Origin of the sequence: Agrobacterium sp. FDAARGOS_525 (assembly GCF_003938925.1) — a bacterium.
GTDB lineage: Bacteria > Pseudomonadota > Alphaproteobacteria > Rhizobiales > Rhizobiaceae > Agrobacterium > Agrobacterium pusense.
This window is the reverse complement of the sequence record NZ_RKIU01000004.1, coordinates 459,178-515,105: the sequence shown is the minus strand read 5'-3', so window position 1 is coordinate 515,105 and position 55,928 is coordinate 459,178. Positions and strand designations below refer to the sequence as shown.

At 58.4% G+C, this 55,928-nt stretch carries 56 protein-coding genes (2 of these 56 only partly in view); 36 read left to right on the top strand and 20 right to left on the bottom strand.

Annotated elements, in window-relative coordinates; translation table 11 throughout:
• Positions 1-196 carry the 5' portion of a LysR family transcriptional regulator gene (locus EGT36_RS18770; protein ID WP_081093338.1) on the bottom strand. Its footprint begins 704 nt before the window's first position, so only the first 196 of its 900 coding nucleotides appear in the window; its start codon is at positions 194-196; its stop codon lies off the left edge, out of view.
• A gap of 399 nt (positions 197-595) precedes the next feature.
• Here EGT36_RS18770 and EGT36_RS18765 point away from each other — a divergent pair, with 399 nt between their 5' ends.
• Genes EGT36_RS18765 through EGT36_RS18755 form a run of 3 tightly spaced genes read left to right on the top strand, consistent with a single transcriptional unit; the run spans position 596 to position 4,733 of the window.
• Positions 596-3,025, top strand: coding sequence for a glucose/quinate/shikimate family membrane-bound PQQ-dependent dehydrogenase (locus tag EGT36_RS18765; RefSeq protein ID WP_125270827.1), 2,430 nt, complete (start codon positions 596-598; stop codon positions 3,023-3,025).
• A gap of 56 nt (positions 3,026-3,081) precedes the next feature.
• Complete coding sequence (locus EGT36_RS18760) at positions 3,082-3,306, top strand: hypothetical protein (protein ID WP_006698603.1); 225 nt, start codon at positions 3,082-3,084, stop codon at positions 3,304-3,306.
• On the top strand, positions 3,303-4,733 hold the full coding sequence (locus tag EGT36_RS18755) for a mannose-1-phosphate guanylyltransferase/mannose-6-phosphate isomerase (RefSeq protein ID WP_004438481.1): 1,431 nt from the start codon (positions 3,303-3,305) through the stop codon (positions 4,731-4,733). The genes EGT36_RS18760 and EGT36_RS18755 overlap by 4 nt, the downstream gene beginning before the upstream one ends.
• A 58-nt stretch (positions 4,734-4,791) precedes the next feature.
• Here EGT36_RS18755 and EGT36_RS18750 read toward each other — a convergent pair whose 3' ends face one another.
• The gene (locus EGT36_RS18750; RefSeq protein WP_125270826.1) at positions 4,792-5,514 is read right to left on the bottom strand and encodes a CPBP family glutamic-type intramembrane protease; all 723 of its coding nucleotides are present in this window, start codon (positions 5,512-5,514) and stop codon (positions 4,792-4,794) included.
• Between the two features lie 221 nt (positions 5,515-5,735).
• Between EGT36_RS18750 and EGT36_RS18745 the strand changes: the two genes are divergently transcribed.
• From EGT36_RS18745 to queE, 9 genes are all read left to right on the top strand, one after another.
• Complete coding sequence (locus EGT36_RS18745) at positions 5,736-6,968, top strand: ABC transporter substrate-binding protein (protein ID WP_125270825.1); 1,233 nt, start codon at positions 5,736-5,738, stop codon at positions 6,966-6,968.
• 141 nt (positions 6,969-7,109) lie between these two features.
• Positions 7,110-8,012, top strand: coding sequence for a carbohydrate ABC transporter permease (locus EGT36_RS18740; protein WP_004438488.1), 903 nt, complete (start codon positions 7,110-7,112; stop codon positions 8,010-8,012).
• Positions 8,005-8,946, top strand: a complete 942-nt coding sequence (locus tag EGT36_RS18735; RefSeq protein ID WP_004438490.1) for a carbohydrate ABC transporter permease — start codon at positions 8,005-8,007, stop codon at positions 8,944-8,946. Before EGT36_RS18740 ends, EGT36_RS18735 begins: the two co-directional genes overlap by 8 nt.
• 5 nt (positions 8,947-8,951) lie before the next feature.
• The gene (locus EGT36_RS18730) at positions 8,952-10,040 is read left to right on the top strand and encodes an ABC transporter ATP-binding protein (RefSeq protein ID WP_044459817.1); all 1,089 of its coding nucleotides are present in this window, start codon (positions 8,952-8,954) and stop codon (positions 10,038-10,040) included.
• Between the two features lie 55 nt (positions 10,041-10,095).
• Positions 10,096-10,860 carry a sugar phosphate isomerase/epimerase family protein gene (locus EGT36_RS18725; RefSeq protein WP_125270824.1) on the top strand — a complete coding sequence of 255 codons (765 nt, stop codon included), beginning with the start codon at positions 10,096-10,098 and terminating at the stop codon, positions 10,858-10,860.
• Positions 10,861-10,883: 23 nt separating this feature from the next.
• Complete coding sequence (locus EGT36_RS18720) at positions 10,884-12,017, top strand: Gfo/Idh/MocA family protein (RefSeq protein ID WP_006698597.1); 1,134 nt, start codon at positions 10,884-10,886, stop codon at positions 12,015-12,017.
• Between the two features lie 151 nt (positions 12,018-12,168).
• Positions 12,169-12,879, top strand: a complete 711-nt coding sequence (gene queC, locus EGT36_RS18715; RefSeq protein WP_004438501.1) for a 7-cyano-7-deazaguanine synthase QueC — start codon at positions 12,169-12,171, stop codon at positions 12,877-12,879.
• Positions 12,879-13,235 carry a 6-carboxytetrahydropterin synthase QueD gene (queD, locus tag EGT36_RS18710; RefSeq protein WP_004438504.1) on the top strand — a complete coding sequence of 119 codons (357 nt, stop codon included), beginning with the start codon at positions 12,879-12,881 and terminating at the stop codon, positions 13,233-13,235. Before queC ends, queD begins: the two co-directional genes overlap by 1 nt.
• A complete protein-coding gene (queE, locus tag EGT36_RS18705) occupies positions 13,232-13,987 on the top strand; it encodes a 7-carboxy-7-deazaguanine synthase QueE (protein WP_125270823.1) in 756 nt (251 codons plus the stop codon). Before queD ends, queE begins: the two co-directional genes overlap by 4 nt.
• Positions 13,988-14,221: 234 nt before the next feature.
• Here queE and EGT36_RS18700 read toward each other — a convergent pair whose 3' ends face one another.
• The 6 genes from EGT36_RS18700 to EGT36_RS18675 form a co-directional block, all read right to left on the bottom strand.
• Positions 14,222-15,271, bottom strand: coding sequence for a Gfo/Idh/MocA family protein (locus EGT36_RS18700; protein ID WP_004438510.1), 1,050 nt, complete (start codon positions 15,269-15,271; stop codon positions 14,222-14,224).
• Positions 15,272-15,289: 18 nt separating this feature from the next.
• Positions 15,290-16,075 carry a ThuA domain-containing protein gene (locus EGT36_RS18695; protein WP_004438513.1) on the bottom strand — a complete coding sequence of 262 codons (786 nt, stop codon included), beginning with the start codon at positions 16,073-16,075 and terminating at the stop codon, positions 15,290-15,292.
• A 55-nt stretch (positions 16,076-16,130) separates the two neighbouring features.
• Positions 16,131-17,159, bottom strand: a complete 1,029-nt coding sequence (locus EGT36_RS18690; protein ID WP_060942155.1) for an ABC transporter ATP-binding protein — start codon at positions 17,157-17,159, stop codon at positions 16,131-16,133.
• A 10-nt stretch (positions 17,160-17,169) separates the two neighbouring features.
• Positions 17,170-18,003, bottom strand: coding sequence for a carbohydrate ABC transporter permease (locus EGT36_RS18685; RefSeq protein ID WP_004438518.1), 834 nt, complete (start codon positions 18,001-18,003; stop codon positions 17,170-17,172).
• Entirely contained in the window at positions 18,000-18,974 is a 975-nt protein-coding gene (locus EGT36_RS18680) for a carbohydrate ABC transporter permease (protein WP_004438520.1), read from the bottom strand. Before EGT36_RS18680 ends, EGT36_RS18685 begins: the two co-directional genes overlap by 4 nt.
• A 63-nt stretch (positions 18,975-19,037) precedes the next feature.
• Positions 19,038-20,303 carry an ABC transporter substrate-binding protein gene (locus tag EGT36_RS18675; protein ID WP_125270822.1) on the bottom strand — a complete coding sequence of 422 codons (1,266 nt, stop codon included), beginning with the start codon at positions 20,301-20,303 and terminating at the stop codon, positions 19,038-19,040.
• A gap of 269 nt (positions 20,304-20,572) precedes the next feature.
• Here EGT36_RS18675 and EGT36_RS18670 point away from each other — a divergent pair, with 269 nt between their 5' ends.
• From EGT36_RS18670 to EGT36_RS18660, 3 genes are all read left to right on the top strand, one after another.
• On the top strand, positions 20,573-21,586 hold the full coding sequence (locus EGT36_RS18670; RefSeq protein WP_125270821.1) for a substrate-binding domain-containing protein: 1,014 nt from the start codon (positions 20,573-20,575) through the stop codon (positions 21,584-21,586).
• Positions 21,587-21,759: 173 nt separating this feature from the next.
• Entirely contained in the window at positions 21,760-21,957 is a 198-nt protein-coding gene (locus EGT36_RS18665; RefSeq protein ID WP_004438530.1) for a hypothetical protein, read from the top strand.
• A 227-nt stretch (positions 21,958-22,184) separates the two neighbouring features.
• Positions 22,185-22,343: a hypothetical protein gene (locus tag EGT36_RS18660; protein ID WP_004438532.1), complete on the top strand. Its 159-nt coding sequence runs from the start codon at positions 22,185-22,187 to the stop codon at positions 22,341-22,343.
• Here EGT36_RS18660 and EGT36_RS18655 read toward each other — a convergent pair.
• Positions 22,340-22,924: a DNA-3-methyladenine glycosylase gene (locus tag EGT36_RS18655; protein WP_125270820.1), complete on the bottom strand. Its 585-nt coding sequence runs from the start codon at positions 22,922-22,924 to the stop codon at positions 22,340-22,342. The genes EGT36_RS18660 and EGT36_RS18655 overlap by 4 nt on opposite strands.
• Before the next feature lie 92 nt (positions 22,925-23,016).
• Here EGT36_RS18655 and EGT36_RS30565 point away from each other — a divergent pair, with 92 nt between their 5' ends.
• The 4 genes from EGT36_RS30565 to EGT36_RS18635 all read left to right on the top strand — a co-directional run bounded on the left by EGT36_RS30565 (position 23,017) and on the right by EGT36_RS18635 (position 26,233).
• Complete coding sequence (locus EGT36_RS30565; RefSeq protein ID WP_004438538.1) at positions 23,017-23,415, top strand: hypothetical protein; 399 nt, start codon at positions 23,017-23,019, stop codon at positions 23,413-23,415.
• A complete protein-coding gene (locus EGT36_RS18645) occupies positions 23,412-24,197 on the top strand; it encodes an SDR family oxidoreductase (protein WP_004438541.1) in 786 nt (261 codons plus the stop codon). The genes EGT36_RS30565 and EGT36_RS18645 overlap by 4 nt, the downstream gene beginning before the upstream one ends.
• 175 nt (positions 24,198-24,372) lie before the next feature.
• Positions 24,373-25,428 (top strand): L,D-transpeptidase family protein, encoded by a 1,056-nt coding sequence (locus EGT36_RS18640; RefSeq protein ID WP_172965671.1) that lies wholly within the window; start codon positions 24,373-24,375, stop codon positions 25,426-25,428.
• A gap of 19 nt (positions 25,429-25,447) precedes the next feature.
• Complete coding sequence (locus tag EGT36_RS18635) at positions 25,448-26,233, top strand: L,D-transpeptidase (RefSeq protein ID WP_022563639.1); 786 nt, start codon at positions 25,448-25,450, stop codon at positions 26,231-26,233.
• 166 nt (positions 26,234-26,399) lie between these two features.
• Here the strand turns inward: EGT36_RS18635 and EGT36_RS18630 are convergent, their stop codons facing one another.
• The 3 genes from EGT36_RS18630 to EGT36_RS18625 all read right to left on the bottom strand — a co-directional run bounded on the left by EGT36_RS18630 (position 26,400) and on the right by EGT36_RS18625 (position 27,688).
• Positions 26,400-26,702 carry a DUF982 domain-containing protein gene (locus EGT36_RS18630; RefSeq protein ID WP_004438551.1) on the bottom strand — a complete coding sequence of 101 codons (303 nt, stop codon included), beginning with the start codon at positions 26,700-26,702 and terminating at the stop codon, positions 26,400-26,402.
• A gap of 114 nt (positions 26,703-26,816) precedes the next feature.
• Positions 26,817-26,984 carry a hypothetical protein gene (locus tag EGT36_RS30560; RefSeq protein WP_172965670.1) on the bottom strand — a complete coding sequence of 56 codons (168 nt, stop codon included), beginning with the start codon at positions 26,982-26,984 and terminating at the stop codon, positions 26,817-26,819.
• A 176-nt stretch (positions 26,985-27,160) separates the two neighbouring features.
• On the bottom strand, positions 27,161-27,688 hold the full coding sequence (locus EGT36_RS18625; protein ID WP_004438555.1) for a DUF4142 domain-containing protein: 528 nt from the start codon (positions 27,686-27,688) through the stop codon (positions 27,161-27,163).
• Between the two features lie 383 nt (positions 27,689-28,071).
• Here EGT36_RS18625 and EGT36_RS18620 point away from each other — a divergent pair, with 383 nt between their 5' ends.
• The 6 genes from EGT36_RS18620 to EGT36_RS18595 all read left to right on the top strand — a co-directional run bounded on the left by EGT36_RS18620 (position 28,072) and on the right by EGT36_RS18595 (position 32,432).
• A complete protein-coding gene (locus EGT36_RS18620; RefSeq protein WP_125270819.1) occupies positions 28,072-28,257 on the top strand; it encodes a hypothetical protein in 186 nt (61 codons plus the stop codon).
• Between the two features lie 210 nt (positions 28,258-28,467).
• Positions 28,468-29,247 (top strand): ABC transporter ATP-binding protein, encoded by a 780-nt coding sequence (locus EGT36_RS18615; RefSeq protein WP_006698586.1) that lies wholly within the window; start codon positions 28,468-28,470, stop codon positions 29,245-29,247.
• A gap of 23 nt (positions 29,248-29,270) precedes the next feature.
• A complete protein-coding gene (locus tag EGT36_RS18610; RefSeq protein WP_044459829.1) occupies positions 29,271-30,044 on the top strand; it encodes a transporter substrate-binding domain-containing protein in 774 nt (257 codons plus the stop codon).
• A gap of 19 nt (positions 30,045-30,063) precedes the next feature.
• The gene (locus tag EGT36_RS18605) at positions 30,064-30,786 is read left to right on the top strand and encodes an ABC transporter permease (protein WP_006698584.1); all 723 of its coding nucleotides are present in this window, start codon (positions 30,064-30,066) and stop codon (positions 30,784-30,786) included.
• Between the two features lie 12 nt (positions 30,787-30,798).
• Positions 30,799-31,488: an ABC transporter permease gene (locus EGT36_RS18600; protein WP_037091118.1), complete on the top strand. Its 690-nt coding sequence runs from the start codon at positions 30,799-30,801 to the stop codon at positions 31,486-31,488.
• Between the two features lie 17 nt (positions 31,489-31,505).
• Positions 31,506-32,432 carry a homocysteine S-methyltransferase family protein gene (locus EGT36_RS18595; RefSeq protein WP_125270818.1) on the top strand — a complete coding sequence of 309 codons (927 nt, stop codon included), beginning with the start codon at positions 31,506-31,508 and terminating at the stop codon, positions 32,430-32,432.
• 212 nt (positions 32,433-32,644) lie between these two features.
• Here EGT36_RS18595 and aptA read toward each other — a convergent pair whose 3' ends face one another.
• Complete coding sequence (aptA, locus tag EGT36_RS18590) at positions 32,645-33,979, bottom strand: omega-aminotransferase AptA (RefSeq protein ID WP_125270817.1); 1,335 nt, start codon at positions 33,977-33,979, stop codon at positions 32,645-32,647.
• Between the two features lie 146 nt (positions 33,980-34,125).
• On the opposite strand from aptA, the gene EGT36_RS18585 reads away from it, so the two are divergent.
• From EGT36_RS18585 to EGT36_RS18570, 4 genes are all read left to right on the top strand, one after another.
• Positions 34,126-34,674, top strand: coding sequence for a cupin domain-containing protein (locus EGT36_RS18585; protein WP_004438580.1), 549 nt, complete (start codon positions 34,126-34,128; stop codon positions 34,672-34,674).
• A gap of 619 nt (positions 34,675-35,293) precedes the next feature.
• Positions 35,294-35,974, top strand: coding sequence for a sugar transferase (locus EGT36_RS18580; RefSeq protein WP_004438583.1), 681 nt, complete (start codon positions 35,294-35,296; stop codon positions 35,972-35,974).
• A gap of 184 nt (positions 35,975-36,158) precedes the next feature.
• Positions 36,159-37,415: a polysaccharide biosynthesis/export family protein gene (locus tag EGT36_RS18575; protein WP_035211043.1), complete on the top strand. Its 1,257-nt coding sequence runs from the start codon at positions 36,159-36,161 to the stop codon at positions 37,413-37,415.
• 7 nt (positions 37,416-37,422) lie between these two features.
• On the top strand, positions 37,423-38,691 hold the full coding sequence (locus EGT36_RS18570; RefSeq protein ID WP_125270816.1) for an O-antigen ligase family protein: 1,269 nt from the start codon (positions 37,423-37,425) through the stop codon (positions 38,689-38,691).
• On the opposite strand, the gene EGT36_RS18565 is transcribed toward EGT36_RS18570, so the two are convergent.
• The 5 genes from EGT36_RS18565 to EGT36_RS18545 all read right to left on the bottom strand — a co-directional run bounded on the left by EGT36_RS18565 (position 38,688) and on the right by EGT36_RS18545 (position 46,047).
• A complete protein-coding gene (locus EGT36_RS18565; RefSeq protein WP_004438593.1) occupies positions 38,688-39,182 on the bottom strand; it encodes a hypothetical protein in 495 nt (164 codons plus the stop codon). The genes EGT36_RS18570 and EGT36_RS18565 overlap by 4 nt on opposite strands.
• 85 nt (positions 39,183-39,267) lie before the next feature.
• Positions 39,268-40,626 (bottom strand): HlyD family type I secretion periplasmic adaptor subunit, encoded by a 1,359-nt coding sequence (locus EGT36_RS18560; RefSeq protein WP_004438597.1) that lies wholly within the window; start codon positions 40,624-40,626, stop codon positions 39,268-39,270.
• Between the two features lie 8 nt (positions 40,627-40,634).
• On the bottom strand, positions 40,635-42,842 hold the full coding sequence (locus EGT36_RS18555) for a type I secretion system permease/ATPase (protein ID WP_080823233.1): 2,208 nt from the start codon (positions 42,840-42,842) through the stop codon (positions 40,635-40,637).
• 68 nt (positions 42,843-42,910) lie between these two features.
• A complete protein-coding gene (locus EGT36_RS18550; RefSeq protein ID WP_125270815.1) occupies positions 42,911-44,932 on the bottom strand; it encodes a hypothetical protein in 2,022 nt (673 codons plus the stop codon).
• Between the two features lie 149 nt (positions 44,933-45,081).
• Positions 45,082-46,047: a hypothetical protein gene (locus tag EGT36_RS18545; RefSeq protein ID WP_035211034.1), complete on the bottom strand. Its 966-nt coding sequence runs from the start codon at positions 46,045-46,047 to the stop codon at positions 45,082-45,084.
• Between the two features lie 913 nt (positions 46,048-46,960).
• Here EGT36_RS18545 and EGT36_RS18540 point away from each other — a divergent pair.
• Positions 46,961-47,731, top strand: a complete 771-nt coding sequence (locus EGT36_RS18540) for a response regulator transcription factor (protein ID WP_004438614.1) — start codon at positions 46,961-46,963, stop codon at positions 47,729-47,731.
• Positions 47,732-47,773: 42 nt separating this feature from the next.
• On the opposite strand, the gene EGT36_RS18535 is transcribed toward EGT36_RS18540, so the two are convergent.
• The gene (locus EGT36_RS18535; RefSeq protein WP_004438615.1) at positions 47,774-48,121 is read right to left on the bottom strand and encodes a hypothetical protein; all 348 of its coding nucleotides are present in this window, start codon (positions 48,119-48,121) and stop codon (positions 47,774-47,776) included.
• A gap of 392 nt (positions 48,122-48,513) precedes the next feature.
• On the opposite strand from EGT36_RS18535, the gene EGT36_RS18530 reads away from it, so the two are divergent.
• The 5 genes from EGT36_RS18530 to EGT36_RS18510 are packed head-to-tail and all read left to right on the top strand — an operon-like array spanning position 48,514 to position 53,943.
• Positions 48,514-49,536, top strand: coding sequence for a UDP-glucuronic acid decarboxylase family protein (locus EGT36_RS18530; RefSeq protein ID WP_125271419.1), 1,023 nt, complete (start codon positions 48,514-48,516; stop codon positions 49,534-49,536).
• A 1-nt stretch (position 49,537) separates the two neighbouring features.
• On the top strand, positions 49,538-50,521 hold the full coding sequence (gene galE, locus EGT36_RS18525) for a UDP-glucose 4-epimerase GalE (protein WP_006698572.1): 984 nt from the start codon (positions 49,538-49,540) through the stop codon (positions 50,519-50,521).
• Positions 50,518-52,449 carry a glycosyltransferase family 2 protein gene (locus EGT36_RS18520; RefSeq protein WP_125270814.1) on the top strand — a complete coding sequence of 644 codons (1,932 nt, stop codon included), beginning with the start codon at positions 50,518-50,520 and terminating at the stop codon, positions 52,447-52,449. Before galE ends, EGT36_RS18520 begins: the two co-directional genes overlap by 4 nt.
• 14 nt (positions 52,450-52,463) lie before the next feature.
• Positions 52,464-52,967, top strand: a complete 504-nt coding sequence (locus tag EGT36_RS18515) for a DUF995 domain-containing protein (RefSeq protein WP_004438628.1) — start codon at positions 52,464-52,466, stop codon at positions 52,965-52,967.
• A 13-nt stretch (positions 52,968-52,980) separates the two neighbouring features.
• Positions 52,981-53,943, top strand: a complete 963-nt coding sequence (locus EGT36_RS18510) for a glycoside hydrolase family 26 protein (protein ID WP_004438632.1) — start codon at positions 52,981-52,983, stop codon at positions 53,941-53,943.
• 52 nt (positions 53,944-53,995) lie between these two features.
• Here EGT36_RS18510 and EGT36_RS18505 read toward each other — a convergent pair whose 3' ends face one another.
• A complete protein-coding gene (locus EGT36_RS18505; protein ID WP_034498233.1) occupies positions 53,996-55,177 on the bottom strand; it encodes an AGE family epimerase/isomerase in 1,182 nt (393 codons plus the stop codon).
• Positions 55,178-55,514: 337 nt separating this feature from the next.
• On the opposite strand from EGT36_RS18505, the gene bcsN reads away from it, so the two are divergent.
• Positions 55,515-55,928 carry the 5' end (the start) of a cellulose biosynthesis protein BcsN gene (gene bcsN, locus EGT36_RS18500; protein WP_172965669.1) on the top strand. Its footprint extends 576 nt past the window's final position, so the window shows 414 of its 990 coding nt (coding positions 1-414); the start codon lies at positions 55,515-55,517; the stop codon falls past the right edge of the window.

Here is a 55,928-nt window from a genome sequence, read left to right as displayed (position 1 = left end):
TGAGCATGGACTGACCGGCCGGGGTAAGTTCCACACCGCGATTGATGCGGTGAAAGAGCTTGAAGCCCAGATTTTCCTCCAGCTGTCGAATGCGCTGGGTGACGGCGGGCTGGGCAATGCCGAGCTGCAGGGCAGCGGCACGAAAGTTCCTCGCCCTTGCCGCTTCCACGAATATCGTGAGTTGACGAATATCCATCGGGAGATTTCTTTGTTTTGTCGGGTGTGATGTGATATAAGCATAGCTTATCGAAATTGCCCAGCTTGCGCATTGTCATCTTGTCGCAGGCGACGTTATACCGCAGCCAGTGTTTCGATCGTCTTTGCCGCTTTGCAGGCTTTGATGGGAGAAACCGGGGAGGATTTGTTCAAGCATCTTGCCCGCCGTCCATGGGGCCGGCGGTTACCTGCAGTGAATGGGTCACGCATGACAGTCACGACGGAAGTCTTCCCCACCATTGTTCCCCATTCAGCCGCGCCGCCATCGGCGCATCTTCGCCTGGCCATTGCGGCCGCAGGCTGTCCCGGCTTCGCCGGACGCTGAACAATCACCGGGCTTCAGCCTTTTGGGGCAGCTCTTCTAACCGGACATTCTTTCATGGGTAATCCAGCAACTTCTTTATCGCTCCCAGCCAGATTGTGGCTGTTGGTGCTCGGCGCTGTCATCGTTGCCGCAGGCCTGTTCTTCGCCATTGGCGGCGGCCAGCTTGTGGCCCTCGGCGGCAGCCTCTATTTCGTCACGGCGGGCATCGCGCTCATCGTCTCGGGCCTGCTCATCCTGCTGCGCAAGCCTGCCGGTGCTGTTCTCTTCGGCCTTGTCTTCGTCCTCACCGGCATCTGGGCGGTGTGGGAAGCCGGATTGCACTTCTGGCCGCTCATTTCACGCCTTCTCGCGATGGGCGTCGGTGCCATTGTCGTTGCGCTCTCCTATCCTCTCTTGCGTCGCGCGGCCGGCAAGGCTCCGGCATACGGCGCCTCTTTCGCCATTGCCGCCATTCTCGCCATCGCCACCGGCGCGGGTTTTGCCGGCATGTTCGTGCCGCACCCCACCGTCGCCTTCAATGGTGAACCGGCAGCCCTGACGCCTGTCACACCGGAAACGGAGCAGAAGAACTGGGAACATTACGGCAATACATCTGGCGGCAGCCGCTTTGTTGCTCTCGATGAAATCACGCGCGACAACGTCAAGAACCTCGAAGTCGCCTGGACCTACCACACCGGCGATACCCCGATCAGCCCCGGCGCGAATGGTGCGGAAGATCAGGAAACGCCGCTGCAGGTTGGCGACACCGTGTTCCTGTGCACGCCGCATAACAATGTCATCGCTCTTGATGCAGATACCGGCGCAGAAAAGTGGAAGACGGAAATCAACGCGAAATCTTCCGTCTGGATGCGTTGCCGCGGTCTAGCCTATTTCGACGCCAAGGCGCCGCTGAAGCAGCCGACCGCACCGGGCTCCACGCCGGTTACCCCGGCGGTGGTGGCCGAGGGCGCGCTTTGCCAGCGCCGCATTCTGATGAACACCATCAATGCGGAACTGATAGCGCTCGATGCCGACACCGGCGCGTTTTGCCCTGATTTCGGCACCAATGGCCGCGTCGACCTGAAGATCGGTCTCGGCGATGCACCGGACCCGCAATATGTGTTGACCTCCGCACCTACGCTTGCCGGCACGACTGTCGTTGTCGGCGGCCGTATCGCCGACAACGTTCAGGTCGATATGCCCGGCGGTGTGATGCGCGGTTTCGATGTGGTGACGGGCTCGCTTCGCTGGGCCTTCGACCCTGGCAACCCTGATATTACCGGACTTCCGCCCGAGGGACAGACCTACACGCGTTCCACACCCAACGTCTGGGCGTCCATGTCCTATGATCCGGAGCTGAACACCGTCTTCATGCCGGTCGGCAGCCCTTCGGTGGACTTGTACGGCGCAACTCGCACACCGCTCGACCATAAATATGGTGCTTCGATGCTGGCGCTCGATGCCACCACCGGTCGCGAAAAATGGGTCTACCAGACGGTTCATAACGACCTCTGGGACTTCGACGTGCCGATGCAGCCGAGCTTCGTCGATTTCCCGAAAGCGGATGGAACCACTGTTCCAGCACTGGTTTTCGGCACCAAGGCGGCGCAGATCTATGTTCTCGACCGGGCGACAGGCCAGCCGCTGACCAAGGTTGAAGAAGTGCCGGTCAAGCCCGCCAATATTCCGAACGAGCGCTACGCGCCGACACAGCCACGCTCGGTCGGCATGCCGCAGATCGGTGCGCAGACCCTGACGGAAGCGGACATGTGGGGCGCGACCCCGTTTGACCAGCTTCTTTGCCGCATTGCCTTCAAGGGTATGCGTTATGAGGGCCTCTATACGGCGCCGGGCACGGACCTCTCCCTGTCGTTCCCGGGCTCGCTCGGCGGCATGAACTGGGGCGGTCTTTCGACGGACCCGACCACGAACACGATCTTCGTCAACGACATGCGCCTCGGTCTCTGGATCCAGATGCAGGAAGCGGCACCGACCAAGGCTGTCGCGAGTGGCGGCGAAAGCGTCAACACCGGCATGGGCGTCGTTCCCATGAAGGGCACGCCCTATGCGGTGAACAAGAACCGTTTCCTGTCGGCTCTCGGTATACCCTGCCAGGCCCCGCCCTATGGCACGATGACCGCTATCGACATGAAGACCCAGAAGATCAAGTGGCAGGTGCCCGTGGGCACTGTCGAGGATACCGGTCCGCTCGGCATCAAGATGGGCCTTCCGATCCCGATCGGCATGCCCACGCTCGGCGGCACGTTGGCCACGCAGGGCGGTCTCGTCTTCATCGCCGGCACGCAGGATTATTATCTGCGCGCTTTCGATACGGCGACCGGCAAGGAAGTCTGGAAGGCCCGCCTTCCGGTCGGCAGCCAGGGCGGCCCGATGAGCTACAAGTCTCCGAAGACCGGCAAGCAATATATCGTCATCTCAGCTGGCGGCGCACGCCAGTCTCCTGACCGTGGCGACTATGTCATCGCCTATGCATTGCCGGGCTGACGCTTGCGTCACGCCTCACTTGAAGTCGGCCCCGGGAGCAATCCCGGGGTTTTTATTTGCTCTGCATCGATCCGCGCGAAGAAATCGAGCGGAACCTCACCTGTCGCGTGGCGTTAGGAAAGCGTGCCGGGGCAGACACCCAGCCGTTCACCAAGCTTTCACAAGGGGGATTTATGAACTTGCGCTTGTCCGCCCGTGAACCGATGATGGCGGTATTGGGAAATATGTATATTGTCCGGCGCGCCGGGAAATTTTTTGACGTTGGAAAGGTTTTATTGTGAAGGAACAATCTCGAAAGATCACGCCGGTTCTTCTGGCCGGTGGTGCTGGCTCCCGACTTTGGCCGGTCTCGCGCGATCAGTTGCCCAAGCAGTTTCAGCCGCTGGTCGGCAATCTTTCGACCTATCAGCAGACCCTGCAGCGGGTGGGTGACGAAACGCTTTATTCCGAGCCACTTGTCATCACCAACGAGGATTTCCGTTTTTTTGCCCGCCGTCAGGCGGAGGAGATCGATCTGCCGGCCACCGTGGTGCTTGAGCCCGCCCGCCGTGACAGCGCAGCCGCCATGGCCGCCGCCGCCGTGCTGGCCGAGCGTCGCGAGCCCGGATGCCTGGTTCTGGCGCTTGCTGCCGACCATGTGGTGCTCGATGCCGACAAGTTTTCCGATGCCGTGAAACTCGGCGCCAAAGCCGCCGATCAGGGCAATATCGTCGTCTTCGGCCTGGTGCCGACGGAGCCGCGCACCTCCTATGGTTACATCAAGCCGGGCGAGGCGATTGATGGTGAAAAGGATCTGAGCAAGGTCGAGGCCTTCGTGGAGAAGCCTGACATGAAGACGGCGATCTCCTATCTCGAAAAAGGCTATCTCTGGAATTCCGGAAACTTCCTGTTCCGCTCCGACGTGATGATTGCCGAACTGGAGGCCTTTGCGCCGGAAATTCTGGCCGCGGTAACGCAGTCCGTCGAGCAATATGAAAGCGACCTCGGTTTCGTGCGTCTGCATCAGGAAAGCTTCGAAGCCTCGCCCAAGAATTCCATCGACTATGCCGTGATTGAGAAGACCAGGCGCATGGCTGTCGTGCACGGCCATTTTCGCTGGTCGGATATCGGCAGCTGGGACGCGATCTGGGAGATCGCCGACAAACACAGCAATGACAATGCGCTGGAAGGTAACGGCGTCTTCATCGATTCCGAAGGCTGCCTCATCCATTCGACGCAATTGCTGACGACGGTGGTGGGCGCGAAGGACATGGTGGTGGTGGCCACCAAGGATGCGGTTCTGGTGGTGCCGAAGAACCGGGTGCAGGACGTGAAGGGTCTGGTGGAGACGCTGAAGGACGGCGAACATGCGCCACAGACGCAGACCCACAAGCGCGTTTACCGGCCTTGGGGTTACATCGAGCACATGTATGTGGATGAGCGTTATCGGGTCGGTCATATCACCGTCGATCCTGGCCACCGCATCTCGTTCCAGAAACACTATCACCGCTCGGAACACTGGATCGTCGTCAAGGGAACGGCCACCGTGACGATTGGTGACGAGACCCGGCTGCTGACGGAAAACCAGTCGGTCTATATCCCGATCGGCCAGCCGCACCGTCTTGCCAATGAGGGGCAGATCCCGCTCGAACTGGTCGAAATCCAGACCGGAGCCTATATTGGTGAGGACGATGTCATCCGCATCGAGGACGATTACAAGAGGCAATAGGCGTTACCTACGCCAAGAGAATAAGCAAAGCGGACGTCTGCCCGCTTCGCCTTTTGGTTCAGGCCGCCAGTGCATTTATACAATGGGCAAAGCCATGAGAGAGAATTGCCGCCTCCAGTCCCCGGCGCCAAAATAGCCATCCGAAGATGAGTCCGGGAATAAAATTCCCGGTCAGCACTGCAAGCACGAGTGCCGGCCGGGGCTGCGCGGCAATGGTAAACAGAAACGGCAGATGAGCAGCGGCGAACAGAGCGGCAGCGATCACGATGGCAGCGCACATTATGAACGCTCGAACCTGCCCGCCTCCTGTAGAGCGCCAGAGAATCCACGCGAAAAACGACATCATGCCCCATCGCGTCAATAGCTCTTCGGTGACGCCGCCATAGAGAAGCCGGGTGGCGAGGGGAATGTCAAATCTGGTCATATTTGCCATGGTTGCTGCATCTGTGACCAAGGGCAGGATCGCCGACGAATAGACGATCATCACAATGGCAACGGCAACACCCGCAGCAAGTGCAGGAGGCACTTGTTTTCGCAGTACCGCACGCGGATCGCCGCCCGTCAGCCAGCTATCGATCAAAGGCGCATGGAGCCCGATTTTTGCGGCGAGGGCTTGGCCGGTGGCGACCGAGGCGACGGTCAGGACTGCTGGTTGGAGGAGTATCAACAGGCGCATCGCCATTGAAACCTGCTGCCCCGGTATGAGCTGCTCAAACGCGGCGAGTAAGAGCGATGCGACACCGATCAATCCGATGATCAGGAGAATATGCCAGCGTTTCATTGTCTCTTGCACCTGTTTCTTGCTGCGCAGGGTTTTTAAACCAGTGGCATTGCGTGTGGATTACGGCGCGCAAGCCCCTCTACGGTCCGCCTGTCAGGCGAATTTTGCCATCCTTCGAGACGCCGCTGAATGCAGTAACGAGATTCGTATTTTAGGCGGTTGCCTAATCAAAAATCTTCGCATACGTTCCAACTGCAACGTTTCAGTGAGGGAGGAGACTCATGCGAATGCGTGTTATTTCTGCGGCTTTTCTGGCCAGCGTGATGATTCCGGCGGGCTTTGCCGGGGCCACTGATCTCGAGGTGACCCATTGGTGGACATCGGGCGGCGAAGCCGCAGCGGTGGCCGAACTGGCCAAGGCTTTCGACGCGACCGGCAATAAATGGGTGGACGGCGCGATTGCCGGTTCGGGCGGCACGGCCCGGCCGATCATGATCAGCCGCATCACCGGCGGCGATCCGATGGGCGCCACCCAGTTCAACCACGGCCGGCAGGCGGAAGAACTGGTGCAGGCCGGCCTGATGCGGGACCTGTCCGACGTTGCCGAAAAAGGTAAGTGGAAAGAGGTCATCAAGCCGGCGAGCCTGCTCGACAGCTGCACCATCGACGGCAAGATTTATTGCGCGCCGGTCAATATCCATTCGTGGCAATGGCTGTGGCTTTCCAATGCGGCTTTCAAGAAAGCGGGCGTCGAAGTTCCGAAGAACTGGACGGAATTTGTTGCGGCAGCGCCGGCGCTGAAAAAGGCCGGTATCCAGCCGCTCGCGCTTGGCGGCCAGGCATGGCAGGCGAACGGCCTGTTCGACACGCTGACGCTTTCGATCGGCGGAAAGGACCTTTATCAGAAGGTCTATGGCGACAAGGATGCCGAAGCGGCGGCAGGTCCTGAAATGGCAAAGATTTTCGCGGCTGCCGTCGAGGCGCGCGACATGGCCAAGGGCACCAATGTTCAGGACTGGAACCAGGCCACCAACATGGTCATCACCGGCAAGGCCGGCGGCCAGATCATGGGCGACTGGGCCCAGGGTGAATTCCAGCTTGCCAACCAGAAAGCCGGCACTGATTATTCCTGCCTTCCTGGCCTTGGCCTGAGTGAATACCTGACCACGGGTGGCGACGCCTTTTATTTCCCCGTTTTGAAGGACGAGGCGAAAACCAAGGCGCAGGATGTTCTTGCCGCGACCATCGTTGATCCGAAAACGCAGGTTGCCTTCAACCTGAAGAAAGGCTCGCTGCCGATCCGCGGCGACGTCGACCTGAATGCAGCCAATGACTGCATGAAAAAGGGTCTGGCAATTCTGGCCAAGGGCAATGCGCTGACCAGCACCGACCAGCTGATTTCCGCCGATACGCAGAAACAGAAGGAAGATCTGATGGCGGAATTCTTCGCGGGCTCGATGTCGGCGGAAGACGGGCAGAAGCGTTTGGCGGACATTATCGGTTCGGCTGACTGATCGTAATCTCTTCGGATCGGGAGCGGTTCGTCGCTCCCCTTCCAACGTCCGGGCTGTGCCAGGATAACAGGCAATGGCCGGAGTTTCTCGCGGCGAGCCGCGTGCTCGGCCGTCGACTGTAACGTTACAGGAGGAGGTAACATGGCAGGTCAAGCGCGCTCACGGAGGCCCAACCAGCTTTTCCGCAATCTCAATTCGAAGATTGCCTCCATTCCGATGATACTGACGGCCGTGGTGATCTTTCTTGGCGGCACGGTCTGGACGGTGGTTTATTCCTTCACCAATTCCAAGCTTCTGCCGCGGGCGAACTTCATCGGTTTCGATCAATATGAGCGGCTGTGGGCCGCGCCGCGCTGGATCGTCTCAATCCAGAATCTGGCGATTTACGGCATCCTGTCGCTAATTTTCAGCCTTGTCATCGGCTTCGTGCTGGCGGCGTTGATGGATCAGAAAATACGTTTTGAAAACGCGTTCCGCACCATCTTCCTGTATCCTTTCGCTTTGTCCTTCATCGTTACCGGCCTCGTCTGGCAGTGGCTGCTGAACCCGGAATTTGGCATCCAGTCCGTTGTCCGTTCGCTTGGCTGGGAAAGCTTCACGTTCGACCCGCTCTACAATTCCGAGATCGTTATCTATGGCATTCTGATCGCGGCGCTCTGGCAGGGCACGGGGCTCGTCATGTGCCTGATGCTGGCCGGTCTTCGTGGCATTGATGAAGACATCTGGAAGGCGACGCGCGTTGACGGCATTCCGATGTGGAAAACCTACACCCTCATCATCATACCGATGATGCGTCCCGTCTTCATCACCACGCTCGTCATCATCGCCAGCGGCATCGTCAAGGTCTACGACCTCGTGGTGGCGCAGACAAGCGGCGGGCCGGGCATCGCGTCCGAGGTCCCGGCAAAATATGTCTATGACTACATGTTCCAGGCGCAGAATCTGGGGCAGGGCTTTGCCGCCTCTACTATGATGCTCCTGACGGTTGCGATCATCATCATTCCATGGGCCTACCTTGAATTCGGAGGCAAGAAACGTGGCTAATCTCAGCACATTGAACACGGTTGTTGCCGCCAACGATGCGGTTTCCAATGAGCTCTCCGGCCCGCGCGGCAAGAAGCCAAGGAAAACCTTTTCCCGCCGCAACATCATTCTCTACGGCACATTGTTCGTGGCTGCCGCCTATTACCTGCTGCCGCTATACGTGATGGTCGTTACCTCGCTGAAGGGCATGCCGGAAATCCGGCTCGGAAACATTTTCGCACCGCCGGTGGAGATTACCTTCGAGCCTTGGGTCAAGGCTTGGGCGAATGCCTGTACAGGGCTGAATTGCGACGGGCTTTCGCGGGGCTTCTGGAACTCCGTACGCATCCTCGTGCCGTCGGTCGTCATCTCCATCATCGTCGCCTCCGTCAGTGGCTATGCCATGGCGAACTGGAAGTTCAAGGGATCGGAGTTGTTCTTCTCCATCCTCATCATCGGCGCCTTCATTCCCTATCAGGTGATGATTTACCCGATCGTTATCGTGCTTCGCGAACTGGGCATTTACGGCACACTGAGCGGCCTCGTCATCGTTCACACCATCTTCGGCATGCCGATCCTGACGCTGCTTTTCCGCAACTATTTCGCCTCGCTGCCGGAGGAACTCTTCAAGGCGGCGCGGATCGATGGTGCCAATTTCTGGCAGATTTATTTCCGCATCATGCTGCCCATGTCACTGCCGATCTTCGTGGTGGCGATGATCCTGCAGGTGACCGGCATCTGGAACGACTTCCTGTTCGGCGTGGTGTTCACGCGGCCGGAATATTACCCGATGACGGTGCAGCTCAATAACATCGTCAACTCCGTGCAGGGCGTGAAGGAATACAACGTCAACATGGCCGCAACCCTTTTGACCGGGGCCGTGCCGCTGATCGTCTATTTCCTCTCCGGCAGGCTTTTCGTCCGCGGCATTGCTGCAGGCGCAGTAAAAGGTTGAGCTATATGAACAAAAGCGTTTCCATCCGCGATCTTTCGCTGTCCTTCGGCGCCGTTACCGTGCTGAAAGACCTCAATCTCGATATTTACGACGGCGAATTTCTCGTGCTGCTCGGCTCTTCCGGCTGCGGCAAGTCGACCCTTCTCAACTGCATCGCCGGCCTTCTGGAGCCGACCGACGGACAGATATTCATCAAGGACCGTAACGTTACCTGGGAAGAACCGAAGGATCGTGGCATCGGCATGGTGTTTCAGTCCTATGCGCTCTATCCGCAAATGACGGTGGAAAAGAACCTTTCCTTCGGCCTTCAGGTCGCCAAAGTGCCGAAAGAGGAGATTGACCGCCGCGTCAAAAGGGCAGCCGGCATCTTGCAGATCGAGCCGCTGCTGAAACGCAAGCCAGCCGAACTTTCCGGCGGTCAACGCCAGCGCGTGGCGATCGGCCGGGCACTGGTGCGGGATGTGGATGTCTTTCTGTTCGATGAACCGCTCTCCAACCTCGATGCCAAGCTGCGCTCGGAGCTTCGCGTCGAAATCAAGCGGCTGCACCAGTCGCTGAAGAACACCATGATCTATGTGACGCATGACCAGATCGAGGCGCTGACGCTGGCTGATCGCATCGCCATCATGAAAAGCGGCGTCATCCAGCAGCTGGCTGACCCTGTCACCATCTACAACAAGCCAAGGAACCTGTTCGTCGCAGGCTTCATCGGCTCGCCCTCGATGAATTTCCTGCGCGGCGAGCTGATCGAAAAAGACGGCAAGGTGGTCTTCACCACCAATGGCGTGACTTTCGCACTGGACGGTTATCATGCGGAAACGCCGCTTGTCGCCGGTCGCGCGGTGGTTCTGGGCGTTCGCCCCGAACATGTGCGCGTTGATGCCGATATCGTCGGCGGGGAGGTGCACGAGGCGATCGTCGATATCGAAGAGCCGATGGGCGCCGACAATCTGATCTGGCTTAAACATGCCGGGCATACCATGTCCGTGCGCGTTGGCGGCCACAGACGGTTTTCACCCGGCACCAAGGTGCGCCTTGGCCTCGACATGACCATGGCCTCGCTGTTCGACGCGCAAAGCGAGGAACGGCTCTAAAGGGCGCTGACCACTCCCACACATTCCCAAGACCCACATCTCTATGGAGGAGACAATGACAGAACTCGGTTTTCAGCTTTACAGCGCCCGTAATTTTCAACCCTTTTCCGATATTCTGAAGAAGCTCTCAGCGGCAGGTTACAAACACGTGGAAGGTTACGGCGCCATGTATGCTTCGCTGGATGAAGCCGGCCTGAAAGGTCTGCGTGCCGAACTGGACGCCAACGGCCTGACCATGCCCACCGGTCATTTCGGTCTCGATCTTCTTGAAGGCGATCCCAAAAAGGCGCTGAATATCGCCAGCGCTCTGGGTGTGGAAGCGATCTATTGCCCTTACCTGATGCCCGACCAGCGCCCTAACGACGCTGCCGGCTGGTTCGCCTTTGGCAAGCGCCTGCAGGAAGCCGGAAAGCCCTTCGTGGATGCCGGGCTGGTCTTCGGTTGGCATAACCACGACTTCGAGTTCAAGGCGCTTGCCGATGGCTCAACGCCGCAGGAGCAGATATTTGCCGGTGGCCCCGACCTGAAATGGGAGGCGGATATCGCCTGGATTATCAGGGGCAATGCCGATCCGCTCGCCTGGATCGAAAGCTACGGCAAGCGCATCACCGCCGTGCACGTGAAGGACATCGCGCCCGCAGGGGAGAATAAGGACGAAGACGGTTGGACCGATGTCGGCCACGGCACGGTGGACTGGAAAGGCCTCGTCGCAGCGCTGAAGACGAAATCCGCCACGAAACATTTCGTGGTCGAACACGACAACCCGAAGGATATCGATCGGCTGATTACCCGTTCTATCGCGTCGTTCAAAACCTATTAAGTCTCAGATTTCGGAGTTTCATCATGGCCAGAGATCTTGGCGTCGGCATCATCGGATGCGGCAATATCTCGTCTGCTTATTTTTCGCTGGCACCGCTCTTCAAGGGCATAAAGGTGCTGGCCTGCGCCGACCTCAACCGCAATGCAGCGGAACTGAGAGCGGAAGAATTCGGTGTTGTCGCGCAGTCCATCGAGGAATTGCTCGCCAACCCGGAAATCGACGTGGTGGTGAACCTTACAATCCCCGCCGCGCATTTTCCGGTATCGAAAGCCATTCTCGAGGCCGGTAAGCACGTCTATTCGGAAAAGCCGCTGGTGCTGTCGCTGGAAGAGGGTGAGGAACTGCGGCGCATCGCCCGCGAGAAGAACCTCTCCGTCGGCTGCGCACCGGACACCTTCCTCGGCGGCGCGCATCAGCTTGCCCGGCAATATATCGATGACGGCAAGGTCGGCCGCATTACGTCGGGCACATGCCATGTGATGAGCCCCGGCATGGAAATGTGGCATCCCAATCCTGGCTTCTTTTTCCTCAAGGGCGGCGGGCCGATCCTCGATCTCGGTCCGTATTACATCGCCAATCTTATCAACCTCATTGGCCCGGTAAAGCGCGTCGGCGCGTTGACAAGCATGGCAAATCCGACCCGTACGGTGACCAGCCAGCCGCTGAACGGCGAGATCATCCCTGTCGAGACCCCGACAAATATCCATGCCCTACTGGAATTCGTGAATGGTGCGACGATCACGCTTTCGGCGAGCTGGGATGTCTGGTCGCATCGTCATGCCAATATGGAACTCTATGGCACGGAAGGCTCGATCTACGTGCCGGATCCGAATTTCTTCGGCGGTGTTGTCGAAGCCAGCGGTCGCGACAAGAATATCCAGCCGCTGGAAGACTGGGCTCACCCCTTTGGCATCGCCAATCAGGAAAGCCCGAACGGCCCGCGTGCAAATTACCGCACGGCCGGTCTTGCCGATATGGCGATTGCCATTCTGGAGGGGCGCGACGCGCGCTGCTCGCTGGATCGTTCCCTGCACGGTATCGACGTGATGACGTCGATCCTGAAGTCCGGCGAAGAGGGCCGTTTCATCGAGATGACGACGACCTGCACGCAGCCGGCCGCGCTCGGCATTGAGGAGGCGCAGGCGTTGCTGCGCTGAGGATGGAAGATCATTCCTTGAAAAGCGGTGAAGGTAACTTTGCCGCTTTTCGTGATTTCAGCTAGGGCCTTCACAAATTCCCCGCTTTGCTTTAAAGCCGCCCCTGTAATCCGGTCGCAGCCCACCCGGTCAAAACAAGGGATCCCAACTTATGAAAACCATCGTCATCTGCTCCGGCGGATTGGACTCCGTTTCGCTTGCGCATAAAATCGCCGCGGAACATGAACTTTTAGCTCTCGTCTCCTTCGATTATGGCCAGCGCCACAGGAAGGAACTGGATTTTGCCGCCGATTGCGCCAGACGGCTCGGCGTGCCGCATCATGTTATCGACATCAGAACCATCGGCGCGCATCTCACCGGTTCCGCACTGACCGACGATGTGGAGGTGCCTGATGGCCACTACGCCGAAGAGACCATGCGCTCCACCGTGGTGCCGAACCGCAATGCCATCATGCTCACCATCGCTTTCGGCCTGGCTGCCGCGCAACAGGCGGAAGCAGTGGCGATTGCCGTTCATGGCGGCGATCACTTCATCTACCCGGATTGCCGGCCGGGCTTCATTGACAGCTTCAACGCCATGCAGGCGCATGCGCTTGAAGGTTATGCTGATGTGAAACTTTTTGCGCCCTACGTCACCGTTTCCAAGGCGGCCATCGTGACCGATGGCGCGAAATATGGAACGCCCTTCGGTGAAACATGGTCCTGTTACAAGGGCGGCTTGCGTCACTGCGGCCGCTGCGGCACCTGCGTGGAGCGGCGCGAAGCCTTCCATCTTGCCGGCGTCACCGATCCGACAGACTATGAGGACCCGGATTTCTGGGTGGCCGCGACCCATGCTTTTGCGGCGCAGGAGGTGCGTTGATGTTCCGCATCACCAAGGAATTTCACTTTTCCGCCTCGCACCAGTTGAAAAGCCTGCCGTCGGATCACCAGTGCAATCGGCTGCACGGGCATAATTACATCGTCGAAGTGGAACTGTCAGGCGAAGAGCTGAACGAGCACGGTTTCGTGCGCGACTATCACGAGCTCGCACCGTTGAAGCGCTATATCGACGATCATTTTGATCACCGTCACCTGAATGATGTCCTCGGCCATGACCGGGTCACGGCGGAATGCCTGGCGAAGCATTTCTATGACTGGTGCAAGGATCGTCTGCCTGAAACCAGTGCCATCCGCGTTAGCGAAACCGCCAAGACCTGGGCAGAATACCGGCCATGACGGCGGCCCGACAAAAGAGTGCAGCGAAGGACACCACGATCCGCATCAGTGAAATCTTCGGCCCGACCATTCAGGGCGAAGGTCTGCTGATCGGTCTGCCGACGGTTTTCGTTCGCACTGGCGGCTGCGACTATCGCTGTTCCTGGTGCGATACGCTGCACGCGGTCGATAGCGATTATCGCGACACGTGGAAACCGGTGCCGGTCGATGCAATCTGGCAGGAGGTGCGGCGGCTTTCCGGTGGCGTACCGCTGACGGTCTCGCTGTCTGGCGGCAATCCGGCCATCCAGCCGCTTGGGTCGCTGATCGCAAAAGGGCACGGTGAAGGCTATCGTTTCGCGCTGGAAACGCAGGGCAGTATCGCCAAAGACTGGTTTGCCGATCTCGACCATCTGGTTCTGAGCCCCAAGCCGCCATCAAGCGGCATGGGAACGGACTGGCAGGCTTTCGAAGACTGTCTTGCCGCTGCCGGCGAGGGGCCGCAGGTGGCCCTGAAGATCGTGGTCTTTGACGATGCGGATTACGCCTATGCCAAAGCGGCATCCGCGCGTTTCCCGCATTTGCCGGTTTACCTCCAGCCCGGCAACCACACCCCGCCGCCGCCGGATGATGACGATGCGCGTGTCGATATCGATGGTGTAATGGAGCGGATGTTGTGGCTGGTGGATAAGGTTAGCGAAGATCGCTGGTTTTCCGCCCGCGTGCTGCCGCAGCTGCATGTGTTGTTATGGGGGAACAAGCGCGGGGTGTGAAGTTGCGTGGGAGTGAAATTCCACGCTTTAGCTTGCGTCCTCAAGAAGCGCACGATGTATTGAGCGAGTGTAAGCCGCTTGTTTCTTCTCCCCGTGGGGGAGACGTCCGCGGCAGCGGGATGAGGGGTCTCCGAAATCCGGCAATGTTGCCCCTCATCCGACCCTTCGGGCCACCTTCTCCCCTCGGGGAGAAGAAACCTGCGGCAAAGTGATGCCGCAGGTTGTTCTCTCACATCAAGCCGAAACGGCCAACTCGCGTCTCTCCCGATCCGCAATGATCGACAGATCGAGTACCTTCTGCAGATTGGCGGCGTGGCGGAAGTCGGGATCGGCGACGCCGCCTTCCATCACGGCCTTGGCGAATTTTTCGTAGTTCGTCGGCACGGGATCGACATCGATCGTCTTCCAGATCGCCTTTTCCACATCCTCGCCGATGCAGGCACGCAGGCTGGAATAGTCGGGCGTGTGAATGACTTCGAGTGCGCCCTTGTCGCCGTGGATGCGCAAACGAAGTTCGTTGAGGTGGCCCGTCGCCCAGCGGCTGGCATGAATGACGCCCATGGCGCCGTTTTCCAGTTCGGCCGTCATGGTGAAGCTGTCATTTGCATCCAGATCGTAAGCGCCGATCTTGTTGCCCTCATATTTGTCGAAGGTCTTCAGCCGAGTGAAGATCCGTTGCACATCGCTGCCTGCGCCATAAGAGGCGAAGTCAAGTATGTGGATGCCGACATCACCCAGCACGCCGTTCGAGCCATGCTTGGTGGAAAGCCGCCACAACCACTTGCTCTCCGTCATCCAGTCGCCCCAGGCCTTGGAAACGAGCCAGCTCTGGAGATAGGAGGCTTCCAGATGGCGAACCTTGCCGATCTTGCCGGCCAGCACCATCTCGCGCGCCGCCTGCAAGGGGGCGACGTTGCGATAGGTGAGATTGACCATGGCAACGAGGCCGGCCTTTTCGGCCGCGTCGGCCATTTCGGCGGCATTCGCGTAGTTTTCCGCCAGCGGTTTTTCGCAGAAAACGTGCTTGCCCGCCGCAAGCAGCTTCAGGCTCGTGGGGTGATGGATGGCATCGGGCGTGACATTCGCCGCCGCATCGAATTCACCCCAGGCAATGGCGTCATCCAGCGAAGTGAAAGAGAGCGGGATGTTATGGCGCAGCGCAAAGGCCCGTGCCACCACGTCGTCCACATCCACCGCCGCAACCAGTTCGACGCCGGGGATCTGAGAGAAATATGTGGCATGGTTGTTGGCCATGCCACCGGTTCCGAGAATGAGAAGTCTCATGCCAGTATCTCCAAGCCCTTACCTGTAACCTGCTTCGCCTGCCTTATGCAGCTTGGGACCACGTTCCTCGATAGGCTCGAGCGCCTTATCGACGGGAACATTCGGCGCGTCGTGAATACTCTTCAGAGCGCCGACCGGATTATAGGCCCATTTTACAGAATTGCTGATGACCTTCTGCACATTGGCGTCGTGATAGGTCGGATAAGTTTCATGGCCAGGGCGGAAATAGAAGATATTGCCGGCACCACGACGCCAGGTGAGACCCGAACGGAAAACCTCACCGCCCTGGAACCAGGAGATGAAGACGGTCTCGAGCGGCTCCGGTACGGAAAACTGCTCGCCATACATCTCCTCGTTTTCCAGCTCGAAATGCTCGGGCAGGCCGGCGGCGATCGGGTGGCGGGGATTGATGGTCCACAGGCGTTCGCGTTCGCCCGCCTCGCGCCATTTCAACGCGCACGGCGTACCCATCAGGCGCTTGAACGGCTTGGAGAAGTGGCCGGAATGCAGGACGATCAGGCCCATGCCTTCCCAGACGCGCTTGGCGACGCGCTCCACAATGTCATCCTGAACTGCGCCGTGGTCCTTGTGGCCCCACCAGACGAGAACGTCGGTCTTGTCGAGACGCTCCTGTGAAAGGCCGTGCTCCGGCTCCTGCAGCGTGGCGGTGGTGGCGTTAATCTCGGGATTTTGGTTCAGCGCATCGGCGATGGTGTTGTGCATGCCGTTTGGATAGATCGAACGCACCGTCTCATTGATGTGTTCGTGAATATTTTCGCCCCATACAACGGTGTTGATGGTCATTCTCATGCTCCTTGGTGAAAGCCGGCTACTTGGGTTGTCCCGGCGGAAGTTAGGTTCAGGCGGCGCCGCGAGCGGGGTTGCGGGCAATGGCCCGGCCCTCGGCGTCAAAACGGTGGATCTGCGCCGTATCCGGCACGATGGTGATACGCTCGCCCGCCTTGCGGCCGGTCACGCCCTCTTCACGTACGACAACGGGCTCGCCGGCGCCGATCTCGACATAGATGTAGCTGTCCGATCCGAGCATTTCCGAATGCACGATTTCTCCACTCCAACCGCTGCCGTCGCTGGCGATGGTGATATGTTCCGGCCGGACACCGATCGTTTTTGCGCCTTCTGATTCCGCATACTTGCCTGCCAGGAAGTTCATCTTCGGCGAGCCGATGAAGCCGGCGACGAAGGTGTTGACAGGACTTTCGTAAAGCTCGAGCGGCGTGCCGATCTGCTCGACCCGACCGTCGCGCAGGACGCAGATGCGGTCGGCGAGTGTCATCGCCTCCACCTGATCGTGGGTGACGTAGATCATCGTCGTGTCATGCATCGAGCGATGCAGCTTGGCGATCTCGAGACGCGTGGCCACGCGCAGCGCCGCATCGAGGTTGGAGAGCGGCTCGTCAAACAGGAAGACCTTCGGATCGCGCACGATGGCGCGGCCGATGGCGACACGCTGGCGCTGGCCGCCAGAAAGCTGCTTCGGCAGGCGCTCCAGATAGGGCGTGAGCTGCAGCATCTCCGCTGCCGCTTCGACGCGCTTCTTGCGCTGTTCTTTGTCTGCGCCAGACAACTTCATGCCGAAAGCCATGTTTTCGAACACGGTCATGTGCGGATATAGCGCGTAGGACTGGAAGACCATGGCGACGCCGCGTTTGGCGGGCGGCAGGCGGTTTACTGTCTCACCGTCGAAGGAGAGCGTGCCGCCGGTGATTTCTTCCAGCCCGCATATGAGGCGTAGCAGCGTGGACTTGCCACAGCCTGAAGGGCCGACAAAAACCATGAATTCGCCGGAGCGGATATCCATGTCGATGCCCTTGATGACATCGAAGGCGCCAAAGGATTTGCGAAGATCGCGCAATTGAATGGTGGTCATGATGTTTCTCCTAGCCTTTGACGCCGCCGGCCGTGAGGCCGGAGATGATGCGTCGCTGGAAGATCAGAACGAGGACGACGAGGGGCGCGGTAACGATGACGGACGCGGCCATGATCGTTCCCCAGGGAATTTCGAACTGTGAGCCGCCCGACAGCAGCGCGATGGCGACCGGCACCGTGCGCTGCTCGTTCGATGAGGTGAAAGTGAGCGCGAAGAGGAACTCGTTCCATGCCGCGATGAAGGCGAGGAGCCCCGTCGTGACGAGCGCAGGCCACATCAAAGGCATGAACACCTGTGTGATGATGACCCAGGGCGATGCGCCGTCAACGATGGCTGCTTCCTCGATTTCGATCGGCAGGTCGCGCATGAAGGTTGTCAGGACCCAAACCGTGAAAGGCAGGGTGAAGATCATATAAGAAAAGATCAGCGCCAAGGGCGTGTTGAAGATGCCTGCCCAGCGGATCAGTTCAAACAGGCCGGCGAGAACGGCAATCTGCGGGAACATCGAAACCGACAGAATGGTGAGCAGCAGCAATGCGCGGCCCCGGAAGCGGACGCGAGCAAGCGCATAGGACGCGGTGACCGCCAGAAACAGCGACAGGATGACGACGGATGATGCAACAAGCAACGAATTGCCGAGATTGCGCAGGAACGTGCCGTTGCCAATGACGAAACTGTAATTGGTGAGCGAAAATTCGCGCGGCCAGTAATTAACCTGGAACAACGCCGAGCCCGATTTCAGACTGGTCAGGATCGCATAATAAAACGGGAATACCGAAATCACCATGATGACGGCGACCAGCGCATAAAAGGCGGTGGTCTTCAGGATGCTGGGCAAGGTCATCGCTGGGCTCCATCGGTGTTGACACGCCCGAGCCACATATAGATGACCGTGATCGAGGCGATGATGAGGAACAGCATGGTGGAGGCGGCGGCGCCATAGGCGAACTTGTCGAAATCGAACAGATTCTCGCGCGCCAGCACCGACATGGTGCGGGTCTGGGCATTATTCGGCGTCAGGATGTAGATGAGGTCGAAAACGCGCATCGCATCCAGCATACGGAAGATGACGGCGACCATCAGGGCAGGGCGGATCATCGGCAGGGTAACGCGGAAGAACACCTTCACGGGGTGGATGCCATCCACCTTGGCCGCTTCATACATGTCCTTCGGCACCATTTGCAGACCGGCGAGAATGAGCAGCGCCATGAAGGGCGTGGTCTTCCAGATGTCGACGATAAGCACGGCGATCATCGCGGTCTCGGGGTTGGCGGTCCAGGCGATCTTGTTGGAGATCAGGCCTAGATTAAGGAACAGGTCATTCAAGATGCCGAACTGGTCGTTCAGCATCCACGCCCACATTTGCGCAGAGACGATGGTGGGAATGGCCCATGGCACAAGAATGGCAGCGCGCACGAGGCCGCGTCCCTTGAATTCGGCATTCAGCACCAGAGCGACGATGAGGCCGAGCACGGTTTCGAGGCTGACCGAGACGATGGTGAATTTCAGCGTGTTGAGAACCGCCCCCCACCATGCGGGATCGGCAAGCAGGCCTCGATAGATCGTGCGGCCGCTGCTGAGCGTGATCCAGGTGAGATAGTTCTTGAGGCCGACGAATTGTGCTCCCTCCAGATTGGTGAGCGAGGCGTCGGTGAGGCTGAACCACACGGTGCGCACGAGCGGCCAGCCCGCCACCAGCGCCAGCACGAGAAATGTGGGGGCAAGGAACAGCCAGGCGGATTTCAAGCGTTCTGACTGTAGATCGGAACCTGTGCCGGATGCCGTGACCGGTCTTTGAAGGGCGATGTCGTTCATGGGGATATCTCGCGGTTGGGGCGCGGGAGTCGATCAGGCGAGACCGTTCCCGCGCGGGCCGGATTACCAGCCGTTGCCTTTGAGATCGGTCAGTTCAACCTCGAGAAGCTCAAGATTTTCAGCGGCCGTGCCGTTGCCGGAGAGCGTGTTGTGGACCGCACCCCAGAACTTGGCCGAAACCTCGTTATATTTCACCTTGGCCGAGGCGGAAGGACGCGGGACGGCGGTCTGGAAGATCGGCTTCCATGTCGGCATGAAGGGCTGCGCGGCCGCAACATCCTTGTCGTCGTAAAGCGAAGCGATCGTCGGCATGTTGGAAAGCTGAACGGCGCGCATCTTCTGGGTTTCCTTGGATGCGATAAACTTCACGAGCTCAATGGCAGCTTCCTGGTTGGCTGAATATTTGGATACGGCGAGATTCCAACCGCCGAGCGTTGAAGCCGGTGCCTCGCCCTCGGCGCCAGCCGGGAGCGGTGTTACGCCGAACTTGCCCTTGATGGCGCTGTCGTCGCCATTGCCGAGCGCGTAAGCGTAGGGCCAATTGCGCATGAAGACGGAGTTGCCGGTTTGCCAGACGCCGCGCGCTTCCTCTTCCTTGTAGGCAAGCACGCCCTGCGGCGCGATGGTGCCGACCCATCCCTTGGCAGTTTCGATGGCGGCAGCAGCCTTTTCATTGTTGACGGAGATATCGCCATTGCTTTCGACGATATGGCCGCCGCCGGCGGAAGCAATCCATTCCAGGGCATTGCAGGTGAGGCCTTCATAGGCGCTGCCCTGGAAGACAAAACCCCAGAGGTCCTTCTGGCCCGCTTCACGCTCCTTGTCCTGGATTTCCTTCGCGGTTTCGCTCAGCTCCTTCCAGGTTTTCGGCGGTTGCTTGCCGTATTTTTCGAGCAGGTCCTTGCGATAGAACAACGCGGGCGCGTCTGTGAACATCGGCATGGCGACGAGTTTGCCGTCCACGGTTTGCGATGCGACGATGGAGGGGAAATGATCTCCGATGACATCCTTGGTCGCCGCGGTCAGGTCCACGAACTGGTCGGCAAGCTGCGGCGCCCAGATAACGTCCGTCTGGTAGACATCGACATCCTTGTTACCCGCGGCAAGCCACAGCCGGTACTGGCTGAACTGCTCGCTGGAGGATGATGGCATGGTGACGAGATTGACCTTGTGGCCGGTTTGTTTTTCGAAAGCCGCAATGCGTTCTTTGAAGAATGCGACGTTCTTGCCGGTGGAATTGGCGGCGATGGAAATCTCGGCCGCCTGCGCGGAAACGGCGGTGGAAAGTACGCTGCCGCACAGGAACAAAGTCTTCATGGAAATATTCATTGTCAAACTCCTCCGTTGACGCTCCCGATTGTCCTCAAAATTGAAAGCGCTTTTGACTAAAAGGAAGCTCGCAAAAGCCGGGCAATCTGTCAATACTCTTTCTAATCGAGCGAAAATCGGGCGTTTTTGCCTGCAAATTTTCACCATTTGCCTTTCAAGATGATGGACTGTAAGGTTTCAGGCGGGAGAAATTGAAATCGTTTTCAATTTTTGTCGACTTGAAAAATCCGCAGCGGCGACGCATGCAGGGGGCGAATTGGCAAAAAAACATGAAGCTCAAGGAATTCGCAGAAAAGGTTGGCCTATCGCCCACCACCGTTAGCAGAGCGCTGGGCGGCTATCCCGAAGTGCGTGAGGAAACGCGTCAGCGGGTCATGCAGGCTGCGCTCAAATACGGGTATTTGCCGAATGCCAACGCGGTGCGGTTGGCAACCGGCAGGGCCGGCGCTATCGGTGTCGTTATGGGCCGGTCGGGCGGAGGACATTTCTTTTCGGAATTCATGGGCGGCATGGCCACCCGGCTGGAACGGGAAGAGACCGACATTCTCGTCAGCGTGACAGTTGACAACAATCTCGATGAGGAGCTGGCTATTTTCAGCCGGCTGGCGGCGAGCGGTCGTGTGGATGGCATTATCGTGCACTCACCGCGTCCGGAGGATGAGCGTATCGCGCTGCTCAACCGGCTCGGCGTACCCTTCATCGTGCACGGGCGCTCAAAGACACCCTTCGAACATGCCTGGCTCGATATCGACAACCATGATGTGACCTATCGCCCGACGATCCATTTTCTCGAGCGCGGCCACCGTCGTATAGCCCTCATCAATGGGCCGGTCGGACGAACCTTCGTACGGGATCGTGAACAGGGTTTCCGCGAGGCGCTGGCTACCCACGGCATTACGCCCGATCCGCGCTTCATGATGAATGAGCACTTCAGCGAAGAGACCGCGTTCCGCTTCGCCCGTTCGCTGCTGGAGCAGACACCGCGCCCGACAGCCTTTGTTGCGGGTGCCATGATGACGGCACAGGGCGTCTACCGTGCTGCGACCCAGATGGGGCTGACAATCGGCAAGGATGTTTCCGTCATCGCCCATGACGATGTGTTTCCTTACCTCACGCCTGAAAGCATGATGCCGCCGCTTTCCACCACCCGCTCGCCCATGCGCATGGCAGGAATAAGGGTGACGGACCTTCTTCTGCAGATCATCGGCGGTCGCCCCATCCGCGAGGTTCAGGAACTGTGGCCTGTGGAGCTGATTTTGCGAGAATCGGTCGGCCCTGCCTGAGCTTTGGGCCATAGCTCACTGATTCCACTCCATTTTGTGAACGCCGATTGAGAACGTTCGCCTTTAGTCATCTATACGACAGCATCGTCTCATGTATAATCGGAAGGGTATCGGGTTCATGGAACAGAGACCCGGACCGGCGCGTTGAGGGACGTGTCGATGGAGGACGATGGATGTTTGAATTTCTAAAACCGCAACAGCAGCCTGTAATCGATGACGTCGAGGCGACCGGCACCTATGCCGATGCGTTGCTCAACGTAACGAGCCCGGAATTGACACGTTCCACGGCCCGCGAACACGGGCATGAAGCCCATTCACGCGATTATTGTGAAAATCGCGACATTTCCCGTGGCGCTCTCGGTTTTGCCTGAGCGATCACGAAATCTTCCTCGAAAAAAGAACGGACGGACCGCGCCTGCGTTTCCTTCCTACGACCCGCAGGGCGGCGCAACGTGATCCAGAGGACCTTCCCGGCTTTATGACCGATGGGCGAACTGGGTGTTGCGTCGTCTGAGTGGCGGCGTTGCAACGCAGTGTCGCGATAGATCAAGAGCAGCGACTTCCGTGAGGTCCGCCGCGCTGACATCAGGAGACCGCAATGACGACAATTCCGGTTGAGCCCTATCCGGAACCGCCGATGCCGGTTCCACCCCAGCCCGACATCCCCCCGATCAAAGAGCCGGAGCCCGATCGTTTGCCGGACGAGGTGCCCACACCCAATCCCGACGAAAACGACGAGCCCCCGAAGGTGTTTTAGGCCGGATCGGGTGACTCGAATTTTTTGCTCACAAAAGGTGAGTGCGCGAGTCCGAAACGCCAAGGATAATCGATCGCTCGGCTGATGCCGATGCGCCTGCCGATGCTGATGGCGGTTGCCGTTTTCGGCAGCTGCAGGAAAAAAGGTGGCGCCTCGAGCGCGGCGCCGTCCATTTCTCCCGTGATGGCCATTGCCTGGCAAAGCCTTCCCGGGCCGGAGCATAGGAGTCTGAGTTTGTCAGTTCCCCGTCGCAGTTTCATCATGTCGATACCGGTTCGCGGTTCGATCGCGCGAAGAAGCACGGCTGAACCCGGGGAACAGACGAAGTTGGCGCACCAGTGAATGCCGTATGACCGGTAGACGTAGAGACGTCCGGCCGGCCCAAACATTGCCCGGTTGCGCGGGGTTTTCCCATTGAAACTGTGCGACGCCGGATCATCTCGATGATAAGCTTCGGTCTCGACGATGACGCCGCCGGTGTTGCCGACGCGAAATTCCGCTCCGATGAGCGCGCGGGCCACATCCACTGCGTCGCGAAGGAAAAAACTCTTGTCCATTTCCGGACCAAAGACCTGATTCATCGGAACCCCTTCCACGCTATGTCGTTCTGAAGTGAGCTTTTACTCATTTCCCGCATCGGCCTTGTCGATGAATTCCAGCCGGAGGGCATGTCATGCAACTTTCGACGACTTATGTAAAACGCAATGACGGATCTATCTCCGTCGAGTTTGCCGGCAGCGACGGCGATCACGTTTCGGTTCGCCTTGCCCATGGCCTGGAAGGGATCGACGACGCGGAAGCGATTAAACGGGCGAGCGCCGTGATGGTCCAACTCACCGCATTTGGAACGCGCCAGGGTGCCGACGCACCCTCGCAATTTTCCCGCCTTGGAACGGCTCAGAATGATGGAACGCGCGATCAGGGTGAGCGCGTGCAGGCGAGCGCCCGGACCGCGAGGGACCGTGACGTTCTGGAGGAGGAGCTGGAAGAGGGGCTGGAGGACAGCTTTCCGGCCAGTGATCCCGTCTCGGCGACCGTTACCTCCATCGCCTCGCGAAAAGGGGGGCTGTGACATTGACTGTTCGTAAAGTCGCTCTCGTGACCGGGGCCGGTTCAGGTATCGGACGCGCCGCCGCCCTTCATCTCTCCACCCAGGGTTTTTCGCTCGGGCTGCTCGGGCGCACGCAATCCGAACTGGAGGACGTTGCCGACGACATTACCGCTCGTTCCGGCGCCTCGAAAATTCTCATCGCCGACGTGTCGGATGAGGAGGCCATGCGGAGCGCCGTTGCAGCGCTGGTGGAGGATTTTGGCCGCCTTGACGTCGTGGTGGCCAATGCTGGCGTCAACGGTGTCTGGGCGCCTATCGATGAACTCAAACCCTCGGAGTGGGACGACACGATACGCATCAATCTCCGCGGCACCTATCTCACGGTTCATGCCAGCGTGCCACATCTGAAGGCGGCAGGCGGCGGTTCCATCGTCATTGTCTCCTCGATCAACGGCACGCGCACCTTCACTTCGCCCGGCGCGACCGCCTATTCGGTCACAAAGGCAGGGCAGCTTGCCATGGCCCAGCAACTGGCGCTGGAGCTTGGGCGGCACCGCATCCGCGTCAACGCAGTGTGCCCGGGTGCGATCAAAACGGCAATCGACGAGAATACGAAGATACGCGCACGGGAAAAAACCGAGGTGCCGGTTCGCTTCCCCGCGGGAGATATTCCGGTGACGGGCGGTGTGGCGGGAACGAGCGAGGATGTCGCCGAGCTGATCGGTTTTCTCGCCTCCGATGCGTCCCGCCACGTGACCGGCACACCGGTCTGGATCGATGGCGGCCAGGGGCTTCTCCGCTAGATGCTTCTCCGGCGTCATACCCGGAGACCATCACGGGCTTGTGTCCCTATGATTAACGAAAGGGTAACGTCTGTTCACGAGACTTTGTCTATGGATGAGGTTGCCGTGTTGTGGCCACCTTCGATAGTTAAGCGTCTGCCGGAAAGGCGGGCAAATCAGGCGGGCAGAAATATCCATGGGTATGCAGGCTGTGCTGAACTTCGCGGTGGCGGGGTTGCGGCAAAAGTTCAAGACGGGGGCAAAACTGGCTGCGGTCATCGCGATCGGCGGTAGCCTTGCCGCGTGCACCTCAATGGGTCTCGACAGCGTGAAAAAAGACCCGCCGAAGCTGTCGTCCAAGATGATTGCGCAGATGTCAGCCAAAAGCATGCGTCCGGAAAGCCCGGTTCTCGTTCGCATCTTCAAGCAGGAGAGCGAGCTCGAGGTCTGGAAGATCGACAAGACCGGCAATTATGCGTTGCTGAAGACATATCCCATGTGTCGCTGGTCCGGAAAACTCGGGCCGAAGATGAAAACGGGAGACCGTCAGGCGCCGGAGGGTTTTTATCATGTCTCGGCCGGCATGTTGAACCCGAATTCGCAATATTACGTCTCATTCAATCTCGGTTACCCCAACCGGCTGGAATCCGCGCTCGGCTATACAGGCGAGGCGCTGATGGTGCACGGCGCCTGTTCGTCTTCCGGCTGCTACGCGATGACAGACGCGCAGGTGGGTGAGATCTATGCCATTGTCGCGCGTGCGCTGCAGGGTGGGCAGGACCGCTTCCAGGTCCAGGCCTATCCCTTCCGCATGACCGCAAGGAACATGGTGGCGCACCGGAACGACCCCAACATGCCCTTCTGGAAGACGCTGAAGGAAGGTTACGATTATTTCGAGGTGACGCGGCGCCAGCCCAAGGTCTCCGTCTGCGGCCGCCGTTATGTCTTCAATAGTGAATTTGCCGAAGGCGAGCCTGCCGATCCGCTGGCAGCATGCCCGCCGGCCGTCAACCAGAATGACCCGCTGGTGGCATCGAGGCTGGCCGAGGAGCAACAAAAACTTGCCGCGGCGATGAGCGAGGGAACTTCCGCCCCCCTCAGCGCGTATGTAGACGGCGGCATGCATCCGAGCTTCCGGGCCATACTGAAATCGAGCGGCGCCAAGGCAATGGCTTCGCAGGTTTCCGGCACGAAGTACCCTATAAGCCGCCCCGAGGCGGCGCTGGCAGATCCCTTTGCCAGTGTGAGATGACGTAAATGAGGTTTTTCAATTGAACGAGACGATGACGACCCGGCGGGGTTTCCTGCTTGGAGCAGGCGGTTTGGCACTTGCCGGACTTGCGGGTTGCAACACCACGGCACGTGAAACCGCGAGGCCGGCCGCTCCCGCGGAAGATCCGATGTACGCGCTGATGTACGGCCCGAAACCGGACGAGCAGTTCCCGCTGCCGGAAATTCCCTATAAGCGCATTCCGCGCCAGTTCCTGCGGCAGATGGTGGCGAACCCGACCGGCGAGCGCCCCGGCGTGATCGTGGTCGATACTGCCAACCATTTCCTTTATCTGACCTACGAAAACGGGCAGGCCATGCGTTACGGCGTGGGTCTTGGCCGCGCAGGCTTCGAGTGGTCGGGCCGCGGCGTCATCCAGTACAAGCGGCAATGGCCGCGCTGGACACCGCCAGACGAAATGATCGCCCGTCAGCCGGAGCTGGAGCCTTATAGCAGCCGCAATGGCGGCATGGAGCCGGGCCTCAAGAATCCGCTCGGTGCGCGTGCACTTTATATCTTCAAGGATGGCAAGGACACGATCTATCGTCTGCACGGCTCGCCCGAATGGTGGACAATTGGCAAATCCGTGTCTTCGGGCTGCGTTCGCCTGCTGAACCAGGACATAGTCGATCTCTACAATCGCGTGCCAGATGGGACGCCGATTGTGGTGACAGCGCTCGGTCCCGCACAGCAGGGTGTGCCGATTGGTCAGGAAGGCGTGCCTGTCGCGCAATATGGCAATGGCGCGGTCGGTGACGGTTTGTCACAGCCGATGCAGACCTACTGACCAAAGAGAGAGGTGGGCCGCCGGCAACGGCGGCTCAACCGCGTTGGGCGGTCCGCTGTCGGTATCATTCATGGCGTTGTACCTCCCAGGTAAACGACGCAGCACGTTACCGGTGCCCCGCCGGAACAGCGGGGCTTAGCCAGGGAATGTGTTCTGGCACAGCCCTCTAGCCGACTGCGCGGCTCATGGGCAACATTTCATCGAAATGGACCGGACCCGCCATAACCAGCGGCATGCTCGCCTCAAGGCAGGCGGAGATGAATGCTTCCCGTGCCACTTCCGCGGCTTCGAGCCTGGACAGCGCGGCGCGGCATTTTTGCACGGCGCGCTTATAGCGTTCACCACGGCGAAGCGGCCATTCGTTTTCCAGAAAATCCAGGGCGTCGTAAACGCTGAGAAACGATCTCTCAAGGCCGCATTGCATGCGCACCCGAACAGGCGCTCTAAACAAAACTTCCGGGCTGTTCATCTTTACCTCCAATCTTAAACAACCAGATCAAGAAGCCTGAAAAATATTGGAGCGGCGGCGCCCCGGATCAAGATCGGACACACAAATTTTCGCTGCGCCGATAAGCGTCGGCACCTAGCGTTGTTCTTTATCCTCCCTGTGCGGACAGCGCTTCATCATTTTGTCGATGGCCGCCCTATCACCTGCAAACCGTTCAAACAGTTCTGCCGCCTGCACCAAGCCCAACGCATATACTTCCTGAATCTGTTCGATAGTGTAGTTCCGGGTGTTCGCATCGTTCATTTTTCAGCCGTCCTTCTTGCGATGAACGCGCGGAGGATTGTGAAGTTCTGCTGCCGGGATCCGGCCTGAAGAATTTCGCCGGCGCGCCGCCTGATCAAATCGCACGTCCGGGTGCGAGCCTAGCCGTGTCGCGCCAGCTTCTCCCTCACACAAAGATCACCAGCAGCCATCTATCGTCAGTTTTTGTCGAGGCCCTGGGCCATTTCCAGATGATGCTGGAGCGCCGGTAGAGTTTTTGCCGCCCACGCCTTAAGCTCCGGATTATCGCCGCCTTCGGCGTAGCGCTTGAAAAGATCAACGGCGTCTTCATGCGCATCGACCTGATCATCGATATATTCTTCGTTGAACTCGTTACCGTCGAGTTTTGCGAGGTCGTCCACTTCTTCCTTGTGATCATCTGTCAGAGCGGTGACCGGTGTCCCGTTCACCTTGCCGCCGGATAACAGGGTTTTCAGTTCCGAACTGGTTTTCTCATGCTCGGTGATCATTTGCTGCGCAAAGGCTTTGGTTTCCTCGTTCCCTTTGGTGAGGGCGAGTTTGCTTGATTCAATTTCGAAGATATCGCTTGCCGAGGCCTGCAAGATGAAATCCTCGGTTTTTGGCGCGACGCCAAGTGCGGAATTGACGCCGGTGGATTCCGTCGCGGATTGCGCCAAAGCAGTTCCGGCGACGAGTGCGAACGCGAGGGAAAGAATGGTCTTCATTGTTGAGCCTCCTGATGGTTGAGGCTCCACCAACCGTGATGGGCAAGAAATGTTCCTCGGGGCGAAAGAAAAGCCCGCTTGAACGGCGTTGCCGGTTGCCGGAGTTGACGCATCGCCTCGGGATAATGTCCATGCGAGGCGGGCACTCTATACGGGCCAGAATTCAGGGGTCGACTTCGATCCGAATGATGCTATGGTTCATACATTGCCATCAACCGAATTCGTAGGCGGTGGCAACTGAGGGTTACTATGTGCTCCCGCCTGCTTTTTGCGGAGATGCACATATGTTGTCTCCGTCAAATTTCGAATATTGTCTGCTACGACGAATTCTCGTTCGTTGGGCCGCCCGTTTCACATCAGATGAGACGTTGCAGGCCAAACTCGTGGAAAAGACGATACGCAAAACTCTTCAGGATTTTCTGCTGAAGGATGATGGTGCAGCCATCGACCTCGAGTTGCTCGCGACGATGCGCCGGTTGGCGTTATGCGAGTTTGGTGTGAAAAGAGATCAGCAAAATCAGGCGCCGCCGGTTGACGTGGCCGAAGGACGCGGCGCATCTCCGCAATAGCGGTATTTCCGCAGCTATATCTCTCCGATTGCGCCATAGGGCGGTACGGAGAACGGTGGCCGGATATCGGCAGTTGACCGCAATTTTCTTTCTTTTCCGTTGGCGGGAATGTTTTTTCCTTTCCGCGATGCAATAGAGCGGTTATTTCCGCGTCAGAAAACGCGCACTTTGCTAGATGTGCGCAGCTATTGACATGACCCGGACCCTTTGATGACGACTGACGTTCCCTGCGCATTGGCGGTTGACGATATCCACAAGAGCTTTGGTTCTCACGAGGTTCTGAAAGGTATTTCGCTCAAGGCGCACAAAGGGGACGTCATTTCCGTCATTGGCTCCTCAGGCTCCGGCAAGAGCACCTTCCTCAGATGCATCAACTTCCTCGAAGTTCCGGATCGTGGGCGCGTTATCGTGAATGGCGAGGAAGTGGCCGTGAAGTACGGTCGGGACGGCAATGCCATGCCGCAGAGCTGGCGCCAGGTGGAGCGTTTGCGCACCGGTCTTGGCATGGTCTTTCAGAATTTCAATCTATGGGCCCACCGCACTGTACTTGAGAACATCATAGAAGCCCCGGTGCATGTGATGGGCGTGAAACGTGCGGAAGCCATCGAGAAGGCTGAAGCGCTGCTGCACAAGGTCGGGCTTTACGCGAAGAAGGATGCTTATCCGGCGTTCCTGTCCGGCGGTCAGCAGCAGAGGGCAGCCATAGCCCGCGCGCTCTGCGTGGAGCCGGCGGTGATGTTGTTCGACGAACCCACCTCGGCACTGGACCCGGAGCTGGTCGGCGAGGTGTTGAAGGTGATCCGTGATCTCGCCGAGGAAGGCCGCACCATGCTTCTGGTGACACATGAGATGCGTTTTGCGCGCGATGTGTCGAGCCATGTCATGTTCCTGCATCAAGGCCGCGTGGAAGAAGAAGGACCGCCGGAACGGGTCTTCGGCAATCCTCTGAGTGCGAGGTGCCGGGAATTCACCGGCGCGCTCGCGAGCTGATTTTTTCGTAACAGGAGATTTAAATGAAATTCTTCGCCTCAATGCTGGCCGGTGCGGCTTTCGCGCTGTCCGCTTTCTCCGCCAGCGCAGACGTCCGCTTCGGCGTCATGAACGAAAGCTATCCGCCTTTCTTCGCGCAGGACGCCAGCGGCAAGTGGCAGGGCTGGGAAATCGACCTGATGGATGCCGTCTGCGCCGAGATGAAGGAGAAATGCTCCATCGTCGCGCTATCCTGGGACGGTCTCATTCCCGCGCTTGAGAGCAAGAAATTCGATGTGATCTGGTCTTCCATGTCCAACACGCAGGAGCGCCAGAAGGTGATTGGCTTCACCGACAAATATTACAATACCCCGAGCAAGCTGATCGGGGCCAAGGACGGAAAGCCGGGGGCAACGGCTGAAGACGTGAAAGGCAAGACCATCGGTATCCAGGTCGCCACCATTCAGTCTGCCTATTATGCAAAGTATTTCAAGGATGTAGCCGACGAAAAAACCTACCAGACGCTGGATGAGGCGTTTCAGGATCTGGCTGCGGGTCGTATCGATTACGTCTTTGGTGACTCACTTGTTCTTGACACGTTCCTGAAAAGCGATGCCGGCAAGGATTGCTGCGCGGATGCCGGCAATGTGGCTGACGACCCGGAAATCCTCGGACTTGGCGTTTCAGGTGGCGTACGCAAGGACGACACCGAACTGAAGCAGAAGCTGAACGCCGCCATCGCCGCCGTCCGCGCCAGCGGCAAATATGATGAGATCACCAGGAAGTACTTCAGCTTCGATATCTACGGCGCGAAGTAATCCGGGTCGGGTTCGGCAGATGGCAAGCCTGGATACAATGTTGCAGCTTCTGTCACCCTATCCTCCGGGATGGGGTGGTACCCTGTTGACGGGTGCTGCAGCGACGCTTGCCATCTCGGCCGGGGCCTATCTCATCGGCATCGTCATCGGCATGGCGGGCGCCTTGGGCAAGCTTTCGGGCAACCGCGGGCTCGAAACCGTCCTCAATCTCTACACCACGCTCATCCGCTCCGTGCCGGAACTGATCCTGATTGTCGGGCTTTATTATGCCGGAACCGACGGGCTCAATCGCCTGCTGCAGCTGGCCGGATTGCCGGTGCTCGAAGTCAACGGCTTCATAGCAGCAGTGGCGGTTCTGGGCTTCGTGCAGGGCGCCTACATGACGGAAGTGCTGCGCGGGGCGATAATGGCGATCCCCAACGGCCAGATCGAAGCGGCGAGGGCTTTCGGCATGTCTCCCCTCCTGCGGTTTCGCCGTGTCGTTCTGCCGGCGCTTTTGCCCAATGCTCTGCCGGGGCTTTCCAACCTGTGGCTCGCCGTCACCAAGGACAGTGCGCTTGTCGCCGTTGTGGGGTATCAGGAACTGGCGCTCGCGACCCGGCTCGCCGGTGCAAGTACCAAGCAGTATTTCCTGTTCTTCATGGCTGCGGCCCTGATGTATCTGGCGATCACCCTCGTCTCCAATGTCATCTTCAGGCAGATCGAACGGCACGTGCGCCGTGGTCAGCCCAGTCTGGCGTGAGGGAGATTGGCGATGGATTTTTCCTGGGTCGGGAAATACTGGCCGCTTCTTCTCTCCGGAGCATGGCAGACGATCGCCCTGCTCGTGATCTCCGTCTGCTGCGGTTTCGTTCTCGCCATCGGACTTGCCTTCGCGCAGGTCAGCGGCGGCCGAATGACCCGGATTCTCGCGCGTGGTTATTGCACCTTTTTTCGGGGCACGCCGCTGCTGATACAGCTCTGGCTGCTCTATTACGGCGTGGGGTCGCTCTTGCCCATGGTGCCGGGGCTGCGGCAAAGCTTTCTGTGGCCGGTGCTGCGCGAAGGTTTCTTTTTTGCGGCGGTCAGCTTCACGCTGAACTACGCAGCCTATGAAGCCGAAGTTCTTCGTGGTGCGTTGCTGGGCGTTCCAAAAGGCGAACTCGAGGCGGGCAGGGCCTTCGGCATGAGCCGCTTCACACTGGCGCGCCGCATCTGGCTGCCGCGCGCGATCCGCGCGGCGCTGCCGACGATCGCGGGTGAAGTGGTGATGCAGCTGAAAGCCACGCCGCTTGCGTTCACGGTGACAGTCATGGATCTTTACGCCGTCGCCTACAAGGTGCGGCAGGACACCTTGCTGGTCTACGAGCCGCTTTTCGTCGTGACGATTTTTTATCTCATCCTCACCGCCATCATTGCCCGCTGCTTCGGTTTCATCGAGGCGCAGGTGCCGGTGCGCCGATAGCCTATCAAGGAGTTCTCATGAGCGATATTCGTATTCTGGACGGTGGCATGAGCCGTGAATTGCAGCGGCTGGGCGCTGAACTGAAGCAGCCCGAGTGGTCGGCGCTCGCGCTCATCAACGCCCCGGACATCGTCCGCCAGGTGCATGCGGAATTCATCGAGGCCGGCGCGGATGTGGTGACCACCAATTCCTATGCGCTGGTCCCTTTTCATATCGGCGAAGACCGGTTCAACAAAGAAGGTGCTTCACTGATCGCCCTTTCCGGTCGCCTGGCGCGTGAAGCGGCGGATGCTTCGAAGCGTAATGTGGCCGTGGCCGGCTCGCTTCCTCCGATCTTTGGCTCCTACGAGCCAGGAAATTTCGATCCCTCTCGCGTTCAGGACTATCTGAAGGTGCTGGTCGAAAATCTTCAGCCACATGTGGATGTCTGGCTTGGAGAGACCCTGAGCCTTGTCGCTGAGGGTGAGGCGGTGCGGCAGGCGGTAGCCGAGACGGGCAAGCCTTTCTGGATTTCCTTCACGCTGAACGACGAACCCGCTCAGGTGAACGGTGCGGAGCCCAAGCTGCGTTCCGGCGAGACCGTGCGCTCCGCCGCCGAATGGGCCGCCGGATCAGGTGCCACAGCGCTGCTCTTCAACTGCAGCAAGCCGGAAGTGATGAGGGCTGCCGTGGAAACCGCAGCCGCCGTCTTCAAGGAAAAGGGTGTTGCTCTGGATATTGGCGTCTATGCCAATGCCTTCGAAGGCGAACAGGGCGACTCCGCCGCCAATGAGGGGCTGCACGGCACGAGAGCGGATCTGACCGATGATGTCTATTCCCGCTTCGCCTGCTCCTGGGCAGATGCGGGGGCCACCCTGATCGGTGGCTGCTGCGGTATTGGCGCTGCGCATATCCATACGGTTGCCGATACGCTTCGCCGGCGCGGCGCTGGCAGAACGATCTGAAAAGAGAGCCCCCTTGTCGAAAAGGTGCATGCCATCGCCAGCCACCTGGCCAAGCTCAAGCGCCGGTCCCGGCCGCATGGTGATCTGACAGGGCACATATGGGCGTCCCACGGGCGAGGGCGGCCTTGCGCTCGATTCAGGAACATTCCATGTTACTGGTAGAAAAGTGAAAAAGGCTGCAATTTAGATTGCAGCCTTCTTGGTAAATCCAGTTATTCCGCTCTTTTCAGCGCGTCGCCGAGAATGGAGACGATGTCGTCGAAGTGAGATTTTTCGGCGATCAGCGGCGGTGAAAGAGCAATGATGTCGCCGGTGACGCGAATGAGCAGGCCACGTTCGAAGCAATCCACAAAGACATCATAGGCACGGGCGCCGATCGCGCCGTCGCGCGGCTGGAGTTCTATGCCGGCGATGAAGCCTATGGTGCGGATGTCGATGACGTTGGGCGAGCCCTTGAGCGAATGAATGGCATCGTGCCAGGCGTCCTGCAATTCGGAGGCGCGGGTGAAGAGGCCCTCGTCGCGATAGATGTCCAGCGTTGCGATGCCTGCCGCGCAGGCGACGGGGTGGCCGGAATAGGTATAGCCATGGAACAGTTCTATCTGGCTTTCGGGGCCATGCATCAAGGCATCATGAACCTTGCGGCTGGTGAAGACCGCACCCATGGGGATAGCTCCGTTTGTGAGCCCTTTCGCCGTGGTGACGATATCGGGCGTCACGCCGAAGTAATTGCTGGCGAAGGATGAGCCCATGCGTCCGAAACCGGTGATGACCTCATCGAAGATCAGCAGAATGCCGTACTTGTCGCAGATGGCGCGCAGGCGTTCCAGATAGCCTTTCGGTGGCACGAGGACACCGGTGGAGCCCGCCACGGGTTCCACGATGCAGGCGGCGATGGTTTCCGCACCGTGCAGGGCGACCAACCGTTCCAGATCGTCCGCGAGCTCGGCGCCGTGCTCTGGCTGGCCCCTGACGAAGCTGTTCTTCGTAAGATCGTGGGTGTGACGCAGATGGTCGGCGGGGATTTGCGGGAAGACGCGGCGGTTGTTGACGAGGCCGCCCACGGAAATGCCGCCGAAACCGACACCGTGATACCCGCGTTCGCGGCCGATGAGGCGGCTGCGCGTCCCCTGGCCAATGGCGCGCTGATAGGCGATCGCGATTTTGAGCGCGGTATCGACCGATTCCGATCCCGAACCAGTGTAGAAGACGCGGTCCAGTTTGCCGCCTTCCGGGCCGGGGGCGATTTCCGCCAGCCGTTCGGCAAATTCGAATGCGACCGGGTGACCCATCTGGAATGAAGGTGCGTAGTCCATAGTGGAAAGCTGATGCTTCACTGCGGAGGCAATCTGCTGGCGTCCGTGGCCGGCATTAACGCACCAGAGGCCAGCCGTTCCATCGAGAACCTGACGGCCATCATTGCTGGTGTAATACATGCCTTCGGCGCTCGCCAGCAGACGGGGATTGGCCTTGAACTGCCGGTTGGCGGTAAAAGGCATCCAGTAGCTGTCAAGCGATGTGGAATTAGATCGGCTCGGGTTGTCCATCACGGTTCTCCTGTTCGTGGCCGACGATTGAAAGCTATTTTCTTCACCGAACAAGCCCTTTTCTCCATGTGGCGAAGTGATTGAAAATACTGTAGGCGTGAAGATGGGTTTTCGATATTTCGAACAACGGCAACGGGGGCGACGGGATGTCGGTGGATATAGGGGGACGTTTGCGCCATCTGCGGCTGCGTCACAATATTTCCCAACGGGAACTGGCAAGGCGTGCTGGTGTCACTAATTCTACGATTTCCCTGATCGAATCTAACACCTCGAACCCGTCCGTGGGCGCGCTGAAACGCATTCTCGATGGCATACCGATAGGGTTGGCCGAATTTTTCGCCTTTGAGCCGGAGACGAGCCGTAAGGCTTTTTATCGGGCGGACGAGCTGGTTGAAATTGGCAAGGGCCCCATCTCGTTTCGCCAGGTGGGCGAGAATGTCTTCGGCCGCAGCCTGCAGATACTGAAAGAGTGCTACCAGCCCGGCGCCGATACCGGCAAGGTGCCCTTGGTCCATGATGGCGAAGAAGGCGGCATTATCCTTTCAGGGCGACTGGAAGTGACGGTGGACGAGGAGAGGCGGGTGCTCGGCCCGGGTGATGCCTATTATTTCGAAAGCCGAAGGCCACATCGCTTCCGCTGCGTCGGACCGGTGGCCTGTGAGGTCATCAGCGCCTGCACACCACCAACCTTCTGATTCCCCCAAAATTGGGGCCTGGAACCACCTTCAGGACAGGCGCGGAGGGCTGCGTTCAAAAAAAGTGGCCGTTAGCTATGCGGTTTTTGCGTGGCTGCCATGACAATAATGCAGTTTCTCGCCACTCTTTTGCCGCCTTTGCCGCCTTTTAGCGATTTTTCTATCGCTTTTTCTTGGCGAGGTGCAGGTAGGGCGCAAAAAAATCCCAGCCGATATGTCAAATTTTATATGCATTGCCACAATCTTGCTGCGCCGCAAAAAAATTTAATAGTCTGTCATATGCCGCGCTGTTCTTAACGTTCCTGTCTCATCTCGCCAAGTTATAAGAAACACATAAGAAAAGGCTATCGCTCCCACAAAAACCAATACATGCGACGGCGTCACCCATGCTCTCAAGACATGGCCTCCAGCACATTTGTTGCTTTTTTATGCAACCGTTAATATTGCCCGGACGTTGATCGGCCGCTCACGCAAGAAATCGCATAGACGGTTATGGGCAATGTGCCTTACAAAAAATCCATTAGCATCAAATTCCGAACACAGACTTGTTATCTCCTTTAGACGGAAAGACGCGCCTCCGGGCACCGACCAATCGCAAAACATAAATGGAGTTCTCTCTATGAAGTCCGCGACCCAATCGGCTGAACAGACACTCAGCAGCTCCGAAGATTTCGATGTCAGTTTCCCTATCGGGGGCATCGCAAAACGCAGCTTCGATATGACATCGGCTGCTCTTGCGCTGCTCATCTTCAGCCCGATATTCCTGCTGATCGCCGTTCTGGTGAAGATGTCCGACCCCGGTCCGATCTTTTATGGTCACCGTCGTGTGGGACATAATGGCCGCTATTTCCATTGCCTGAAATTCAGGACGATGGCGATGAACGGCGATGAGATCCTGCGCCAATATCTTGCCGCCAATCCGGAAGCCGCCGAGGAATGGCGGGCTACCCGCAAGCTCAAGAACGATCCGCGTGTTACCGCCGTTGGCGCCGTGCTGCGCAAGCTCTCCCTTGATGAACTGCCGCAGCTCATTAACATCCTTCGTGGTGAAATGAGTGTGGTTGGCCCGCGTCCCGTCGTGGACGAGGAGCTGAGCTACTATGAAAGCGCTGCCGCCTATTATCTCAGCACCCGCCCGGGTCTGACCGGCCTGTGGCAGATCAGCGGCCGTAACGACGTGTCTTACAAGACCCGCGTTGCCTTCGACACACAATATGTCCAGAACTGGTCGATGCGGCAGGATGTCTTCATCATCGTCAAGACCATTCCCGCCGTGTGCCTGTCACGCGGAAGCTACTGAAAACCGATATTGAGTTCGGCTATATCGATCTTCGCTTCGACACGCACCCCGACCGGGATCCCAAGTCCGGTCTTCGGGTGCGTCATTGGTGCTAATCATACCGGCCGCTTCTTGCGGCGCCGCCTTGCCGGTCGCGCGACGGCCTGATCGCCTGTATGGCGATCCGCTAACAGGGAGTTTCCCGATGAACGGCTTTTCCGCCGCCCACCGCCCGTTTGTGGCCCTCGTTCTTGCTGCTACCGTCGCTTTTTCCGCGCCGCTTTCCACAATGGCTGCGGATGGCGCTCAATATAAGCTCGGTACCGCGGACAAACTGCGTATCCGCGTTGCCGAATGGCAACCGGCCGACGGCAGCATCCGCAACTGGGACGTCATCAACGGCGACTATTCCGTCGGGCCATCCGGTACGCTGTCCTTGCCCTTCATCGGTCAGCTCGACGTCGCAGGCAAAACGCCTTCCGAGGTGAGCGACCAGATCGGCGCTCAGCTTCAGAGCAAGTTCGCCCTCCGCAACCTGCCTTCGGCCTCCGTAGAGATCGCCCAGTTCCGGCCGATCTTTCTGAGTGGCGATGTGCAGACACCGGGTGAATATCCCTATGCCCCCAACATCACGGTGCTGAAAGCTGTCAGTCTTGCAGGCGGCTTGCGAAGGTCCGACGCCGGACAGCGTTTTGCGCGCGACTTCATCAATGCACGTGGTGATGCCGCCGTTTATGATAACCAGCGGGCAAGGCTGCTTGCCCGCCAGGCGCGGTTGATCGCCGAGGTAAAGGGCGATCAGACGATTACCAAGACGCCGGAGATGGAAAAGATCGCCGAGATCGACACGCTTCTCGCCAGCGAAAGCGCGCTGATGAAATCGCGGACTGAGCGTTATACACTTCAGCTCAAGGCGCTGACGGACTTGCACGCGCTTTTGCAGAGCGAAGTCGAATCCCTGAAGAAAAAGTCGGAAACGCAAAACCGGCAGCTTCAACTCGCCAATGAAGACCGCGACCGCGTCAACAGGCTGAACGAGCAAGGCCTTGCCTTGTCGCAGCGGCGCATTTCGGCAGAAGAACGTGCGGCCGAGGTGGAATCCACCCTCCTCGATATCGACACGCAGTCGCTGCGCGCCAAACAGGATATCAACAAGGCAACCCAGGACGAGATCAACCTGCGCAACGACTGGGTGGCGCAGCGCTCCAAGGAGTTGCAGGACACGGAAGCGGAACTCGACAAGCTCAATCTGCAGCTGACCACGAGCCGCGAATTGATGTCGGAGGCACTGGCGCAATCGGCCGAGGCGATCCGCTTCGATCCATCGGGTAAGTCCGCGACGATCAGCTATGTCGTGGTACGTGAGGAAAACGGCAAGCCGAAGGAGCTGAAGGTCGATGAAAATGCCTTGCTTCAGCCCGGCGACGTCATCAAGGTCTCTTCCGAAATCCTGATGCAGTGAGGTTTCAATGCGGATCGCCAAATCGGCGCTGATCGATCCCGAACGCAATGAGATTTATGGGATGACGGCCGTTGCGCTGTCATTCTTCGTTTTCGCCTATTCGTCGCGTTTCGGGCAAATCTCGGTTCTGGCCTATTATGGCATGTGGTTGCCGCTGGTGGTGGTCGACTACCGGCGCGTGCTCGGCAATTATCCGCGTTACCTGTGGATTTTCGGCTTCGGCATTCTTACCGTCCTGTCCAGCTTCTGGTCGGAAGCCGTATCTGTAACCATGCGCGCCTCCATCCAATACATAACCCATATCGTTTGCGCGCTGGTTGCCATGCGCGTGATTTCCATCCGGACGCTGACGCGGGGCGCTCTGATTGGCATCGGCGTCGTCCTGCTCTATTCGCTTCTGTTCGGCATCTATCTTTTTGACGCGCTTGATGGGACCTACAGTTTCGTCGGTGCCTTCTCATCCAAAAACCAGCTCGGTTTCTATGCCTCGCTGGGCGTCATTTCTGCTGCCTCGTCTGTGCTGGTACTCAAGCAAAGGGGCATCTGGCTGCCGATTGCAGGCGTGACGGGACTCTTGTCTGCCTACAGTCTCATCGCATCGCAATCTGCCACCTCCGCCATCACCACCGCGGCCGTTGTCGCCCTCATCATCGGTTTTATCCCGATCGGGATGCTTTCGCCCGCAAACCGTAAAATGATGTTTTTTGCTCTCGGCGGTCTCGGCGCGCTGCTTGCGGTGGCTTCGCTGCAGTTCGGTCTGTTAGATTCCATTCTCGGTATCTTCGGCAAGGATTCGACGCTGACCGGCCGAACCTATCTCTGGCAGCAGGGCATAGAGGCTGCAAAGCAGGCTCCGATCCTGGGGGTCGGCTACCAGGGATTCTGGGTCGCGGGTTTTGCCGATGCCGAACGGTTGTGGAACGACTTCTTCATCACCGGCCGCAGCGGCTTCCATTTCCACAATACCTATATCGAGACAGTGGTGGAAAACGGCTTTGTCGGCATGATCCTGCTGGGCATGGTGCTTTACGGCACGCTGCTGGGACATCTGAGATCGGTGCTGATGCGTCGAAGCGACCCGCAGGGCGTTATCCTTTTTGCGATTTGCGCGCTGTTCGTGGTGCGATCCTTCGTGGAGATTGACATCATCTTTCCCTATCAGATCGGTTCGTTCCTGCTTTATTTCGCGGCCGGAAAACTTTGCCTTCCGGTAAAGGCGGCGCGGAACGGTGAGACTCACCCCGCGATCGGCATGAGGCTGCAGACCAGACCCTAGAGATAATCCGCCGAGACATGTGGACTGGCGTGGATGAAGCTCCACATGTCCTTGCTGACCTCGACAATGTCGGCGATTGATTTTTCGAGCTGGCCGATTTCCTTTTCGTCCATCCGCTCGACCTTGCCGTAGCGGACCTGGCTGTCATCTTCCACCAGACGCATCAGCTGAGTGCTGGCGATATCGCCCTTTTCGTCAAAAGAATAGATGCAGTGATTGTATTTGTTGCGCGTCTTCGCTTCCCTCTTCAGCCGCGCCATGATGGAGAGGACAGTCTTCCGGTCCTTCGCGTCGGTGGAGGGAAGCTTTGCCAGGCGTTCGATGAGATCCATGCGCGCCCGTGTGGTGTTGAGGGTGAGGAACACCACGATGGCAGCCTCCTTGTCCACTTTCAAAAGGTGGACGATCAGATAGATCATCAGGCTCTCGGTGTTGGTCCACACATAGTTCAGCCTGCCGACCAGCAGCAATACATCCGACATCGCCGCCATGACGCTTCTCCCGCCCCGACAAAACATCCTTCGACATCATATGCCGACTGTCGCGGAAAAGACAGTGTAGGTTACTGATATTTATTCATCTTTCCTTGAAAGCACGGGACATGCTGTCAGCGATCGGCTTGGTCAGATATTCAAAGAAAGTGCGCTCCGAAGTCTGGATCAATACGTCGGCCGGCATGCCCGGCACTGGGCGGAAATTATGGACCTTGGCGATTTCCTCATCGGGCACCTGCACGCGCACGATATAAACATCCTTGACCTGCAGACCGGCGTTCTCCTCGATGCTGTCGGCGGAAACGTAAAAAACCTTGCCGTTCAGGACCGGCGTGGTGCGGCGGTTGAGCGCCGAAAGACGGATCGCTGCCGTCTGCCCCTCGTGCAGTTGGTCAATCGAGGTTCTGAGCACCTGCGCCTCCAGGATCAGCGGAACATGGGCCGGCAGGATTTCCATGATCGGCTTGCCCGTCGTGATGACGCCGCCGGGCGTGTGATAATAAGCGCGCACGACAGTTCCGTTGACGGGGGAGCGGATGACGGTGCGCTCCAGCACCTCGGCGGCCCCACGGACCTGTTCGCGCACGCTGTCAAGATCGGACTCCGCCGTCTCCAGCGCGTCAAGCGCCGCCTGCTTGTTGGCGTTGACCGCAATGATCGCTTCCTGCTTGAATTTGGCGATCTCCGCTTCGCTCTGGTTCATTTCGCCGCTCAGACGGGCAATGTCCCCCATCGCATCGGCAATGGCGCGCTCCAGCGCCAGCATGTCGGTCTTGCGGATGACACCATCCTTGGCGAGCCTCTCCTTGGAATCGCGTTCCTGCGTGAGAAGCGCGAGTTGCCGGTCGAAGGACTGCTTTTGCCCGTCATAACCCGCATAACGAAACTCCAGCGACCTGATGTTCTTCTCGATCAGGTTCAACTGCTCTTCGAGCTTGATGAGTTTGCTGTGGAACACGATGTTCTGGCTCTGGATGATGGCGTTGATATCCGGATCGCCGGCTTCCTTCATGACGATGTCGGGCACCTTGAAGCTCTTTGCGCCCTGCGCTTCGGCGCGCAGGCGCGTGACGATGGTCTCAAGCCTGAGCCGCCGCAGCTGCAACATGCGTTCGTTGGCGAGCGCCGTCGTCTTGTCGAGTGTGAGCAGCACGTCGCCTACCTTGACCGTGTCGCCTTCGCTGACCATCATCTCCTTGATGATGCCACCTTCCAGATGCTGCACGACCTTGTTATTGCCGGTGGCAACGAAGCTGCCCTGGGCGATGATGGCGGAGGAGAGGGGCGCGGTGCCAGCCCAGTAGCCGAACCCGCCGAAGGAGGCGAGCAGCACGGCAAGACCGATCGAGCTGTGCAGGCGGATTGAGCGCGGCACCTCGCTGTACCATTCCAGCTGACCCTGTGGTTTGACTTCGGCAATGGCGTTCTTTTTCCTGAACATGACGATCCTCAACCCTCGATCTGCGGAGACTGGCTGGCCTGGCGGCCATTGCCGGAGAGCGCTTTCAGCACGTCCATCCTTTCGCCGAACATGGCGACCGACCCGTCCTTCAGCACCATGATCTTGTCGACGCATTGCAGAAGCGCGGGCCGCTGGGTGATTGTGACAGTGGTGATGCCCTGTCTTTTGGCGTGCAGCAGCGCCTTGGCCAGGGCCTGCTCACCCTGGGTGTCGAGGTTTGAGTTCGGTTCGTCCAGCACCACGAATTTGGGGTCGCCGAAGAAGGCCCGAGCAAGTGCGATGCGCTGTTTCTGCCCGCCGGAAAGCGGTGCGCCATCGGCGGCGACCACGGTTTCATAACCCTGCGGGAAACCGGCAATCAACTCGTGAACGTCGGCCAGCACTGCGGCCTCATAGATTTGCCTGTCCTCTATATCGTCGCGCATGCGGCAGATATTGGCCTTGATGGTGCCCGGGAACAGCTGGACGTCCTGTGGCAGATAACCGATACTTTCCCCGAACTGCCGCTGGTCCCAGTTGCGCAGATCCATGAGATCGAGGCGGACATTGCCCGATGTAGGCAGGATGGAGCCGACCAGCATTTTGCCGAGTGTCGTTTTGCCAGAGCCGGAATTGCCGATGATGGCAAGCGATTCGCCCTTTTTCAGCGAAAAGGAGATACCGTTCAGGATCACTTTCTTCTGCGGCGGCGGTACGAAGAGAATGCGCTCAACATCCAGGCGTCCCTCCGGATTGGGAAGGCGCAGGCGTGGGAAATTGAGCGGTGAGCTGATGAGGAGCTGCTTGATGCGGCCATAGGAGGCGGCCGATTTGTTGAACTGGTGCCAGCCCTCGATCGCTCCTTCAATGGGCGCGAGCGCACGGCCCGAGACGATGGAGGCCGCAATCACCATGCCGCCTGTCAGCTCGCCGGAGAGCGAAAGATGCGCGCCCCAGCCGAGAAGCGCAACCTGTGTGATCATACGCGCGGCTTTGGACACGCCAGAGAACATGATGTTGCGATCCTGTGCGGCCACATGCGATTTCAGCGAGCCCGCCGTTTCGCGGCCCCACATTTTCACCGCTTCGGGGATCATGGCGAGCGCATTGATGATCTGCGAATTGCGCGACATGGAATCGAGATGGAAATTGGCGCGGCTCAGATAACCCGAGGCTTCGGAGAATTGCCGTGCGGTGAAGCGCTGGTTCAGCCAGGCGATGGTGAACAGCACGGCGCAGCAGACCATGATGATAATACCGAGATGCGGATGGACCAGATAAACCACCACGATGAAGAGCGGCATCAGCGGCGCATCGAGAAAAGCGATAAGGGTTCCCGAGGTGAGGAATGAGCGCAATTGCTGTAAATCCTGCAATATCTGGTAATCCTTGCCGCTGCCATGCAGGGAGGCGCGTGCGGCGGCAGACAGGATGGGAGCGCCGAGCTGGACCTCGAGCTCCACAGCGGTACGCATCAGGATGAAGCGGCGGATGGCATCCATGAAAGCCTGCAGCAGTACCGCTCCAAGAACCGCGACCGTCAGCATCACGAGCGTATCCATCGAGCGGCTCGTCAGCACGCGGTCCGAAATCTGAAACAGATAAAGCGGTATGGCGAGAAGCAGGACGTTGATGGCGACGGTGAACAGCATCACCACAATCATGTTGCGGCGCACCGCGGCGATGCCCTTGGCAAGGCTTGCGGCGAAATTGATCGGTTCGCTGCGTTTATGAAAGCCGCTCTGGCTGCTGCCACCGCCGCCGCCACCGCCGCCATTGCCCGTTGGTTCCTTGCCATCGCCGCCACCGCCCGTCGCCGGGCGGCGTTCGTTTTCACGGATCGGACCGTCATTGTTGTCGATAGTCTTGACGAAGGGGAGGTCGGGAGCGCTCTTTAGTTCTGCATTGTCGATCTTGGCTTTGGGGGTAGGTTGCGACGCGGGGTGTGGCTCCTGTTGCGGTGCCGGATTTCCCGCTGGCCTATCCCGCAATGTGTTGGATTGCGGTGTCGTCGGCGAGGGCGGTAGCGCCACCTCCGGAGAGGGCGGGGTTGCCCTAGCGATCTGTTCCGCACCCGACAACTGGCGAAGGTTCTCTACGGCTTCATTGATAGCTGAAATACAGGCGTCCGTCAGCTTGCTGTCTTCCGCGTCCTGATCCAGCGGTAAATCCAGCGAGCGTCCATCCGCAATCGTTCTTCTTGAAATATGATCCATTTTTATCGGTCCCCTCGGTGATCTTGCGGCTTTTGCGGTTACACAGGCGGAACTACCGCCGGCAAAACCTATGCGGTGACCGCTTGCATGACGTCGGATGAGTGGGCATTGGACCACGACAGGTCGTGCCCGGCATTGATGACGCCGTCGGATTCGTTTTCGATGGTGGCGGGATCGTCGTGAAGGAAAGCGATGACCTCGTTCGCAAGTTGACCCGGTTGCGCCGGCTGCGACGTATCGTTTTCGATGATGCCGCCCTGTATCAGAATGGCGTCGGAATAAACGCCGCCGGCAACATAGGTGGTGGAACCGAAGCTGTCGTAATCAATGATCTGCGCGAGATTGATGACGGCATTGCTGCCGGTATCGATATGGACGTCGGCATTCTCGTTGTTTTCGAGTACCTTGGCCGCGGCCTGGGTAACGTCGTCGGAATCGCCGAGCACACTCACCTGCTTGATGATGCTGACATCGTAGAGATTGCCGGTGATGTAGAGCACGTTCAGTCCCTGATAGCCGGCGAAATTGACGTCATGGGCAAGCGCATCCGGCATGTTGGGATCGCGCTCGTTGATGGCGTTCACCGTCTGGTTCATATAGTCCGGCATGGTTTCGAAACGGTCGTTGCTGCCGACATTGTGAATGGCGGCGTCGTTCCACAGCAGGTTATTGCCGGTTTGGATGGTGGCGCCTTCCGGCGCATCGGAGTTGGCGCGCGCCCAGTCATTGTCGTAGAGCACGGCGATCTGGCTGATGATGTTCATGTCCAGCACATTGCCGCCGACGATGATCAGATCGTATTGCATGCCGATGCCGAGGAAATTCGCAATGTTGAGCGCGGCGTTGCCGCCTGTCAGCAGGCTGACGGCGGCGCCCGAGGTCGTTATCGTCATCGTGTCGTTGTCGCTGACGAACTGGTATTGCTCGATCCAGTGCACGAAGGAAACGTCTCCTTCCAGCACGCTAACGCGCCAGGCGGTCGGAAATATCGGCGGTTCGCCGTTTTCCTGACTGCTGTTTTCCGTGTTTTCGGCACCCGGATAGACGCTGCGCTCGAAGCTGGCGATATTGAAGGCCGCCGTCGCCGCCTGATCTTCCGACCGTGTGAAAACGGAGTCGATCTCGTCCCGGTCGCTATAGATATAGGCCTGGGTGATCGCGTCGATCTGATGATAGTCGCCCATGACGGCGGTTACCGACGTCATGACGCCGGTATTGACCAGCGTAGCGATGTTGGCGACGACATTCGCGCTTGCGGCTACATCGAGGCTGTTGCCGGCAGGGCTGTCCTCATGCAGCGAAACATCGCTCTTTTCCGGCTCTTCCGCGGGCTTGGCGATACCGCGATCGGGCATGTAGTCGTCGAGCATCGGCTTTTCGCTGGCTATCGAGCCGTTGATGTAAAGCCCGTCGATGTCATTGCCGGCCAGAACGAAATCCTGATCCGCACCGGTGCCGAGCGACGTCACATCGTTTTCGCGGGCATGGTCGATATAGTCGTGCGCGGATTTGGCGAGCGCCTGCAGGGCGTCGTAACTGTCGGTGCGCTGGAAACCGGCGAAAGGCGTGAAGACGGACGCTTCGTTGTAGAATTCGACTGTACGTTCAGTGACGAAGCTGGTGTCGCGGGCCACGTTGGGGCCGTCCGTCATATTCAGATAATCATCGTCCTGAAGAATATTCACCTGCGCGACATGGGCGACAACCGAGCCTGGGCCGGTATGAATTACCAGCTCACGTTCGTCCTCGAAGGAAAGGCGACCTGGAAAGCGGAAATTCGCAGCGGAAATATCGACTGGTATCGAATTCGCAAACTGCTGCATGTCATGTTCGACCGTGCGTGCGAAATGCGGCGGCAGATAATCGAAGTCGTAATAGCCTGCATGGTACTTGACGCCAGGATCGTAGTCCTGAAGTGCGACGTCATAGTTCTTGTCGAGCAGCCTTGCTGCTTCCTCTTCCGGCAGTTGCTCAGGCCCGGAACGTGCGGGGCCTTCACTATAGTTGTTTCGCAGACGCGCTTCTTCGGCCATCGTGTCGAACAGGCCGATGAAATGCGCGATCATGTCTGAAATCTTGTCGATATGCATTGGAGGTCCCTCCCCGATCATTGCGGTACGTCACAGATGTCGGGCGGCACACGTCTTGGAAGCGGTGCTTCTTTGTCGCCAGGCCTGTCTATGAACCGCAAACTGCACCGGCGGACGCCGGTGCAGCTCTTTTCGTCAAGAGATGGTTGTCAGGAGTGATCCTCACCGACGTCCGAGACACTGGAGTTGCCCCCTGTGACCGTGACGTCAACGGCATTGGAGAGCATGTTGGCGCCCTGCACCAGCTCCAGATGGAAGCCGGAATTTGCAAGGATTGCCGATGCGTCGGCCGTGCTGGTGCCTGCTGCGTCGTCGCCGGCCTTGAGATCCCATCCCTTGCCGTCGATGCCTTCTGCGCCATAGGCGTCGCCTGCATTGGCGCTCAGGTGGTTTTCAGCGCCACCGTTCTGCATCTTGATGTCGTAAGCCTCATCCTGATCCGCCAGGTGATTGGCCTGCACGAGGCTGAAGCCCGTGTCGTTGCCGTCACCGTTGAGCGAGTCGTTGAGGATGCTGTCGACATCCAGGGTAAAGGAGAAGTCGTCACCCAGATTGAAGGTGAGGTCTCCGCCGGCGATGCCGAGATTGCCGACATCCTTGACGCCCGTAATGTTGCCGAAATCGTCATCCGACTTGTAGAAACTGTCCGAGGAGTTGAAGCTGCCGGAGGTCGATGTTGTCGTGGTGGTGGTGTCGTTGTCGGAATAGGTGAAGGTCTTGTTGTCCGAATCCGTCACCGTTTTCACATTGGTGTCGTTGTCGCTGTACGACTTGCTTTCATAGCTCCAGTCGTAATCGGTCTTGATGTCGGTGTTGGTTTCGGTGCTCGTCTTGGTCGTCGTGTCGTTATCGCTGTACGACTTGCTGTCATAGCTCCAGTCATAGTCGTTATCGCGATTGTCACCATTGCCGACTGCAACATCGATCTTGGCATCAACATCCACATTGGTGCTGTTGTCGCTATTGTCGTTGTTGCGGTTCTCACCGTTCGCGGTGCCGACGTTGCTGTCTTCCACCTTGGCGTCATTGGTAGACGTGTTGGCAAAACCATCGGAAAGCGCGCCGATCTTGGTGATATCGTCGTCGCTGCCAGCGGATTTATGATCATAACCCATTTCGATTTCCTCCGAAAAAGCTCGGAGCAGCTTTCGAAATCCCTCTCATCTCAAACGGGATTTTTTCGCGCTTGCTCCGGATAGCATGAAGATTGATGTTTTGCAGATGGACTCGGTTACTCATCATCTGCGGTTCGGTATTGGCCCGTGGACGGGCTCTTTTTGTTCAGCCCTTGTGCGCTACTCGATAAAAACGGCGCACAAATCCGTTCCTCGCTCCAGCAGGGGAGCGCGGTGGCTTCGTCTTTTCGCATGCATGTTTTCTTGAAAAGGGTCCGGCGCTCTCAAACACACGTCAAGGCCGGGAGTGTCTTTCCATCAGCCGCCGTTCAGCGACGGTCAGACTGTGCCGCAGAAAAATTGCGCTTCCTAGATATCAATTTGGGCTAAACCTATCGGCGTTCCACCCGGATATATACGTCGCCAGCGGTTGTCTTGGGCATCGTTCGCCGGTTCATTCTCGAAAAAACACCGCTTCGGCAGGGCAGAGCGGCTCTTTCATTAAACATGGTTTATTTCGGTGGAGAGATGCTCTCATCCCGAAAAGGCACAGGCTTTGGCATGTGCAGCAGGCGAGCTATGTTGAGAGATATCAACTGAAAGTTACATTTCGTCGGAACGCAAAACCAGCACGAAAGCATTTCCGATATATTTGTTTTTACGCCGGTTCCCGGATCACTGATTCTGATCCGGCTTAACCTATTTTGTATGTCAATTGTAAAAAATAACCCGTTTGGGCCATTTATTTACACAGCTTTTCGTATTAGCGTGTACGAATTAACGGGTGATTAATAATAGTTGACATGACATGAAGCGGAGAATCGCCCCCAAGTTTTAAGGGGTGGGTCGCCGGGCGGATGACAGACTGCGCAACCAAAAGAAAGTAATGCGTAAGCGCTTGAGGGAGGCGTCAATGTTCATGGGAACGTCAGATTATGCGGCAAAACAAAAAAACGCCGTTACACATATAAATGGAACTTTATTGATCGTAGCGGATCCGGACCTGTTTTCCGAGTGCCTCATGGAGGCGTTGGGCAAAAAGTTCCCTACATTCTCCGTGGTAAGCGTGACATCGTCGGCAACGATTGACGATGATTACGGCGCCGATGTCCGGCTCGTATTGCCCTATCGCCTGGCGGGCGAGCGGCTTCACAGCGTATTGTCGGCGATCCGTGAAAAACATCCTGAAGCGCCGATTGCGCTCGTCGTGGAAACGATCGACAAAATTGAAGAGCCTCTGAAGCGGCTGGTGGGAATGCGCATCATCGATGGTGTGCTGCCGCTCAATCTCCGGCTCGACGTCTTCATGGCGGCGGTCGACCTGCTCATGAAGGGTGGGGAGCATTTCCCGGCGGCCCTTCTCGGCAAGCTTACGCCCTATTCCGCCGCAGCCGGCGGTAAAAGCGTGCAGAACAGCGCTGTCATCGCCAACCGTGCCGACGCCCTTGCCGAGAGCAGGAGCGACATGGCGACGCTGACGACGCGGGAGGTGCAAATCCTCGACCTGTTATGCAAGGGTACGCAGAACAAGATCATTGCCGACCGGCTTCATCTCTCCGAGAACACGGTGAAGGTCCACGTTCGCAACATCTACAAGAAGATGAATGTTCGCAACCGCACGGAGGCGGCGTCGCGTTTCTTCAACAAGGATGAAGGCGCGACTTTCTCCGGCTGGAAGAACTGAGCGTCGAGCTGCCAGAGGCAGCCCGGACGTTATGCAGGAGGTTCAGGGCCTGAGGAAGCAGCGGGACTTTTGCCCAAATCCGCTCGGCGAGCAGATATAGGGAGAAGAGCCCGAGTAGGAAGGTCGCGATACTGTCGGAGTGTCCGAAGCATCTGCAACAAGCGTAACGGCTGCGTTGCCGGTTTTTTGATAGCCATAGGCCGCCTTCGCCGGCGTGACGCGGCTCTTGATCGTAGTCGGGCTGGCCGATGCGGTCGTGAGAACGGCGTCTTCGACGACGGAACATGAAGCGGTCGCGAAAGTGAAAGTCAAAAGTGCGCCGGCAACGAGCGCAAGACGACATTGACGGACTGTTTTGCCGCCACGGAAATAAGGCATTTCATTCATCATGTGTGTCCCCTGAAATCGACTGCCTGTCGCATCTCGCCGGGCGGTTTTGTTCCCGGTGGACCGAGCCTTACAAAACCAGGATAGCCCCGACTGGTTGAGCGAAGCTTGCGCTAATGCTCAATAAGAAAGGCATAATGGAGGCGTAGTTAAAAAGTATTAAATCAATGGGCTATTTTGAGTAATTTTGGGTGATCAATTGTAATATTTCGATAAATTGAAGTTGACCTGCTTTTGCCTGCGCTTATCATGAAAGTGGAAATTTATCGGATGTGAATATTAAAACCTCAGGAAGAAGAAAAAATAGAGGGATGATATTCAGATTGCGTCAAATGGAGAGTTTAATTCACTTAGTTGAATCGGCTGTGCTGATTCACCGTGGGGAGGTGTGTGTTATGCGTAATTTCGTTCCCAACGAACATGATAACGGCGTTACCATTTACTCAGATTGGAAACCCGGGCAACGGGTACTCGTTAATGGTGGCGCCGGTTTCCTGGGCTCCCATCTCTGCGAGCGGTTGCTGAGCAGCGGTCACGAGGTGATCTGTCTCGATGATCTTTCGACCGGCCGTACCGCGAATGTGGAGCATTTGCGGAACAATAAGCGGTTTCTGATGGTCGAGCACGATGTGCGCAAACCCTATGACATCGATGTTTCGCTGATCTTCAACTTTGCCTCTCCGGCTTCGCCGCCTGATTATCAGCGCGATCCCGTCGGTACCCTTCTCACCAATGTACTCGGCGCAGTCAATGTGCTGGAAGTCGCGCGCAGATGCGGTGCCACCGTGGTGCAGTCCTCGACCTCGGAAGTCTATGGCGATCCCCACGTCAATCCGCAACCGGAAACCTATTTCGGCAATGTAAATACAATCGGGCCGCGCGCCTGCTACGATGAAGGGAAACGCAGCGCGGAAACGCTGTTTTTCGATTATCACCGCACTTTCGGTGTCGATATCAAGGTCGGACGCATTTTCAACACTTACGGGCCGCGTATGCGCCCTGACGACGGCCGTGTGGTTTCGAACTTCATCGTCCAGGCGCTGAAGGGGGACGACATCACCATTTACGGTGATGGCAGCCAGACCCGTTCTTTCTGCTATGTCGATGACCTGATCGATGGCTTCCTGCGCTTCTCGGCCAAGCCGAAAGAATGCACCGGGCCGATCAATCTCGGTAATCCCGCAGAAATTCCGGTGCGGCAGCTGGCCGACATTGTTATCCGGATGACAGGTTCTCGCTCGCGCATCGTCCATCTGCCTGCCGCGATCGATGATCCGCAGCAGCGTCGTCCGGATATTTCGCGGGCAAACGAGCTGCTGAAATGGCAGCCGCGTGTACCGCTCGAAATCGGCCTTGAAAGAACGATCGTCTATTTCGATGCGTTGCTGGCGGGCCGGAAAGTGGCGGAGGCCGTATGAGATGCCCCGCACAATCCTCGTCACGGGCGGGGCCGGATTCATAGGCAGCCACATCTGCAAGGCGCTGGCGCAATCCGGCTTCAAGCCCATAGCTTATGACAATCTATCGACCGGTCACGCGGATTCGGTCCGCTGGGGTCCCTTTATCGAAGGCGACATTCTGGATCGTGGTCTCCTGAAAGCCACGCTCCAGGAATTCTCGCCAGCCTTCGTTATTCATTGTGCCGCCAACGCTTATGTCGGCGAGTCCGTCGAGGATCCACGCAAATACTACCGCAACAATGTCGGCGGCAGTCTTTCGCTGCTGGACGCCTGTCTTGACCAGAATATCGGCGGACTGGTGTTTTCGTCCAGTTGCGCCACCTATGGCGTGCCGCCGCAACTGCCCATCCGTGAGGAGACGGCACAGACGCCGGTCAATCCTTACGGCCGCACCAAGCTGATCTTCGAGATGGCGCTAGACGATTATGCCGCGGCCTATGGTCTGCGTTTCGTTGCACTGCGTTATTTCAATGCCGCCGGTGCGGACCCGGATGGCGAGCTTTGCGAACGTCATGAACCGGAGACGCATCTGATTCCCCGTGCGCTGATGGCCGCTGCTGCAAGACTGCCGCAACTCGATGTGTTCGGTGCCGATTACGATACCAGTGACGGTACCTGCATTCGCGATTATATCCATGTCAGTGACCTGGCCGATGCCCATGTCGCCGCCGTCAACTATCTTGCCGATGGCGGCGAGACGTTGCGTGTCAATCTCGGCTCCGGTCACGGCACATCGGTCGGTGACATCATTCGGGCAATCCATCGCGTGACGGGGCAGGAAGTCCCTGTTCATTTCGGCGCACGGCGCGCAGGAGACCCTCCGGCGCTGTTTGCCGATATAGAACGCGCAAGGCAGACGCTCGGCTTTGCGCCCAGACGCTCCGATATAGACACTATCATCCGCACGGCCGGTCCCGGTTTTGGACTGGAGGTGCTGTCATGACGATGCGCTCCACGCCCTCAGTCGCATCCCCCCGCGCCGCTGCAGGCGTGTTGCGGATGCTGCCGGTTTTCACAGGCTGGAACCGCCTTGCCTACCTGCTTGGCATCGGTGGCTGGCTGGTGACGCTCGCCTATTTCTGGATCTGGTGGCTCGATCGAGATCGCGTCATCGACTGGCCCTACTACTCCGTGGTCACGTTGGCGCTGGCGTGGATCACGCTTCTGCCATCCTATTTCATCTTCATATTTCTCAACGCGAGGGTTGTTGACCGGCGCTCGCCTCTGCCGCGGGGCAGGGTGGCGATGGTGGTCACCAAAGCGCCGTCGGAACCTTTCGCGGTAGTGGAAAAGACACTGCTGGCCATGCTGGAGCAGAAGGGTCTGGAGTTCGACGTCTGGCTTGCCGATGAAGCCCCGGATGCGGAAACGTTGAAATGGTGTGGCGCGCACGGCGTTTTCGTTTCCACCCGACAGGGCATTGCCGAGTATCACCGCAAGACCTGGCCGCGGCGCACGCGCTGCAAAGAGGGCAATCTCGCCTATTTTTACGACCGTTACGGTTACGAGCGTTATGATTTTGTCGCCCAGTTCGATGCGGACCACGTGCCGGAACCCGACTATCTGAGCGAGGTAATCCGTCCCTTTGCCGATCCGAGGATTGGATATGTGTCCGCCCCAAGCATTTGCGACGCCAATGCCAATGAAAGCTGGGCCGCACGCGGCAGGCTTTATGCCGAGGCAAGCCTGCATGGTGCGCTCCAGCTGGGATACAATAATGGCTGGGCGCCGCTTTGCATCGGCTCGCATTACGCCGTGCGCACGAAGGCTCTTAGGGAGGTGGGCGGCCTCGGGCCGGAGCTTGCCGAAGATCATTCCACCACTCTTTTGATGAATGCCGGCGGCTGGCGTGGCGTCCACGCCGTCAATGCTATCGCCCATGGCGACGGGCCGGTGACCTTTGCCGATCTTATCGTGCAGGAATTCCAGTGGTCGCGCAGCCTTATGACCATTCTGCTGCAGTATTCACGGCATTACGTGCCGAAGCTGCCCGCGCGACTGAAGTTCCAGTTCCTGTTTTCGCAACTCTGGTATCCGCTGTTCTCCGGCTTCATGGCTCTAATGTTCGTGCTTCCGGCCGTGGCGCTGGTGAGAGGCCATGTGCTGGTCAACGCATCCTATCCGGCGTTTCTGGCGCATTTCCTTCCGGTTTCGCTGATCATGATCGTGTTTGCTTTCTTCTGGCGGGCCACGGACGCGTTCCGTCCGCATGATGCGAAGCTTTTCAGCTGGGAGGCCATGGTGTTCCTGTTCCTGCGCTGGCCATGGTCGCTGATGGGTGTGCTGGCGGCCATACGTGACACGATCCGTGGCGATTTCGTCGATTTCCGCATCACGCCCAAGGGCACGCAGGCAAAACCGCCGCTGCCGCGGCGGGTAGTCGCACCATACATGGTCCTCGCGGCGCTCAGCCTTCTTGCCATGGTTCTGGCGCCGCGCCAAAACGGCGCGGAGGGGTTCTTTATCTTCGCTGCCATCAATGTGGCGATCTATGCGGGCCTGTCGGTGTTCCTGCTCATCCGCCATGCACTGGAAAACGGTTTGCCGAAGCTGCCGGCGCTGCGCGGCGGCGCAAGTGCTGCCGCCTGTTCCTTGCTGCTGGTGGCGGGAAGTGCTGCGGAACTTAGCTCCCATGCGATTGGTGGGCTGGAAGCTCTCTCGCATGGACAACCCTATGTCAGTTTTACCGAAACACGGTTCACGGTCGCAGGTGCGGGCGCGGAAGGTGCGAGGTCGGTGCGTCTGAAACTGCGCATTGCACTGCCTGGACTGCGCGGGCCGGAGGAAATGCAGGCAGAACCAATCGTTGCGCCGCCGCCGGCGGTGGCAACCGGAGAGATCATGCTGGCCGACAATAGGGTCGGACAATGAAGGAGGAGGCTGTGATGAAAACAACAATAAGCACATGCGGATTCTCCGCTTTCGTACTCTGTCTTGCGGTGGTCGCGCCAAGCGTCGTCCATGCTGCAGGCGGCACGAAGACGCCGAAGCCGCTCAGAACCAGCGAGGTCGTGGAGATGTATTTCGACAAGACCTGGAAATGGGATACGGGCGGCGGGCGCTTCATCGCCGACGGCCGTAAATTCATCGCTGCAACGGAAGAAAAAGGCAAGAAGTCCATCGGTGAAGGCCGCTGGACCGTCGATGCCAATGGCACATTGTGCATGCGCGCCACATGGAAAGCCGAGGCGGGAAGCGGCAAGGCCGATACCTGCTTCGACCATGGTCGCATCGGCAATGTGCTCTACCAGCGCAAACAGGGCGGGCAATGGTACGTGTTCCGGCACAACCCTCCACGCCCTGGCGATGAATTCCTCAAGCTCGTCCGCAAGGACGATGTCACGCCGCAGATCGCCGCCTACGACAAGGCGATGACGGCAACAAGGTAAGGAGTAAGGTGTCATGCAGATAACAAGACGAACACTTCTGTTCGCGAGTGGTGCCGCCGCAGCCTTTACCGCCGGAATGTATCCGGTGCTCAAGCTCGACGCGCAAGGGGTCGCCCCCATGACCTCGACGGGCATGAAGACACTTGCCGACAAAAGACCGACATTGCATGCGGACGGAATACGTTTCGGCGCATATGATCCGCACGGCGATTTCACCGGCCAGTCCGGGGTGGCGACGGAACACCTGTTCTTGCCCTGGGAAGACGTGGATCTCGATAGTCTCGCACTTGCGGATGCCTATGCCCTGGAGCGCAAGCGCAATGTGATGATCACGGTCGAACCCTGGTCGTGGGACGTCAACTGGCGCCTCTCTTCAGACGAGTTGCGCCGCAAGGTTCTGAGTGGCGATTACGATAAGAACATGCAGGCAATCGCCGCACGCATGTCGGCAATGAAGAGCCCGCTGATCCTGCGCTGGGGACAGGAAATGGAAGACACGACCGGCCGCTTCTCGTGGTCGGGCTGGAACCCGCGTGATTACATCACCGCCTACAAGCGCGTGGTGGATATGACGCGCAAGGCGGTTCCGGGTGTGAAAGTGATGTGGTCACCGAAAGGTCTGGATGGTTTGCGGGCCTATTATCCCGGTGACAATTACGCCGATCTGGTCGGTCTGTCGGTGTTCGGTCTCGAGGATTACGACAAGATCGAATATGGCGCGCCGAAGACCTTCACGGATCTGCTGCGCAAGGGCTACGGACTCGTCGAGACCTTCGACAAGCCAGTCTGGGTCGCCGAACTGGGTTATGAAGGCAGCGATTCCTATGTTCGTCCGTGGATGAACGACGTGACGCTGAAGCAGGCGGATTTTCCAAAGCTGGAAGAAGTCGTCTACTTCAATGACAAGGACGTTCATGCCTGGCCGCACAATCTCGGCAGACCTGACTGGCGCGTGGTGCGTCCGGCCAAGGTTTGACCGGTATCAAAACCGGCGAGCGGCGATGTCGCTCGCCGGTACGCGACGTTCCTCACCCTGCTGCCAGCACCGCCTCTGCCTCATAGATGGCGCAGACGATGTGGTAAAACGTGCTTGCCGGCGCCGGTTCGTCGAGCATCGGCCGGTCCGCCGGCCATTTGTCGAACCACAGGCCCTTGACCGGCGTGTCAAGGAAAGGCTGCAGCGCGCCGATGGCGCTCAGACCAGAGGCAAGGTAACGCTGCCGCTCCTCGCCATCAGTCACACTGGCAAGCCGCACCGCCGCCTTCAGCCATTCCGTCTGCGGCCATAGTCGCGCAAGCCCGTCACGCATCGAAAAATCGTCGTAAAGGCTCATTACCGCCACCTTCCGGCGCGGGCAGATGCCGTAGGCCTCGCCGATCTCGAACAGGCGTTTTGCCTTCCTGATCGCTTCTTCGTTTCCACGCAGGCTGCCCCAGCGCACCAGAAGCCAGGCCCATTCGAACTGGTGGCCCGGCTCCATGATCCGGCCCTTCTCCCCCTCGTAGGGCGTCCAGTCATGGGCGAAGAATTCGCGCAGGCCGCCATTGCCGTCATCGATGAAGCGGGAAAGTGCGAGGCCGGCAATCTCGTCCGCCAGCGCCGACCACGGGCCGTCACGATCCTGTTCTTCCCAGGCCAGCATCGCTTCGAAAAGATGCATATGCGGATTGGAGCAAAGCGGTGTGCGCGGCGGGTTCGCCTCCTCGAAGCCGGCGATGGGATGTCTGTAGTCGCGCTCGAGAATGGCAAGGATTTCGAGCGCGCGGCTGCGCATCTCATTCCTCCGCTCGGGAAGGATCGCAGCTGTCTGTGCTGCGGCGAAAAGCGCAAAAGCCTGGTTGTAGAGATCGAAGGAGGGGTCGATCAGTTTTCCGGTCTGGTCGGCCAGGTTGCCGTAAAGGCCGTTTTCAAGGCGATAGACCTTCTCGAACCAGGACAGCCCGTGCAACACTGCGTCTTTCCAGGGTCCGTGCCAGCCATGCTGGCCGGCGGCGGCATAACAATAAGCCTGGCGCGGCTGGACGCGGGCGCGGCGGTCATCGGAAAAAACCGGTTTCGCATCCTGACCGAGACGCTCGTAAAAGCCGCCATCCGGCCGGGCTGACCCCGCCTCCCACCACAATGGCAGGGCGTCCTCATCCAGCCATTTGCGTAATGTTCCGATCTCCTCGGCAAGTGTCTGCGCGATACTCGGAAATTGCACGGTCATGCGGTAACTCTCTGTTTTTACAGTTGAATAAATTGAGACCAATAAAAATACGTAACTATGGAGGCAAATAGACCATGTGGCATATTGCGCTGCAACCGCAAAAATTATCGATCTGACGCAAAGCCAACCCGCAGCGGCGTGATTGGTTCCACCTTTTTTCCCCTCGCCAACGGCAGCGAAAAAGCGATTCGCAGGCCATAAACTATCAGAAATTACAACGGAAATTTGCGATTGCTTATTCGCAGTCCTCACGTATTTCGTAACAATGGTCTGGTCATTGGTGATTCGGTTTCCTTTCAATCTGGGCGGCGTCGGGGAAAAAAAGGGGCGAAGGGCAGTGAAATTTTCTGCCTATACTTCATTGCTGTTTTCCATTGCGGTTCTTTCTGGCTGCAATACTCCCGCGGGCGTTCGGTCGTTCGGCGGGACGCAGCTTCTGTCCCCCTCCGAAGCGCTGATTTTTCCGCCGCCTAGCGGTCCCGAAATCGTTACCGTCGTCAGCCGCACTTATTCCAACGCCGTGGCGCAGCAGGTCATATTGCGTTCCGAGGCTGCTACGCCGGGACAGAATTATCTCAAGGCGGAGTTCTTCGGTCCGCAGCAGGCGGGTGATACAGATCTCGATTCCCTGGCGTTCACCGGTTTCAGGGCTTCCTCCCTTGCACGGGAAATCCGTGCGGAATTTCCCGGTGAAACCATCGCCATGTCGGCAAATTACCTGCAGAACAGTTACGGCGCGTTTTCCTATGCC

What these genes read in the sequence shown, in the direction of transcription:
- EGT36_RS18660 (WP_004438532.1), top strand. Translation starts at nt 22,185, where the DNA reads ATGACGACAATTCCGGTTGAGCCCTATCCGGAACCGCCGATGCCGGTT.
- EGT36_RS18740 (WP_004438488.1), top strand. Translation starts at nt 7,110, where the DNA reads ATGGCAGGTCAAGCGCGCTCACGGAGGCCCAACCAGCTTTTCCGCAAT.
- EGT36_RS18510 (WP_004438632.1), top strand. Translation starts at nt 52,981, where the DNA reads ATGCAGATAACAAGACGAACACTTCTGTTCGCGAGTGGTGCCGCCGCA.
- EGT36_RS18530 (WP_125271419.1), top strand. Translation starts at nt 48,514, where the DNA reads ATGCGTAATTTCGTTCCCAACGAACATGATAACGGCGTTACCATTTAC.
- galE (WP_006698572.1), top strand. Translation starts at nt 49,538, where the DNA reads ATGCCCCGCACAATCCTCGTCACGGGCGGGGCCGGATTCATAGGCAGC.
- EGT36_RS18750 (WP_125270826.1), bottom strand. Translation starts at nt 5,514, where the DNA reads ATGAAACGCTGGCATATTCTCCTGATCATCGGATTGATCGGTGTCGCA.
- EGT36_RS18695 (WP_004438513.1), bottom strand. Translation starts at nt 16,075, where the DNA reads ATGACCATCAACACCGTTGTATGGGGCGAAAATATTCACGAACACATC.
- EGT36_RS18690 (WP_060942155.1), bottom strand. Translation starts at nt 17,159, where the DNA reads ATGACCACCATTCAATTGCGCGATCTTCGCAAATCCTTTGGCGCCTTC.
- queC (WP_004438501.1), top strand. Translation starts at nt 12,169, where the DNA reads ATGAAAACCATCGTCATCTGCTCCGGCGGATTGGACTCCGTTTCGCTT.
- EGT36_RS18545 (WP_035211034.1), bottom strand. Translation starts at nt 46,047, where the DNA reads ATGGGTTATGATCATAAATCCGCTGGCAGCGACGACGATATCACCAAG.
- EGT36_RS18520 (WP_125270814.1), top strand. Translation starts at nt 50,518, where the DNA reads ATGACGATGCGCTCCACGCCCTCAGTCGCATCCCCCCGCGCCGCTGCA.
- EGT36_RS18540 (WP_004438614.1), top strand. Translation starts at nt 46,961, where the DNA reads ATGTTCATGGGAACGTCAGATTATGCGGCAAAACAAAAAAACGCCGTT.
- EGT36_RS18550 (WP_125270815.1), bottom strand. Translation starts at nt 44,932, where the DNA reads ATGCATATCGACAAGATTTCAGACATGATCGCGCATTTCATCGGCCTG.
- EGT36_RS18665 (WP_004438530.1), top strand. Translation starts at nt 21,760, where the DNA reads ATGTTTGAATTTCTAAAACCGCAACAGCAGCCTGTAATCGATGACGTC.
- EGT36_RS18560 (WP_004438597.1), bottom strand. Translation starts at nt 40,626, where the DNA reads ATGTTCAGGAAAAAGAACGCCATTGCCGAAGTCAAACCACAGGGTCAG.
- EGT36_RS18515 (WP_004438628.1), top strand. Translation starts at nt 52,464, where the DNA reads ATGAAAACAACAATAAGCACATGCGGATTCTCCGCTTTCGTACTCTGT.
- EGT36_RS18580 (WP_004438583.1), top strand. Translation starts at nt 35,294, where the DNA reads ATGAAGTCCGCGACCCAATCGGCTGAACAGACACTCAGCAGCTCCGAA.
- EGT36_RS18725 (WP_125270824.1), top strand. Translation starts at nt 10,096, where the DNA reads ATGACAGAACTCGGTTTTCAGCTTTACAGCGCCCGTAATTTTCAACCC.
- EGT36_RS18680 (WP_004438520.1), bottom strand. Translation starts at nt 18,974, where the DNA reads ATGAACGACATCGCCCTTCAAAGACCGGTCACGGCATCCGGCACAGGT.
- EGT36_RS18625 (WP_004438555.1), bottom strand. Translation starts at nt 27,688, where the DNA reads ATGAAGACCATTCTTTCCCTCGCGTTCGCACTCGTCGCCGGAACTGCT.
- queD (WP_004438504.1), top strand. Translation starts at nt 12,879, where the DNA reads ATGTTCCGCATCACCAAGGAATTTCACTTTTCCGCCTCGCACCAGTTG.
- EGT36_RS18615 (WP_006698586.1), top strand. Translation starts at nt 28,468, where the DNA reads ATGACGACTGACGTTCCCTGCGCATTGGCGGTTGACGATATCCACAAG.
- EGT36_RS18720 (WP_006698597.1), top strand. Translation starts at nt 10,884, where the DNA reads ATGGCCAGAGATCTTGGCGTCGGCATCATCGGATGCGGCAATATCTCG.
- EGT36_RS18565 (WP_004438593.1), bottom strand. Translation starts at nt 39,182, where the DNA reads ATGGCGGCGATGTCGGATGTATTGCTGCTGGTCGGCAGGCTGAACTAT.
- EGT36_RS18600 (WP_037091118.1), top strand. Translation starts at nt 30,799, where the DNA reads ATGGATTTTTCCTGGGTCGGGAAATACTGGCCGCTTCTTCTCTCCGGA.
- EGT36_RS18535 (WP_004438615.1), bottom strand. Translation starts at nt 48,121, where the DNA reads ATGATGAATGAAATGCCTTATTTCCGTGGCGGCAAAACAGTCCGTCAA.
- EGT36_RS18675 (WP_125270822.1), bottom strand. Translation starts at nt 20,303, where the DNA reads ATGAATATTTCCATGAAGACTTTGTTCCTGTGCGGCAGCGTACTTTCC.
- EGT36_RS18655 (WP_125270820.1), bottom strand. Translation starts at nt 22,924, where the DNA reads ATGAATCAGGTCTTTGGTCCGGAAATGGACAAGAGTTTTTTCCTTCGC.
- EGT36_RS18685 (WP_004438518.1), bottom strand. Translation starts at nt 18,003, where the DNA reads ATGACCTTGCCCAGCATCCTGAAGACCACCGCCTTTTATGCGCTGGTC.
- EGT36_RS18585 (WP_004438580.1), top strand. Translation starts at nt 34,126, where the DNA reads ATGTCGGTGGATATAGGGGGACGTTTGCGCCATCTGCGGCTGCGTCAC.
- EGT36_RS18670 (WP_125270821.1), top strand. Translation starts at nt 20,573, where the DNA reads ATGAAGCTCAAGGAATTCGCAGAAAAGGTTGGCCTATCGCCCACCACC.
- EGT36_RS18570 (WP_125270816.1), top strand. Translation starts at nt 37,423, where the DNA reads ATGCGGATCGCCAAATCGGCGCTGATCGATCCCGAACGCAATGAGATT.
- EGT36_RS18745 (WP_125270825.1), top strand. Translation starts at nt 5,736, where the DNA reads ATGCGAATGCGTGTTATTTCTGCGGCTTTTCTGGCCAGCGTGATGATT.
- EGT36_RS18630 (WP_004438551.1), bottom strand. Translation starts at nt 26,702, where the DNA reads ATGAACAGCCCGGAAGTTTTGTTTAGAGCGCCTGTTCGGGTGCGCATG.
- EGT36_RS18505 (WP_034498233.1), bottom strand. Translation starts at nt 55,177, where the DNA reads ATGACCGTGCAATTTCCGAGTATCGCGCAGACACTTGCCGAGGAGATC.
- queE (WP_125270823.1), top strand. Translation starts at nt 13,232, where the DNA reads ATGACGGCGGCCCGACAAAAGAGTGCAGCGAAGGACACCACGATCCGC.
- EGT36_RS18605 (WP_006698584.1), top strand. Translation starts at nt 30,064, where the DNA reads ATGGCAAGCCTGGATACAATGTTGCAGCTTCTGTCACCCTATCCTCCG.
- EGT36_RS18555 (WP_080823233.1), bottom strand. Translation starts at nt 42,842, where the DNA reads ATGGATCATATTTCAAGAAGAACGATTGCGGATGGACGCTCGCTGGAT.
- aptA (WP_125270817.1), bottom strand. Translation starts at nt 33,979, where the DNA reads ATGGACAACCCGAGCCGATCTAATTCCACATCGCTTGACAGCTACTGG.
- EGT36_RS18595 (WP_125270818.1), top strand. Translation starts at nt 31,506, where the DNA reads ATGAGCGATATTCGTATTCTGGACGGTGGCATGAGCCGTGAATTGCAG.
- EGT36_RS18610 (WP_044459829.1), top strand. Translation starts at nt 29,271, where the DNA reads ATGAAATTCTTCGCCTCAATGCTGGCCGGTGCGGCTTTCGCGCTGTCC.
- EGT36_RS18575 (WP_035211043.1), top strand. Translation starts at nt 36,159, where the DNA reads ATGAACGGCTTTTCCGCCGCCCACCGCCCGTTTGTGGCCCTCGTTCTT.
- EGT36_RS18765 (WP_125270827.1), top strand. Translation starts at nt 596, where the DNA reads ATGGGTAATCCAGCAACTTCTTTATCGCTCCCAGCCAGATTGTGGCTG.
- EGT36_RS18640 (WP_172965671.1), top strand. Translation starts at nt 24,373, where the DNA reads ATGGGTATGCAGGCTGTGCTGAACTTCGCGGTGGCGGGGTTGCGGCAA.
- EGT36_RS18730 (WP_044459817.1), top strand. Translation starts at nt 8,952, where the DNA reads ATGAACAAAAGCGTTTCCATCCGCGATCTTTCGCTGTCCTTCGGCGCC.
- EGT36_RS30560 (WP_172965670.1), bottom strand. Translation starts at nt 26,984, where the DNA reads ATGAACGATGCGAACACCCGGAACTACACTATCGAACAGATTCAGGAA.
- EGT36_RS18700 (WP_004438510.1), bottom strand. Translation starts at nt 15,271, where the DNA reads ATGAGACTTCTCATTCTCGGAACCGGTGGCATGGCCAACAACCATGCC.
- EGT36_RS30565 (WP_004438538.1), top strand. Translation starts at nt 23,017, where the DNA reads ATGCAACTTTCGACGACTTATGTAAAACGCAATGACGGATCTATCTCC.